At 63.5% G+C, this 55551-nt stretch carries 56 protein-coding genes, 1 tRNA gene and 1 riboswitch (1 of these 58 only partly in view); of the genes, 24 read left to right on the top strand and 33 right to left on the bottom strand.

Going from position 1 to position 55551, the window contains the following annotated elements:
- Together metW and metX are read right to left on the bottom strand one after the other, a co-directional pair.
- Positions 1-197, bottom strand: partial view of a methionine biosynthesis protein MetW gene (gene metW / locus NKI38_RS16170; RefSeq protein WP_352659157.1) — the beginning only. 418 nt of this gene lie to the left of the window's left edge; only the first 197 of its 615 coding nucleotides appear in the window; it begins with the start codon at positions 195-197; the stop codon falls past the left edge of the window.
- A gap of 58 nt (positions 198-255) precedes the next feature.
- Positions 256-1425: a homoserine O-acetyltransferase MetX gene (gene metX / locus NKI38_RS16165; RefSeq protein WP_352659155.1), complete on the bottom strand. Its 1170-nt coding sequence runs from the start codon at positions 1423-1425 to the stop codon at positions 256-258.
- A 112-nt stretch (positions 1426-1537) separates the two neighbouring features.
- A riboswitch (SAM riboswitch) is annotated at positions 1538-1615 on the bottom strand.
- A 137-nt stretch (positions 1616-1752) separates the two neighbouring features.
- Between metX and hisC the strand changes: the two genes are divergently transcribed.
- Positions 1753-2862 carry a histidinol-phosphate transaminase gene (gene hisC / locus NKI38_RS16160; RefSeq protein WP_352659153.1) on the top strand — a complete coding sequence of 370 codons (1110 nt, stop codon included), beginning with the start codon at positions 1753-1755 and terminating at the stop codon, positions 2860-2862.
- Positions 2863-2868: 6 nt separating this feature from the next.
- On the top strand, positions 2869-3804 hold the full coding sequence (locus tag NKI38_RS16155) for a prephenate/arogenate dehydrogenase family protein (protein ID WP_352659151.1): 936 nt from the start codon (positions 2869-2871) through the stop codon (positions 3802-3804).
- 128 nt (positions 3805-3932) lie between these two features.
- On the opposite strand, the gene NKI38_RS16150 is transcribed toward NKI38_RS16155, so the two are convergent.
- Positions 3933-4868: a sugar kinase gene (locus tag NKI38_RS16150; protein WP_352659149.1), complete on the bottom strand. Its 936-nt coding sequence runs from the start codon at positions 4866-4868 to the stop codon at positions 3933-3935.
- Between the two features lie 10 nt (positions 4869-4878).
- Positions 4879-5877 carry a DUF2125 domain-containing protein gene (locus NKI38_RS16145; protein ID WP_352659147.1) on the bottom strand — a complete coding sequence of 333 codons (999 nt, stop codon included), beginning with the start codon at positions 5875-5877 and terminating at the stop codon, positions 4879-4881.
- Between the two features lie 150 nt (positions 5878-6027).
- Here NKI38_RS16145 and NKI38_RS16140 point away from each other — a divergent pair, with 150 nt between their 5' ends.
- From NKI38_RS16140 to NKI38_RS16130, 3 genes are all read left to right on the top strand, one after another.
- The gene (locus NKI38_RS16140; protein WP_352659145.1) at positions 6028-6549 is read left to right on the top strand and encodes a gamma-glutamylcyclotransferase; all 522 of its coding nucleotides are present in this window, start codon (positions 6028-6030) and stop codon (positions 6547-6549) included.
- Positions 6550-6669: 120 nt separating this feature from the next.
- On the top strand, positions 6670-7617 hold the full coding sequence (locus NKI38_RS16135; protein ID WP_352659143.1) for an aldo/keto reductase: 948 nt from the start codon (positions 6670-6672) through the stop codon (positions 7615-7617).
- 92 nt (positions 7618-7709) lie between these two features.
- The gene (locus NKI38_RS16130) at positions 7710-8336 is read left to right on the top strand and encodes a LysE family translocator (RefSeq protein ID WP_352659141.1); all 627 of its coding nucleotides are present in this window, start codon (positions 7710-7712) and stop codon (positions 8334-8336) included.
- A 22-nt stretch (positions 8337-8358) separates the two neighbouring features.
- Here NKI38_RS16130 and NKI38_RS16125 read toward each other — a convergent pair whose 3' ends face one another.
- Positions 8359-9147, bottom strand: coding sequence for a lysophospholipid acyltransferase family protein (locus NKI38_RS16125; protein ID WP_352659139.1), 789 nt, complete (start codon positions 9145-9147; stop codon positions 8359-8361).
- Between the two features lie 121 nt (positions 9148-9268).
- Complete coding sequence (locus NKI38_RS16120) at positions 9269-10171, bottom strand: LysR family transcriptional regulator (RefSeq protein ID WP_352659137.1); 903 nt, start codon at positions 10169-10171, stop codon at positions 9269-9271.
- A 117-nt stretch (positions 10172-10288) separates the two neighbouring features.
- On the opposite strand from NKI38_RS16120, the gene NKI38_RS16115 reads away from it, so the two are divergent.
- Positions 10289-10759 (top strand): nuclear transport factor 2 family protein, encoded by a 471-nt coding sequence (locus tag NKI38_RS16115; protein ID WP_352659135.1) that lies wholly within the window; start codon positions 10289-10291, stop codon positions 10757-10759.
- Between the two features lie 21 nt (positions 10760-10780).
- Positions 10781-11413 (top strand): pyridoxamine 5'-phosphate oxidase family protein, encoded by a 633-nt coding sequence (locus NKI38_RS16110; protein WP_352659133.1) that lies wholly within the window; start codon positions 10781-10783, stop codon positions 11411-11413.
- A gap of 4 nt (positions 11414-11417) precedes the next feature.
- Here NKI38_RS16110 and NKI38_RS16105 read toward each other — a convergent pair whose 3' ends face one another.
- From NKI38_RS16105 to ftsE, 3 genes are all read right to left on the bottom strand, one after another.
- Complete coding sequence (locus NKI38_RS16105; RefSeq protein WP_352659131.1) at positions 11418-12143, bottom strand: YdcF family protein; 726 nt, start codon at positions 12141-12143, stop codon at positions 11418-11420.
- A gap of 86 nt (positions 12144-12229) precedes the next feature.
- Positions 12230-13225: a cell division protein FtsX gene (locus NKI38_RS16100; protein WP_352659129.1), complete on the bottom strand. Its 996-nt coding sequence runs from the start codon at positions 13223-13225 to the stop codon at positions 12230-12232.
- The gene (ftsE, locus tag NKI38_RS16095) at positions 13218-13877 is read right to left on the bottom strand and encodes a cell division ATP-binding protein FtsE (RefSeq protein ID WP_010911739.1); all 660 of its coding nucleotides are present in this window, start codon (positions 13875-13877) and stop codon (positions 13218-13220) included. Before ftsE ends, NKI38_RS16100 begins: the two co-directional genes overlap by 8 nt.
- Before the next feature lie 192 nt (positions 13878-14069).
- On the opposite strand from ftsE, the gene NKI38_RS16090 reads away from it, so the two are divergent.
- The 3 genes from NKI38_RS16090 to NKI38_RS16080 all read left to right on the top strand — a co-directional run bounded on the left by NKI38_RS16090 (position 14070) and on the right by NKI38_RS16080 (position 15723).
- Positions 14070-14714 (top strand): hypothetical protein, encoded by a 645-nt coding sequence (locus NKI38_RS16090; RefSeq protein ID WP_352659127.1) that lies wholly within the window; start codon positions 14070-14072, stop codon positions 14712-14714.
- Positions 14715-14734: 20 nt separating this feature from the next.
- Positions 14735-15277: a hypoxanthine phosphoribosyltransferase gene (gene hpt / locus NKI38_RS16085; RefSeq protein ID WP_352633965.1), complete on the top strand. Its 543-nt coding sequence runs from the start codon at positions 14735-14737 to the stop codon at positions 15275-15277.
- 74 nt (positions 15278-15351) lie between these two features.
- A complete protein-coding gene (locus NKI38_RS16080; RefSeq protein ID WP_352659125.1) occupies positions 15352-15723 on the top strand; it encodes a response regulator in 372 nt (123 codons plus the stop codon).
- On the opposite strand, the gene NKI38_RS16075 is transcribed toward NKI38_RS16080, so the two are convergent.
- Entirely contained in the window at positions 15724-16671 is a 948-nt protein-coding gene (locus NKI38_RS16075; RefSeq protein WP_352659254.1) for a DMT family transporter, read from the bottom strand.
- Positions 16672-16872: 201 nt separating this feature from the next.
- Here NKI38_RS16075 and NKI38_RS16070 point away from each other — a divergent pair, with 201 nt between their 5' ends.
- Positions 16873-17754 (top strand): LysR family transcriptional regulator, encoded by an 882-nt coding sequence (locus NKI38_RS16070; protein ID WP_352659123.1) that lies wholly within the window; start codon positions 16873-16875, stop codon positions 17752-17754.
- Here the strand turns inward: NKI38_RS16070 and NKI38_RS16065 are convergent.
- The 3 genes from NKI38_RS16065 to NKI38_RS16055 form a co-directional block, all read right to left on the bottom strand.
- Positions 17733-18104 (bottom strand): glyoxalase superfamily protein, encoded by a 372-nt coding sequence (locus tag NKI38_RS16065; RefSeq protein ID WP_352659121.1) that lies wholly within the window; start codon positions 18102-18104, stop codon positions 17733-17735. The two genes, NKI38_RS16070 and NKI38_RS16065, sit on opposite strands and share 22 nt — an antisense overlap.
- Before the next feature lie 107 nt (positions 18105-18211).
- A complete protein-coding gene (locus tag NKI38_RS16060; protein WP_352659119.1) occupies positions 18212-20809 on the bottom strand; it encodes a TIGR02302 family protein in 2598 nt (865 codons plus the stop codon).
- A 227-nt stretch (positions 20810-21036) separates the two neighbouring features.
- Positions 21037-21978, bottom strand: a complete 942-nt coding sequence (locus tag NKI38_RS16055) for a threonine/serine dehydratase (RefSeq protein WP_352659117.1) — start codon at positions 21976-21978, stop codon at positions 21037-21039.
- A 50-nt stretch (positions 21979-22028) separates the two neighbouring features.
- Between NKI38_RS16055 and NKI38_RS16050 the strand changes: the two genes are divergently transcribed.
- Entirely contained in the window at positions 22029-22331 is a 303-nt protein-coding gene (locus tag NKI38_RS16050; protein ID WP_352659115.1) for an ArsR/SmtB family transcription factor, read from the top strand.
- Between the two features lie 32 nt (positions 22332-22363).
- Here NKI38_RS16050 and lysA read toward each other — a convergent pair whose 3' ends face one another.
- The 3 genes from lysA to argH all read right to left on the bottom strand — a co-directional run bounded on the left by lysA (position 22364) and on the right by argH (position 25428).
- On the bottom strand, positions 22364-23632 hold the full coding sequence (gene lysA / locus NKI38_RS16045) for a diaminopimelate decarboxylase (protein WP_352659113.1): 1269 nt from the start codon (positions 23630-23632) through the stop codon (positions 22364-22366).
- A gap of 70 nt (positions 23633-23702) precedes the next feature.
- A complete protein-coding gene (locus NKI38_RS16040) occupies positions 23703-23909 on the bottom strand; it encodes a hypothetical protein (protein WP_352659111.1) in 207 nt (68 codons plus the stop codon).
- A gap of 118 nt (positions 23910-24027) precedes the next feature.
- Entirely contained in the window at positions 24028-25428 is a 1401-nt protein-coding gene (gene argH, locus NKI38_RS16035; RefSeq protein WP_352659109.1) for an argininosuccinate lyase, read from the bottom strand.
- 35 nt (positions 25429-25463) lie between these two features.
- On the opposite strand from argH, the gene tlpA reads away from it, so the two are divergent.
- Positions 25464-26153 carry a thiol:disulfide interchange protein TlpA gene (gene tlpA, locus NKI38_RS16030; RefSeq protein ID WP_352659107.1) on the top strand — a complete coding sequence of 230 codons (690 nt, stop codon included), beginning with the start codon at positions 25464-25466 and terminating at the stop codon, positions 26151-26153.
- On the opposite strand, the gene NKI38_RS16025 is transcribed toward tlpA, so the two are convergent.
- Entirely contained in the window at positions 26134-28584 is a 2451-nt protein-coding gene (locus tag NKI38_RS16025) for an EAL domain-containing protein (RefSeq protein ID WP_352659105.1), read from the bottom strand. The genes tlpA and NKI38_RS16025 overlap by 20 nt on opposite strands.
- A 363-nt stretch (positions 28585-28947) precedes the next feature.
- On the opposite strand from NKI38_RS16025, the gene ugpB reads away from it, so the two are divergent.
- From ugpB to NKI38_RS16005, 4 genes are all read left to right on the top strand, one after another.
- On the top strand, positions 28948-30258 hold the full coding sequence (ugpB, locus tag NKI38_RS16020) for a sn-glycerol-3-phosphate ABC transporter substrate-binding protein UgpB (protein WP_352659103.1): 1311 nt from the start codon (positions 28948-28950) through the stop codon (positions 30256-30258).
- A 156-nt stretch (positions 30259-30414) separates the two neighbouring features.
- Positions 30415-31335: a sn-glycerol-3-phosphate ABC transporter permease UgpA gene (ugpA, locus tag NKI38_RS16015; protein ID WP_352633939.1), complete on the top strand. Its 921-nt coding sequence runs from the start codon at positions 30415-30417 to the stop codon at positions 31333-31335.
- An 8-nt stretch (positions 31336-31343) separates the two neighbouring features.
- Positions 31344-32192: a sn-glycerol-3-phosphate ABC transporter permease UgpE gene (gene ugpE / locus NKI38_RS16010; RefSeq protein WP_127293677.1), complete on the top strand. Its 849-nt coding sequence runs from the start codon at positions 31344-31346 to the stop codon at positions 32190-32192.
- A gap of 7 nt (positions 32193-32199) precedes the next feature.
- Positions 32200-33267: a sn-glycerol-3-phosphate import ATP-binding protein UgpC gene (locus NKI38_RS16005; protein ID WP_352659100.1), complete on the top strand. Its 1068-nt coding sequence runs from the start codon at positions 32200-32202 to the stop codon at positions 33265-33267.
- A gap of 35 nt (positions 33268-33302) precedes the next feature.
- On the opposite strand, the gene NKI38_RS16000 is transcribed toward NKI38_RS16005, so the two are convergent.
- The 3 genes from NKI38_RS16000 to NKI38_RS15990 form a co-directional block, all read right to left on the bottom strand.
- Positions 33303-34385 (bottom strand): ABC transporter ATP-binding protein, encoded by a 1083-nt coding sequence (locus NKI38_RS16000; RefSeq protein ID WP_352659099.1) that lies wholly within the window; start codon positions 34383-34385, stop codon positions 33303-33305.
- Positions 34382-35962, bottom strand: coding sequence for an ABC transporter permease (locus NKI38_RS15995; protein WP_352659252.1), 1581 nt, complete (start codon positions 35960-35962; stop codon positions 34382-34384). Before NKI38_RS15995 ends, NKI38_RS16000 begins: the two co-directional genes overlap by 4 nt.
- A gap of 174 nt (positions 35963-36136) precedes the next feature.
- Entirely contained in the window at positions 36137-37144 is a 1008-nt protein-coding gene (locus NKI38_RS15990) for an iron ABC transporter substrate-binding protein (protein ID WP_352659097.1), read from the bottom strand.
- A gap of 206 nt (positions 37145-37350) precedes the next feature.
- On the opposite strand from NKI38_RS15990, the gene NKI38_RS15985 reads away from it, so the two are divergent.
- From NKI38_RS15985 to NKI38_RS15975, 3 genes are all read left to right on the top strand, one after another.
- The gene (locus tag NKI38_RS15985; protein WP_352659095.1) at positions 37351-37902 is read left to right on the top strand and encodes a sigma-70 family RNA polymerase sigma factor; all 552 of its coding nucleotides are present in this window, start codon (positions 37351-37353) and stop codon (positions 37900-37902) included.
- A 1-nt stretch (position 37903) separates the two neighbouring features.
- A complete protein-coding gene (locus NKI38_RS15980; protein ID WP_352659094.1) occupies positions 37904-38542 on the top strand; it encodes an NrsF family protein in 639 nt (212 codons plus the stop codon).
- A 210-nt stretch (positions 38543-38752) separates the two neighbouring features.
- Positions 38753-40684: a PAS domain S-box protein gene (locus NKI38_RS15975; RefSeq protein WP_352659092.1), complete on the top strand. Its 1932-nt coding sequence runs from the start codon at positions 38753-38755 to the stop codon at positions 40682-40684.
- 41 nt (positions 40685-40725) lie between these two features.
- Here the strand turns inward: NKI38_RS15975 and NKI38_RS15970 are convergent, their stop codons facing one another.
- From NKI38_RS15970 to NKI38_RS15940, 7 genes are all read right to left on the bottom strand, one after another.
- Complete coding sequence (locus tag NKI38_RS15970; RefSeq protein ID WP_352633924.1) at positions 40726-41604, bottom strand: 3-hydroxybutyryl-CoA dehydrogenase; 879 nt, start codon at positions 41602-41604, stop codon at positions 40726-40728.
- A gap of 210 nt (positions 41605-41814) precedes the next feature.
- Positions 41815-42744: an electron transfer flavoprotein subunit alpha/FixB family protein gene (locus NKI38_RS15965; RefSeq protein WP_352659090.1), complete on the bottom strand. Its 930-nt coding sequence runs from the start codon at positions 42742-42744 to the stop codon at positions 41815-41817.
- Between the two features lie 23 nt (positions 42745-42767).
- Positions 42768-43517 (bottom strand): electron transfer flavoprotein subunit beta/FixA family protein, encoded by a 750-nt coding sequence (locus tag NKI38_RS15960; RefSeq protein WP_352659088.1) that lies wholly within the window; start codon positions 43515-43517, stop codon positions 42768-42770.
- A gap of 198 nt (positions 43518-43715) precedes the next feature.
- Complete coding sequence (locus NKI38_RS15955; RefSeq protein ID WP_352659086.1) at positions 43716-44513, bottom strand: rhomboid family intramembrane serine protease; 798 nt, start codon at positions 44511-44513, stop codon at positions 43716-43718.
- Between the two features lie 28 nt (positions 44514-44541).
- Positions 44542-45123: a cob(I)yrinic acid a,c-diamide adenosyltransferase gene (locus NKI38_RS15950; RefSeq protein ID WP_352659085.1), complete on the bottom strand. Its 582-nt coding sequence runs from the start codon at positions 45121-45123 to the stop codon at positions 44542-44544.
- Positions 45124-45147: 24 nt separating this feature from the next.
- Complete coding sequence (locus tag NKI38_RS15945) at positions 45148-45339, bottom strand: twin transmembrane helix small protein (protein ID WP_352633914.1); 192 nt, start codon at positions 45337-45339, stop codon at positions 45148-45150.
- 24 nt (positions 45340-45363) lie between these two features.
- A complete protein-coding gene (locus NKI38_RS15940; RefSeq protein WP_352659084.1) occupies positions 45364-46230 on the bottom strand; it encodes an SDR family oxidoreductase in 867 nt (288 codons plus the stop codon).
- A gap of 55 nt (positions 46231-46285) precedes the next feature.
- On the opposite strand from NKI38_RS15940, the gene NKI38_RS15935 reads away from it, so the two are divergent.
- Positions 46286-47137 carry a YihY/virulence factor BrkB family protein gene (locus NKI38_RS15935; RefSeq protein WP_352633910.1) on the top strand — a complete coding sequence of 284 codons (852 nt, stop codon included), beginning with the start codon at positions 46286-46288 and terminating at the stop codon, positions 47135-47137.
- An 87-nt stretch (positions 47138-47224) separates the two neighbouring features.
- Here the strand turns inward: NKI38_RS15935 and NKI38_RS15930 are convergent, their stop codons facing one another.
- Together NKI38_RS15930 and gluQRS are read right to left on the bottom strand one after the other, a co-directional pair.
- Entirely contained in the window at positions 47225-48121 is an 897-nt protein-coding gene (locus NKI38_RS15930; RefSeq protein ID WP_352659082.1) for a DMT family transporter, read from the bottom strand.
- A 149-nt stretch (positions 48122-48270) separates the two neighbouring features.
- Entirely contained in the window at positions 48271-49146 is an 876-nt protein-coding gene (gluQRS, locus tag NKI38_RS15925) for a tRNA glutamyl-Q(34) synthetase GluQRS (RefSeq protein WP_352659080.1), read from the bottom strand.
- Positions 49147-49220: 74 nt separating this feature from the next.
- On the opposite strand from gluQRS, the gene NKI38_RS15920 reads away from it, so the two are divergent.
- Positions 49221-49862, top strand: coding sequence for a DNA-3-methyladenine glycosylase family protein (locus NKI38_RS15920; RefSeq protein WP_352659078.1), 642 nt, complete (start codon positions 49221-49223; stop codon positions 49860-49862).
- 128 nt (positions 49863-49990) lie between these two features.
- Positions 49991-50548, top strand: coding sequence for an HNH endonuclease (locus tag NKI38_RS15915; protein WP_006328497.1), 558 nt, complete (start codon positions 49991-49993; stop codon positions 50546-50548).
- Positions 50549-50857: 309 nt separating this feature from the next.
- On the opposite strand, the gene NKI38_RS15910 is transcribed toward NKI38_RS15915, so the two are convergent.
- Complete coding sequence (locus NKI38_RS15910) at positions 50858-51376, bottom strand: disulfide bond formation protein B (protein WP_352659076.1); 519 nt, start codon at positions 51374-51376, stop codon at positions 50858-50860.
- 35 nt (positions 51377-51411) lie between these two features.
- Positions 51412-51999, bottom strand: a complete 588-nt coding sequence (locus tag NKI38_RS15905) for a YqaA family protein (protein WP_352659074.1) — start codon at positions 51997-51999, stop codon at positions 51412-51414.
- Positions 52000-52224: 225 nt separating this feature from the next.
- On the opposite strand from NKI38_RS15905, the gene NKI38_RS15900 reads away from it, so the two are divergent.
- A tRNA-Leu gene (locus tag NKI38_RS15900) sits at positions 52225-52309 on the top strand.
- A 42-nt stretch (positions 52310-52351) separates the two neighbouring features.
- Here the strand turns inward: NKI38_RS15900 and NKI38_RS15895 are convergent.
- Positions 52352-53632, bottom strand: a complete 1281-nt coding sequence (locus tag NKI38_RS15895) for a GNAT family N-acetyltransferase (protein ID WP_352659072.1) — start codon at positions 53630-53632, stop codon at positions 52352-52354.
- On the bottom strand, positions 53632-55032 hold the full coding sequence (locus tag NKI38_RS15890; RefSeq protein WP_352659071.1) for a lipopolysaccharide biosynthesis protein: 1401 nt from the start codon (positions 55030-55032) through the stop codon (positions 53632-53634). Before NKI38_RS15890 ends, NKI38_RS15895 begins: the two co-directional genes overlap by 1 nt.
- Positions 55033-55551: the final 519 nt, after the last annotated feature.

Genomic DNA, 55551 nt, shown 5'->3' with positions numbered 1-55551 from the left:
ACCGAGAGACCGCGCGCCACGCATTCGTTGACACCACGTTGCGACAGTTCCAGGCCACGGCCGTCGACTTGCTTGGTGTCCTGCAGCAGTTCGAGCAGCGAGCCATCGCCCGAACCGACGTCGAGCACGCGCGACTGCGGCGGGATCAGGTTGGCGACGACCTCGAGGTCGACGCGCTGGTTGCGGTTGACACTCATGGCTTTGCCTCCTGCCTGGCGCATGATCCTGGACAGCCAAGTCTGCAACTTTTCGGGGTCATGCGTTGAGCCCTCTGGCCCGGGCCGCCGAGCCGATGAAGCCGTTGATGGCGGCAAACAGTTCCGGCTCGTCGAGCAGGAAGGCATCGTGACCGCGGTCGGTCTCGATCTCGACGAAGGACACCGATGCGCCGGCCGCGTTGAGCGCATGCACGATCGAACGGCTCTCCTCGGTCGGAAACAGCCAATCCGACGTGAAGGACACCAGGCAGAAGCGGGTTTTGGTGCCGGCAAAAGCGTCGGCCAACCGGCCGCCATGGTCGGCGGCGAGATCGAAATAGTCCATCGACCGCGTCATGTAGAGATAGGAATTGGCGTCGAAGCGATCGACGAAGGTCATGCCCTGGTGGCGCAGGTAGCTCTCGATCTGGAAGTCGGCGTCGAAGCCGAAGGTCAGCGCTTCGCGATCCTGCAGATTGCGGCCGAATTTCCGGTGCAGGGCGGCCTCCGACAGATAGGTGATGTGGGCGGCCATGCGCGCCACCGCCAAGCCCTTTTCCGGGCGTTTGCCGTGCTCGAAATATTTGCCGCCATGCCAGTCCGGATCGGCCATGACAGCTTGCCGGCCGACCTCGTGGAAGGCGATGTTTTGCGAGGAATGGCGCGCGCCGGTGGCGATAGGCAGCGCCGAGAAGACGCGCTCCGGATAGCTCGACGCCCATTCCAGCACCTGCATGCCGCCCATCGAGCCGCCGAGCACGCAGAACAGTTTTTCGATGCCGAAATGGTCGATCAGCATCTGCTGCGCGCGCACCATGTCGCGGATGGTGATGATCGGCAGGTCGAGCCCATAGGGCTTGCCGGTGGCGGGATTGGTCGAGGCTGGGCCGGTGGATCCCAGGCAACCGCCGATGACGTTGGAGCAGATGACGAAGAAGCGGCTGGTGTCGATGATCTTGCCGGGGCCGATCAACACCTCCCACCAGCCCGGCTTGCCGGTAACCGGATTGGTGCTGGCGACGTGCTGGTCGCCAGTCAGCGCGTGGCAGACGAGGATGGCATTGGAACGGGCGTCGTTCAGCGTGCCATAGGTTTGGTAGGCGATCTGGAACGGCGACAGCAGCGTGCCGGCGTCGAGCTTGAGCGGCTTGTCAGGTCCAAAACGCAAAACCGGGCTCGACGGTTGGTCGGCCTCGTTGTTGGCTTTGCGAGCACGCAGAGCGGCCATTGCATCCATCTCACACCTTGATCCCTGCACCGTGCTTTTCGAAAATCGATGCCGATGCGGTGTCCGGCCGGCGCGGGCAATAAAAAACCGGCATTGCAGTCGCAAAGCCGGTTACAGGATGCAAACGGCCCTTTAGCAAGTTGTTTAACGTGGCTGCAAGCCGACCGGCCAAATCACCACGGGAGTTCGTACTCCTTCTAGGGCTGCGGCAGGCCGGCGTCAACGGCCAGCCTTGATCCGGCGGCTGTCACCTCTCGACATTGCGACCTACGGCTTGTATTTCCGCTGCGGCTTCCCTGAGGAAGCGTTTTCGACGGATTTTGTGACATGAACCAGACACCGGACAAGGCACGTCCAACCCCGCGCGCGGGCATCATGGACATCGACGCCTATGTGCCGGGCAAGAGCACGGCGCCTGCCGGCGTTGCCAAGGTCTACAAGCTGTCATCGAACGAGAACCCGCTCGGTCCCTCGCCAAAGGCGATCGAAGCCGCGCGTGAGATTGCCTGCAAGCTCGATATCTATCCCGACGGGACCGCCAGGCGGCTGCGCGAAGCGATCGCCGAAGTGCATGGCCTCAACCCGGCCAACATCATCTGCTCCAACGGTTCCGACGAGATCCTCGGCCTGCTGGCGCAGACTTATCTGGCGCCCGGCGACGAGGCCGTCATCACCGAACACGCCTTCATGGTCTACAAGATCTATATCCAGTCGGCGGGTGCCGTTCCGGTGACGATCAAGGAAACAGACGAGCGCGCCGACATCGACGCCATCCTGGCCGCCGTCACGCCGCGCACGAAAATCGTTTTCCTCGCCAATCCCAACAACCCGACCGGCACCTATGTGCCGTTCCAGGAGGTGCGCCGGCTGCATGCAGGTCTGCCCAGGCACGTGCTTCTGGTGCTCGACGCGGCCTATGCCGAATATGTCCGCCGCAACGACTATGAAGCCGGCATCGAACTGGTCGGCAGCGCAGAGAACGTGGTGATGACCCGCACCTTCTCCAAGATCGGCCTTGGCGGTGCGCGGATCGGCTGGATGTACGCGCCGATGCACATCGTCGACGCGATCAACCGCGTGCGTGGCCCCTTCAACGTCAATGCAACGGCGATCGAGGCCGGCATTGCGGCGATCCGCGACCGCGCCCATGTCGAGCGCAGCGTCGCACATAACGAGACCTGGCTGACCTGGCTGACCGAGGAGTTCACAAAGCTTGGGCTGCGGGTGACACCGAGCGTCGGCAATTTCATCCTCATTCATTTTCCTGACGATCAGAAACATTCTGCGGCAGCGGCGGACGACTACCTGACGGCGCGCGGCTATATCCTGCGGCGCGTTTCCGGCTACGGCTTCCCCAACGCGCTGCGCATGACCGTCGGCACCGAAGAGGCCAATCGCGGCGTTGTCGCTGCTCTCACGACATTCCTGAAAAGCTAGAACACCATGACATTACCGATGTTTGAAAAGATCGCGCTGGTCGGCATCGGCCTGATCGGCTCGTCGCTGGCCCGGGTCATCCGCCGCGAGGGCCTCGCCCGCCATGTCGCCATCTCGACCCGCAGCGCCGCGACACTGGCGCGGGCGGAAGAACTTGGACTCGGCGATAGCTACACCACCGATGCGAAAGAGGCGGTCCGCGATGCCGATCTGATCATCGTCTCGGTGCCGGTCGGCTCGTCCGGTGCCGTGGCCGAGGAAATCGCACCGGCGCTGAAGCCGGGCGCGATCCTCACCGATGTCGGCTCGACCAAGGCATCGGTCATCGCACAGATGCAGCCTTTTGTGCCGGCCGGCGTTCATTTCATTCCCGGCCATCCGCTGGCCGGCACGGAAAAATCCGGCCCCGATGCCGGTTTCGCCGATCTGTTCGACAATCGCTGGTGCATCTTCACGCCGGTGCCCGATACCGACCCGGACGCGCTGGAGCGGCTGTCGGAATTCTGGCGGCGTTGCGGCGCCAACATCGACACGATGGACCCCCAGCATCACGACATGACGCTGGCCATCGTCTCGCATTTGCCGCACATCATCGCCTATAACATCGTCGGCACCGCCGATGACCTGCAGTCGGTGACCAAGTCCGAGGTGATCAAATATTCGGCTTCCGGCTTCCGCGACTTCACCCGCCTTGCCGCGTCCGACCCGACCATGTGGCGGGATGTGTGCCTGCACAACAAGGATGCCATCCTCGAAATGCTGGCGCGATTCTCGGAAGATCTGGCGTCACTGCAACGCGCGATCCGCTGGGGAGACGGCGAAAAACTCTTCGACCTGTTCACCCGCACCCGTGCTGTGCGCCGCTCGATCATCGAGGCCGGCCAGGACATCGACGTGCCGGATTTTGGCCGCCAGGCGGTCGAGCACCCTAAAGGGAGCTGATATTCAGGTGAGGCCGGCCTGCAAATGGCCGACACCTGCGCTTCCGGTGGTCACGTACTTCAAGTACGCTCCGCTCCGGTTCTCGGTATCAGCCATTTTCGACTCGGCCTGACCTGAATCTCAGCTCCTTAGCTTTGTTGGGATGTCGGCCAGGTCGCGGCAACCATGGCCAGCGTCTCGGCCCTGTCCGGCGCGCCCAGCCTGCCGCCGAAGCGCAGGCATTTGAGCGCGGCGGCCGCACTGGCAAAGCGCAGCGCCTGTTCTACCGGCATGGCTTCGGCCAGCCCGACGGCGAAGGCGCCATGAAAGACATCGCCGGCGGCGAGCGTATCCACCGCCTTGATCCTCGGCGCCGCGACGTGGCGCACACGGCCTGCGGAACGGTCGTGCCACCAACTCCCCGCCGCGCCGCCAGTCACTGCGACAAAGGCGTCGGTGCGGCTGGCGAGATCGGCGCAAGCCTTTTCCGGGTCTAGCGCCTGGCCGCAGACAATGCGCGCCGCCGGCTCCGAAGCGACGATGTACGTGGCGAGCGGCAACAGCTGTTCCAGGACCTCCAGCGGCGCGGTGTCGGCATCGAGGATCGCCGGCCGGCCGATGGCGCGCGCTGCGTTGAGGGCAAGTGCTGCCGCGCCCGGCCAGCGGACATCGACCAGTACGGCGTCGAATGCGGAGAGGTCGGCGACCGGCAAGGCTTCGGGATCGGCCTGCGCAAGCCTGTCATAGAACGGCACGATGATGCGCTCGCCATGCGCATCGACCAGGATCGAGGCCAGTGCCGAGCGGGCGCCTCTGACGCGGCGCACAAGCGTGCAATCGACGCCTTCTGCCTCGATGCCAGCGATGAGCTGGTCGGCGACGGCATCGTCGCCCGCGCTCGCCCACAGCGACACCTCAGCGCCCAGGCGGTGCGCGGCGCAGGCAGCACTGGTGGCCATGCCCGAGGCGATCTGGACGCCGTCGGAGGCGATGAACTTGCCCTGATGCAGTGGCAGTGTCTCGACACGCAGGATGGTGTCGAGCGTCAGCGCGCCGACGCTCAGAAGTTTTGCCGGTCTGTTCATACAGGGATGCTTAATCGAGCGGCTTGATCTTGCCCAGCGGGATGAAGCCGAGCGAGGCCTTGCCCTTGACCACCTTGAGCGGCATCGACGGTTCGTTGCCGAGCATCGCCAGGGCAGAAAAACCCTGCTCGATCTGGCTTTTCTGCTCGGGTATGGCGGTGCCGAGGATGGCCGCCACCGCTTTCGGGTCCTTCAGCCTGATCATCAGATCGGCGTTGACCAGGCCCTCGGCATCGACCGACAGCGGTCCTGAAACGGTAATGCGCGCCGTGCCCGACGACAGGTCGAGGTTGCGGATTTCGATCGCTTGGCCGCGCAGGCTCTTCACTTGCGTGCCGATGAGCGCGACGCCGTTCCTCAGCGTGACGTCGCCGCTGGCGTCGAGCGCCGGCAGCACGCGCCCGCCGATCGCATCGGGATCGATCTCGAGATCGCCAAAACTGCCGACATAATCGATATCCCCACCGTTCGGCTGCAACTGACCGGCGGCCTTGCCGGCGCTGAACAATTGCACCGGATCGGCATCGTCGGCCGGATCGGTCTGGCCGGACAGACCCTCCGCCTCCAGAGCAATCCGCTGCGGTAACGGCCACCACAATTTGACGTTGGCTTGCAGATTGTCCCAGTCGATCCAGAGCGGCACCATGTCCGGAACGGAGGTCCTGAGCGGGCCGCGCAGATTGGCAACCGGCGACAGAGGCTGGATGATCTGAGCAGCTGCGTTGAATTTGCCGACCGAGGCGGCGATGTTCCTGGCATCGTCCTCGTAAGCCAAATTGTCGCAGGAGACGGTAAAGCTCAGGGGATAGCCGCTGACCTGGAGGTTGGCGCAGCCGGCCTCGACGCCAGTCTTGTTCAGCGTGGCAACCGCCTTGTCGGCCTCGCTCCTGACCCGGCCGGCCAGGTAGAACCAGCCGCCGCTGTAGATGGCAAACAGCACCACGACGAACGCCGCAAGCCAGAACAGGCGGCGACGGTTACTCGGCTGGCGTTCGTCACTTGACGTCATGCTTTGGCTCTCGTTAACGCATGGGTGTTGCGGACGGACAGTCGATTCCGCCAACAATAGGTAGACAGAGACGAATACGTAGACGGGACAGGCGGAAAAAACACCGGTCCCGGTGCGGTGTTGGCATTTTTTGCAATCAGGCGCGGCGATATGGGCGATTTTTGGGTGTTTGGCTATGGGTCGCTGATCTGGCGGCCGGGTTTCGCGCATGTCGAGACGCAGCGCGCCCGCTTGCATGGGTACCGCCGTTCGCTCTGTGTCTATTCCTTCGTGCATCGCGGCACGCGGGAGCGGCCGGGGCTGGTGCTCGGCCTCGACCGCGGCGGCTCCTGCATCGGCCTGGCGTTCCGCGTTCCCGGAGACTTGCGCGACGAGGTCATCACCTATCTGCGCGAGCGCGAATTGGTCACCAACGTCTATCTCGAGCGCTTGCTCAAGATTCGCCTCGACGGGGGCCGGACGGTCGAGGCGGTTGCCTACATCGTCGACCGCCAGCACGAGCAATATGCCGGCGCGCTCGACGCGGCGGAGGCGGCGGCCGTGGTGCGCGGCGCGGTCGGCCAGTCAGGCATCAACGAGGATTATGTGCTCAGCACGCTGGAGCATCTCGAGGCGCTGGGCATTCGTGACCATTGGCTGGAGGATGTCGCCAGGCGGGTCGCGCCTTTGTGAAGCTGGCTCTGCGGAAAAAGGCGGCCAGGCCTTTGACCTCGATCAGTCGAGACCTAGGTTAGGTTCCGAACCTCAGCCCGCGGGCGCCATTCGTCCGCCCAATCATCCCGGAGATCCGCCTTGCAGAAACGCCGTCTCGGTCGCACCGACCTTTCCATCGCGCCGCTGGTTCTGGGCGGCAATGTCTTCGGCTGGACCGCCGACGAGAAAACCTCGTTCGACCTCCTCGACCGCTTCGTCGGCGCCGGCCTCAACGCCGTCGATACGGCGGATGCCTATTCGCGCTGGGTGCCCGGCCACAAAGGCGGGGAGTCGGAAACCATCATCGGCAAGTGGATGAAGGACCGTGGCAATCGTGACAAGGTCATCGTGGTCACCAAGGTCGGTTCGGATATGGGGCAGGGCCACAAGGACCTGTCCGCCGCATACATCGAAAAGGCCGTCGACGCATCGCTGAAGCGGCTGCAGACCGACACCATCGACCTCTATCTGTCGCACTGGCCGGACCCGACGACGCCCTACGAGGAAACCCTTGGCGCCTACGAGAAGCTGCTCGCCAAGGGCAAGATCCGCTATGCCGGCTGCTCGAACCTCGACGCCGCCCAGTTGCGCGCCGCACTTGATGTGGCGAGTCTGCGCAGCCTGCCGCGCTACGAGGTGCTGCAGCCGGAATACAATCTTTACGATCGCTCGTCCTTTGACGGGCCGCTGCGTGATCTCTGCGTGGCAGAAGACATCGGCGTCATCACTTATTTCAGCCTGGCCAAGGGCTTTCTCAGCGGCAAATACCGCAGCGAGGCCGATCTTGGCCAAAGCCCGCGTGGCGGCGGGGTGAAGGACTATCTCAATGCGCGCGGCATGCGCATTCTTGCGGCACTTGACGGCGTTTCGGCCAGGCATTCGGCCAAGCAAGCGGAAGTCGCGCTTGCCTGGGCTATCGCGCGGCCAGGCGTCACCGCGCCGATCGCCAGCGCCACCAAGCCCGAGCAGATGGACAGCCTGATCAAGGCGGCGTCGCTGAAACTGAGCGCCGACGACATGGCCGAACTCGACAGGGCGAGCGGCTGAAGCTTTCGGCGACCGCTCCTCGCACGAACGTCCAAGACGACCCTCTTGTCTTGCCATAGCCTCGTTCGCACGGGGCGAGACAAAGGGTGCATATGGCTGAGCCGCTTCTTTCGCAGCCGGATCTGTGGCGTCAGTTGCCCGCGCTGGTGCTTGCCGCCACGGTCGTCATGGGCAGCCCAGGGCCGGCAACGATAAGCGTCACCGCCGTCGGGGCCGCCTTCGGCCTGCGCCACTCGCTGCGCTATGCCGGGGGGATCATCCTGGGCACGATCGCCGTGCTGCTGGTCGTGGCGACCGGGGTCATGGCGGTGCTCACGTCGATGCCGAAGCTGGCGCCGCTGCTGGCTGTCGCGTCCGCCGCCTACATCCTCTATCTCGCCTTCAAGATCGCCACGGCCCCGCCCTTGGCGGCACGCGCCGCCGAGGCTTCGCGCCCGACATGGCTGGCTGGGTTCCTTCTCGCGGTCGCCAATCCAAAGGCCTATGTGGCGATCGCCGCCGTGTTCGCCGGGGCTTCGTCGAAACAAGGCGTCGCTGAGCTCGGTCCATGGCTGAGGCTGACGGTTCTCGCCCTGATGATCGTCGCCATCCATGCCGTGTGGCTCGTCGCGGGAGCAGCGTTCGCGCGCTTCCTGCGCCAGCCGGCAACCTCGCGGATCGTCAATTTGGTCTTTGCCGTGACGCTGGTGTTGACCACAGCGCTGGCAGTGTTTGGTTGAAAACTGGCCCAGGAGTTTTCGCTCAGGCTTTCGCGCCGAGTTCCTGCAACCGCTTCACCGCCGTCGGCGGCAAGGCCGGCGGATTGGGTTCGTGGGATGCCTCAATGAGAAGCTGATCGCAGGCGGCCTCCGTCTCGCCGATCAGGCGTGCCATGAACTCGTCCTTGCTCAAGCCGGGCGGGATCGGCGGCAGGAAGCGTGCCTTGATGGTGCCGGGGTAGCGCAGGAATTTCCGGCGCGGCCAATAAAGGCCGGCGACATGGGCAACCGGCACCACTGGAACGCCAAGCTGCGCATAGATTTCGACGATACCGTATTTGTAAGCCGGCTCGTCGCCCGGCGCCCGGCGCGTGCCCTCGGGATAGATGATCAGCTGGCGAGGGTTGCGCGCCATCTCCTCCTTGGTCGCGGCGACCACGGCCTTCAGTGCCTTCGAGCGGCTGCCGCGGTGAACCGGGATCATCCGCATCTTCATGATGTACCAGCCGAAGAACGGAATCCAGGTCAGCTCTCGTTTCAAGATGTAGAGCGGGTCTTGGAGGAAGGGAAAGAAGGCGATCGCGTCCCAGAACGACTGGTGCTTGGGCGCCAGGATGAACGAGCCTGCTGGCAGGTTTTCCTGGCCAGTGATGTCGCTCTTCGTTCCAGCGATCTTGTCGAAGAGCCACATGGAGGTGCGCGACCAGAATTTCGGCACGAACCAGGCGCGGTGACGGGGCGACAGGAAATAATAGGGGGTCCAGAGGATCATCTGGACGATCAGATTGACGTAGAAGACGAAATTGAACGTCAGCGATCTGGCATAGAGCATGGGGGAGGCCCGGTGAGGAGGTGAGCGTTGGTTACACCAAGCGCGGGGAAAAAGGAAATGGCCGCGAGGCGCCTTGACCGACGAAGAAAAACGGTCGCCGATTGGGCAGACCCGGTTTCCGCTACTTCAGCCGCGCCAGCCGCTCTTTCAGGCGCGGGCCGGCAAAATCGAGGAAGGCACGCAGCTTCACCGGCAGCAGGCCGTGGCCCGCATGCACCAGATTTACCGGCCATGGCGCCGGCTCGAACTCCTCCAGGAGGAGGCGTAGCGTGCCGGACCGCAGCGCGGCCTCGATCTGGTAGGAGAGCACTTTGGTGAGCCCGACGCCGGCAATCGCCGCATCGATGGCCGCTTCGGCGGTGTTGACCTGAAGCCGTGAATGGACCTGAATCGGGATTTCTGCCTTGCCCTTGATGAAGCTCCAGGTGGCGGCGGAAGCAAGTCCCTCAAAGGTGATGCAATCGTGTGTTTCCAGCTCTTCCGGGGTGATCGGCGTGCCGTGTTCACCCAGATAGGCGGGGCTGGCGCAAACGACACGGCGGATCGCGCCGACGCCCATGGCGACCAGGCTCGAATCGGGCAACTGGCCGATGCGGATGGCGAGGTCGAAATGGTCCTCGACCAGCTGGGTTATATGGTCGGCCAATGTCAGGCGGATGTCCACGTCGGGATAGGCGGCGAGAAAACCGGTGACGACCGGCAGCACGTGCAGGCGGCCGAAGACGACCGGCGCGGTGATGGCCAGTTCGCCGGTCGGAGCGCTGTACTCTCCGGCAGCCGTGCGTTCGGCCTCACCGACGTCGTCGAGGATGCGGCGGCAGGCGGCAAGATAGGCCTGGCCGGCATCGGTCGGCGTCAGCCTGCGCGTCGAGCGGTTCAAAAGGCGTGTGTTCAGATGGCGTTCCAGATCGGAAACCTTGCGGCTGACCGTCGCCAGCGGAATGCCGAAACGGCGGCTGGCTGCGGAAAGGCTGCCGGCCTCCACCGCGGCGACAAAGAGCGACATGGCTTCGAGACGATCCATAGCTTCTTCCGGAAAATGGAAGGATGAGTTGCAAATATGCCATCTGCATTGGAAGGATGGAAGGCTTTATATTGGGTGTCCGGCCTGCCTGCAGCATGGCCTCGCAAAGGAGTTGCCATGTCCGAAGCCCGGCCGCCACTGCCGCCCTTCACCGCAGAGACATCAGCGCAAAAGGCGCGCATGGCCGAGGACGCCTGGAACTCCCGTGATCCGGCACGGGTCGCGCTCGCCTACACAATCGACAGTCGCTGGCGTAACCGGGCCGAATTCCTGCAAGGGCGCGATGCCATCCAGGCGTTTCTGACGCGCAAATGGAGCCGCGAGCTTGACTATCGGCTGATCAAGGAGGTCTGGGCCTTCCACGCCAACCGGATCGCGGTGCGCTTCGCCTATGAGTGGCGCGACGACAGCGGTTCATGGTTCCGCAGCTACGGCAACGAGAATTGGGAATTCGACGAACACGGGCTGATGCGCCTGCGCATCGCCAGCATCAACGACCTGCCGATCGGCGAGGCTGACCGCAAATATCACTGGCCGCTCGGTCGGCGGCCGGATGACCACCCAACACTGTCGGAACTCGGGCTTTAGAGCAATTCCAGGAGGCTTTCGATGAACGCGCATGCTTTCACCAGCGACGTCGCCTTCACGCCGACTGTCAAGGCGATCCAGGCCCGCAAGGGCTCACGCCAATCCTATGCCCGCGTCGAGGAGCGTGGCGGCTGGCAAGCCGTCATCACTCCCGATCTTGCCGCCTTCATCGAGATGCAGACCAGCGTCTTCCTGGCGACGGCCAATGGCGATGGCCAGCCCTACATCCAGCATCGCGGCGGGCCGGCCGGCTTCCTCAAGGTGCTGGATGAACACACGATCGGCTTCGCGGATTTCTCCGGCAACAGGCAGTTCATTACGCAGGGCAACCTGGCCGACAATCCGCAGGCCTTCCTGTTCCTGATCGACTATATGCACCGCCAGCGCATCAAGCTCTGGGGTACGGCGCGCGTTGTCGAGAACGATACCGAACTGCTGGCGAAACTGATGCCGCAGGATTACAAGGCACGCCCCGAGCAGGTTATCCTGTTCACGGTCTCGGCCTGGGATGCCAATTGCCCGCAGCATATCCCGCAGCGTTTCGAGGCGGCCGACGTGGCGGCTGCACTCGGCGAGAGAGACAAGCGGATCGAGCGCCTTGAGCAGGAGGTCGCGCGGCTCAAGGGGATATCGGGCGCTGCCGGCGGGCGATAATGGTTCAGCCGCCGGCCGCGGTTTCGGCCAGCGCGATGCCGTTGGGCGTCGGCTTGACCGGCACGATGCCACGCGCCAGCGCCAGCAAATATTTATTGTACTCGGTGAACAGCACACGCAATGCCCGCGGCTTGGTCATCCAGCCGCCATTGTCGAGATTGGAATTGACCACCGGATAGGGCTCAAGCTTGGCGCCATGCAGCAGCCGGCCCATTTCCAGCAGGCTGCGCGGCATATGATAATTGTTGGTGACGAGGATCACCGTGCCATAGGCATGGCTCTCGACCCATTTGGCGCTTTCCTCGGCATTGCCGATCGTGTCGAGCGCGGCGCGGTCGATGTCGACGCAGCAGGAGAACAGCCTGATGTCACCACCGGTCGCCGCCTGCAACTGGCGACGGCTGGCGGAAGGGTGCACGCCGCTAATCAGAAGCCGCTCGCCCTTGCCGGACGCAAGCAGATCCATGGCCGCATCGAGGCGCGACTGGCCGCCGGTCAGCACGATGATCGCATCTGCCCTGGCCGGATTGGCTGGCGTCGTCAGATGGCTGACCTTGTTGGCGAACCAGCCGAAACCGCCGGCAAACAATGTTGCGAGGACAAGCACGAAAAGAGCGGATATACGCAACGCGGCCCTTAGACGGCTCATCGTGCTACGGTCACGCGAAAGGGCAACCACCACTGGCAACTGTCCAGCCGTACCGGTCGAATCCCGCGCGTCCATCGCCATATGGTTAACCCTGAAATGCGGCCTTGGGTAGGTAAAAGACGCACTTTGCGTTACGCGAATTCTCCATCCGTGATCACCCTGCCTTGTTAGCCTGCATCCGGTTGGCGAACATCGATGTCGCTGAGATAGGCGACGACGGTGACGTGGGACGTCGCAGCCGTGAGCCCGCCGATCACCAGCACCATCAAGACGACACCGAGATAGCCTGCCGAACCGATGGCAAAATTGCCGAACAGGGCGGTCGCCTGATCAGCCTGCGGCGTTGCCATGTTGCGCGACGACCACCAGGAAAAAACGATGAAGACGAGCACTGCCGCGGCACCGCCAGCAGCCGCTCCCTTCATGCCGGTGACCAGGAAATGCCGGCGGAATTCGCGTGCGATGAAGCGCGCCTCGGCGCCGACGAAATGCAGCACCTCGATGATGTGGCCGTTACCGGCCATGGCACCGCGTGTAGCGAACACCACGGTCAGAACCGTCGCCGACAGCATCAGCGCCAGCACGGCGATGCCGATGGTCACCGTTGTGCGGGCCATGGCGACCAGCCGGTCGACCCAGGTGCGGTGATCGTCGAGCGATGCGCTCGGCAGTTTCGGCGTGATCGCGGCGCGCATGGCGGCGAAATCGGGCGGGCTGTTCTCATCGATGGTGACGATGATCAGGCGCGGCACCGGCAACTCGTCGATGTTGAGACCAGAGCCCAGCCACGGCTCCAGGAGCCTCGCGGTCGCCTCGCGATCGATGATCCTTGTCGCCTTGACGCCAGGGAATTCGCCGGCGATCTGCGATGCCTGGGCAAGGGCAGCCTCCATGTCGATGCCGTCGACGGGTTTGATCTGGATCGTCGCCTCGCGCGAAATCTGGTTCTCCCAGACGGAAGCCGTATCGCGTACCAGTGTCACCGCACCGAAGGTCAAGCAGGACAGGAAGGTCATGATGGCGATGACCAGCACCAGCGCCCGGCCGGCGATGTTCTGCGCCGGCACGATCGGCGCCATCCTGCGCTGGACGCGCGGTCTTGCTGCGGCCGCCTCGGCGTCCTGCTCGTGTGCTTCGAGATGTTCGGCGGACAGTTCAGTCATAGATGTCCAGCCTTCCGCCGGCCAGGATCATGCGGCGCGCGTCGACCTGTTCCATCAGGCCGAGGTCGTGGGTGGCGATCACCACGGCGGTACCGAGACGATTGAGCTCGATGAACAGCCGCAGCAGGCGTCGCGCCAGTGGCGGATCGACATTGCCGGTCGGCTCGTCGGCCAGCAGGATTTCCGGCTGCTCGATCAGTGCTCGCGCGATCGCTGCGCGCTGTTTCTCGCCGCCGGACAGAACCGGCGGCAGCACATGCATGCGCTCGCCCAGTCCAACCCACTTCAACAGCTCGGTGACATCGGTGCGGTAGCTTGCTTCCTCGCGCCCGCGCACGCGCAGCGGCAGCGCGACGTTCTCGTAGGTGGTCATGTGGTCGAGCAGGCGAAAGTCCTGGAACACCACGCCGATGCGGCGGCGCAAATGCGGCAGCTCGGTGCGCGAGATGCGTGAGCGATCCTTGCCGAAGATGGTGATCAGCCCGCGCGTCGGCTTCAGCGACATGAACAGCAGGCGCAGCAACGTCGTCTTGCCGGCGCCCGAAGGCCCGCTCAGGAACTGGAAGGAGCGCTCCGGGATGTGCAGGGAGATGTCGCGGAGGATCTCCGGACCCATGCCATAGCGGAGGCCGACATTTTCGAAGCGAATCAATTTCGACGACCTGAAATTCGGCACGGCGGCGAGCCAGCCTGTTCTTGGTAAAGACCATCGGCCGGCATGGTTAACCGGCGGTTAATTCCTGGGCTTTTTCGGCTCGTCACGAGGGCTCCGGAGGGGAAGCGTTAACCATTTGTGTTTACGCAAAAGAAACGAAAAGCGAACACGTGCTGCAATGCTGGGGCCATGATGGCTGACGATCGAACCGCGCGCCCGGTTTCCGGCGAAATCATGACCGATCCGGCGGCAATTGCCGCTACGGACCGGTTCATGCGTGGTTCGGCTGCCGACATCGTCGATGCCGACTACATGGTGATGCCGCGTCTTGTCCCTGACGTGGAAAGCGTTTCGCCGTTGCCGCGCGCGATCGTCATGCCGCCTATCGAAGGCATGGACATGCTGCGCAAGCCCGAGGCCCCGGCGGAGCGGCCAACGGCCTCGCGCGGCGGGCCGATCTTCTGGATCGCCGGCCTTGGCGCCGCATTGGCCGCCTTTTGGGTCTCCGGCGGTCATGCGCTGGTGCGCCAGGCGCCGTTCCTGTCCGGCGCGCCGGCGCCGGCGCTCACTATTTCCGATGTCACGTCACGCGTCGATGCCTCTGGGCCGAACCCCGCGCTGTTCGTCGATGGCGAGGCCACCAATGACGGGGCGAAACCGGCGCAACTGCCGCCGCTCGAAATCCGGGTGACCGGCAATGACGGGCGTACAACCCGCTATACGTTGGGGACATCCGGCCGTTCACTGGCGTCCGGCGAAAGATTCGGCTTTGCCAGCAGGCTCGACGTGCCTAAGAACGGCGTAAGAACCGTTTTGGTCACTTTCGCCCAATAGGCGATTACCGAGGAACACCAATGCCAATCGTACGCGGCAAGGACATCGAAGTCCTGTTTTCAGCATCGGCGATCGCCCGGCGCAACCTTGAGCTCGCCAAGGAGATCGCCGCCCACGACTATCACGATCTCTTGGTGATCTCGGTGCTGAAGGGCTCGTTCATCTTCGCCGCTGACCTTATCCGCGCGATGCACGATGTCGGCCTGTCGCCGGAGGTCGAGTTCATCTTCATCTCCAGTTACGGCGCCGGCACTACCAGTGGCGAGGTGAGGGTGCTGCGCGACATCGACAATGAGGTGGCCGGCCGCGACGTGCTGTTGATCGACGATATTCTCGAATCGGGCAAGACGCTGAGCTTTACCCGCGATCTGATGCTGTCGCGCGGCGCCAAAAGCTGTTCCATCGCCGTGCTGCTCGACAAGCGCATGCGCCGCCAGACTGCGCTCAATGCCGACTATGTCGGCTTCGACTGCCCGGATTATTTCGTCGTCGGCTACGGCATGGATGTCGCGCACGCTTTTCGCGAGTTGCCATTTGTCGGTGTCGTCAAGGGCGACGTCTAAGCGACTTCAAAAAGGCTCGTTGACTCTCCGCGCTTTCAGGAAAAGTCAACCTTTCGCGGCCAAATATGCCGGCCATGGCAAAGCTTTTGATCATCGAGGACGATGAGTCCGTCCGCACCCTGGCCGCCCGCGCGCTTGAACGCGCCGGGCACACGATCGATATCGCGGCGGACGGCGCGCAAGGGCTTTCGCTGATCCAGGCCACGCGTGGCGGCTACGATCTCGTCGTATCCGACATCCGCATGCCGGAGATGGACGGCATCGAGATGGCCATCGCGGCGGCAGCGCTCTTCCCGTCGATGAAGATCATGCTGATGACCGGCTATGCCGACCAGCGCGAGCGCGCCGAGGAGTTGAACGGCATCATCCTCGATGTCGTGCAGAAGCCCTTTACGCTGGCTGAAATCCGCTCGCGCGTCGAACAGGCGCTGATCTGCTTCGCCTGATCAGGCTGGATCGGTGGCAGCGAGCACGGGTGGAGCGCTCCTGCGCCGTTCGGTGTTGAGCGCCAGCAGGCCAGCGCCAATGATCAAGGCCGCACCGATCACGGTCGTCGACCGCGGCACTTCGGCGAAGAACAGGAAACCCCACAGCGGCGACCACAGGATGCCGGTGTATTCGAAGGTGGCAACGCGATTGGCCGGCGCCAGCCTGTAGGCCTGCGACAACAGAATCATGCCGGCGGAGGCGACGAAACCGCAGGCCGCCATCTTGAGAAAATCGGGCAGCGTCGGCCACAGCCACGGCCGCACCAGGAATTCCAGGCTCGGGTGGGCGGCGTGGGTAATGCCGGCCAGGTGAAATGCGCCGGCAACCAAGGCCGCGCCGACCAGATAGGCGCCGTTCTGATAGAAGGCCATGACGGTGGACGATTCGGTGTCGCCGATCTTGCGGGCCATCAGCTGCGAAAAGCCATAGAGCGCCGCCGAGCCCAGCGACAACAGCGCCGCCCAGTCGAATAGCCCGGTGCCGGGACGCAACATCACGAGGACGCCGAACAGCCCGATCAGCACGGTCGCCAGCGTCCGCCAGGAGACGCGCTCGCCAAGATACGGCCCGGCCAGCGCCATGATGAACAGCGGTGCCATGAAGTAGAGCGCCACCGCATCGGCCAGCGGCAGAGCGGCGATCGCCAGATAGTACATCGTATAGGAGGTGAACTGGATGAAGGCGCGCATCGTCAGCATGCCGAATCGCTTCGACAGGATCGCCCGCAGGCCGACATCGGCATGGACCAGAACGATCAGGATCGGCAGAGCGATGATCGAGCGGATCGCCATCACCTCGGTCACGGGATAACCGCTCGACACCGCTTTGACGAGCGGATCCTGCAGCGAAAAGACCAGCACGCCGAGGCACAGGCTCAGGATGCCGCCCACCATCCGATTCTGCATCTGCATCCAAGCTCCTGCGCGCCCGGGTAAAAAGAACCCGCCACCGTTTCGGGCAGCGGGCACGAGTGAGGACTCTTGATTGGTCCGCGGCTGATTTCGCAGCCGCATATCCAATGGGTGAGGCCACTATCATCCTGCATTTGACATGTTGCAAACGAATTGGAATGATATCAGCGATCAAATTTCCTTATGGCGGATTTCATGCGGCCAAATCTCGACAGCGACCTCTTGCGCACCTTCGTGGCCATTGCCGAAACCGGCAATTTCACCAAAGCGGCCGAGCAGGCCGGCCGTACCCAGTCGGCGGTCTCGATGCAGATGAAGAAGCTCGAAGAGCTGATCGGCGACAGCCTGTTCGAGCGCGGTTCGCGCGGCGTCGCGCTGACGCGGCGCGGCGGCGAACTCATCGTCAACGCCCGCCGCATCGTTTCGCTGCTCGACGAGACGGCGGCGTCGATGGCGGCAGCGCCGCTAGGCGGGCCGGTGCGCATCGGCATTCCCGAGGAGTATGGCCACGCCATCCTGTCGCGCGCGCTCGGCGCTTTTTCGAAGCGCCACACGCAGGTCGAGGTCACCGTGCGCTATGCCCATTCGGGGGCACAGATAGCCGCGCTTGCCGCCGGCGAACTCGATCTGTGCGTGGTGTTCGAATGGCAGGATCCTGCCGGCGGCGAGGTGCTGATGCATGACCCGACCGTGTGGGTGACATCGACCCTGCACCACATGCATGAGGAACAGCCGGTGCCGATCGCGCTCTACAACCGCGCCGGCTGGTGCAAGGATTTCGCCATCAAATCACTGGAACAGCGCAATCTTGCCTATCGTGTCGCCTATACCAGCGACACCACCGGCGGCCTGAAGCTCGCCGTCACCTCGGGACTGGCGATCGCGCCGATTTCGCGCAGCAACATTCCGGACGGCTGTCGCGAACTGACGGCCGCGGACGGGTTCGGCGATATCGATTCCTCGAATGTGGTGATGCACCGCAACCCGAATGCCTCCGGCGAGGCGATCGATGGTATGCAAGAGGCAATCCGCGAAGCGTTCGTCAACAGGCTGAATCAGCCGGCGGCATCCTCGTAGAAATGCAGGCGGTTGCCGAATGGATCGGCGACCGATACCTCGCGGGTCTTCCACGGCGTCTCTTCCAGGCCCGGCCTGGCGAAGCGGTAGTTTTTGCCGATCAACTCGCGATGCAGTGCGGCGATGTCCTCGACCTTGATGCGCACGGCGATGCCGGGTGCACCGTCGCCGTGATGTTCGCTGAGATGCAGGACGCAGCCATTGCGGCCGACCGCCATGTAAAGTGGCGCGTTGTCGTCGAAGCGATGTTCCCACTGCACTTCGAAGCCGAGGAAGTCGATGTAGAATTCACCCGCCTTGGCAATGTCGAAGATGCGCAGGATGGGGGTTACGGCGCCAAGTCTGGGCATGGGGTGCAACCGTTGGAAGGGGGGCGAGTGGGGTGGAGGCGCGGCAATCCCTTTGTTTTATCGCAATTCCGGACGGAAAACCGCTTCACACTTTTCCTGGAATTGCGCTATTTCAGCTCGAGCAGCCGTTCCAGGTAGCTGCGTTCGATGTCGGGGCTCAGCGCATTGCCGAGCCGCTTGCGGATCGCTTCCAGAATCTGGCGCGCTCGCTGTACGTCGATCTCGTCGGGCACTTTCACCGAATCGCCAAAGTCGGGACCCTGGCTCGCGCGTGGCCGGCCGAGCGGGTCACGATCGGCGTTCTGCTGGCGGCCGCCTTGCTCGCTGCCGCCCTGGTCGCCCTGCATGGCCTGCATCTGCTTCATCATGTCCTTGGCGCCCTTGCGCAGCGCTTCCAGCGCCCGGCCCTGATGGCCGACGGCCTCGTCGCCTTCGCCTTCGCCGAGCGCCTGTTCGGCATTGCCCATCGACTTGCCGGCCTCGCCAAATCCTTCATTGGGCTCCATGCCCATGCCTTCGAGTCCCTTCTTCAATTGCTCGAGGTCGCTTTTCAGCTGGCCCTGGCCCTGCTGCAGCTGCTTCAGCGCGTCGGCGAATTCCTGCGGCGTCATCGGTTTTTGCCGGGCGAGCGGATCGCGGTCCTCGCCGACGCCCGGCTTCTCCTCGTCCTGACCGCTGCCTTCGCCGAGCTGTTCGTCGCGGTTCTGTCCGCGCTGGCGTTCGCCGCGCTGCATCTGGTCCATGCGGAAGGTATCGTTCATCATCTCCTGCTGGCGGCGCAGGATATCGCCGAGCTTGTCCATCTGCTGGCGCATCTCGCTGTCCTGCTGGCCGCCTTGCTGCTGACGGCCGGCCTGCAGGTTGTTCATCATGTCCTGCAGTTGCGACAGCAATTGCTGCGCCTTGTCGCGGTCGCCCGACTTCGCCAGGTTCTCGATCTGGTCCATCATGCGGTCGATATCGCTCTGGCGCAGTTCCTGGCCATTCTGCTGCATCTGCGGGGCGTTGGGATTCTGCTTGGCGCGCTCGGCGAATTCCTGCAGGAACTGGTTCATCGCCTCGCGCAGTTCCTTCATCGCCTTTTCGATTTCAGCGTCGCTGGCGCCATTCTTGATGGCGTCCTGAAGTGCCTGCTGCGCCTGGCGCAGCCGCTTTTCCGCGGCCGAGAGATTGCCTTCCTCGATGCCGAGCGCGATCTCCCAGAGATAGGAGACCTCGCCGCGCAATTGATCGTCGCTGTCGGCCATCTTCAGCCGGCTGCGGGCGCTCATGATGGCGAGGTAGTGGGACATGTTGTCGAACGTGTCTTCCGGACGCAGCGTGATGGCGTCCATCAGGTCGAGCACGCGGGGCTTGGCATTGGCGTCGAGCGCCAGCAGGCGGCGCTGCTCGATCACGGCCCGCGCCAGCGGATTGGCGAATGGCCGCTCCGGCATCAGCAGCGTCTTGGTCTCACTTGATGCGGTATGGCCGGCATCGTCGGTGGCGACCAGCGTCAGCTTGATGCTGTTGCCGGCCCAGACATGTTCAGTCAGGTCCTTGGAGGTCTTGGCGGCATTCGACTTGCCGCCGCGGCGCGGCAGCGACAGTGGCATTTCAGGCGGACCATAGAGCGGATGCGCATTCGGTGCCTGCGGATCGGCAAGCGTGAAAACCGCCTTGGCGTTGGCGGCGCCATAGTCGTCGTCGATCTGGTAGTTGAGTTCGAAGGCGCCGTTGGCGGCTCGCTTCGGCTCGCCGACGAAGCGGATCTGCGGCGGCTTGTCGGTTATGACCGCGAAGGCCCAGCGGCCGAGCTGATCCTCGCCCGATGTCAGCGTCAGCGTGCCGTCGCCGGTCAGCTTGCCGGTGAACTGACGTATCTTGGACGTCGTCGTCGGGCTTGCCGCCGGCTTGGCCGTGGCGGCGGCCTGCGGCCCGGCCGGGTCGATGGCGCGGGAATTGCCATTCTTGTCGGCATAGTCGAGCGTTTCCTCGCCCGAGCCGCCGGTCACGCGCAACGACACATCGCTGCCTTCGGGAACGGTGAAGGTCGGCGTCGCCTGGTTGGCGTCGGCGGTCAGGAAGATCGGCGGCTTGCCGGTATACGCCGGTGGCGTCACCCAGGCGTCGATGCGCGGCGGCACGGCATCTTGCGCGCCATGGGCATTGAACCCGTCGCTGACCCTGCCGCCCGTCGGCCCGAAGGAGAAGGCGAAGGCGGTAACGAACAAAAGTGCCGCCACCGCGCGCAGCCCCCAGGGATCGCGCTCCGGCACGCGCGTGCGCGGCAGGTCGGCACCAAGGCTGTCGAGCTTTCCGGCCATGCGCTTCTGGTGTTCGCGCCAGAGCGCTTGCGAGAAGCTGCTTTCCCTGCCGCTAGGCCGGTCGGTCTGCACCAGCACCGGGCTGTGCAACAATTGATTGGCCGCCTCGATGCGGCGGTCGATTTCGGCGGCACCAGGGATGCGGAAGAAGCGCAGCGGATAGAGCGCGGCCAGCGCCGCGATGGCGAAGGCGGCGACAAGGCCGATGCGCGCCATATCCGGCAGCCGTGAGAAGATGCCGAGCCATGAAACGCTGAGGAACAGGCTGGCGACGATGACGAGCGGGAGCAGCAACGGCCAGCCACGCTCGACCATCATCGAGACCCGCGTCGCCAGCCGGCTCAAGGCTAGGCGCCCGGCCAGGCCGCGATCGCTGCTGAAGGTGGGTCGTTGCGTCATCGGCCCTTCCTAGAGCCTATTCCATCCCGAAAGAACCGGGACAGGGCTCTATCTCCTTGAGCATGATCTGTTTCCGAAAACCGGATTCCACTCTTCGGGATCATGCTGTGGTGCGGGCACGATAGCCCAAGCCTCACGACTCGAAGAATACCAGCAAACACGGCAAAGGCGAGGCAGTTTGAAAAAACGTGAAGGCCGCCGTTATAGTTCCATAGTTATGATTGCGGTCAAAAGGTTGTGAGGTTGGCGTTCGCCCCGCAGACCAGCATGGCGACGCGTTCGCCCGGTGCCGGCGCATAGCGGCCGGACAGGATCGCGGCAAAGGCCGCGGCGCCACCCGGCTCGGAGATGATGCGGACCCGGTTCCACAGCGCCTTCTGCGCGGCGATGATGTCGTCGTCGCTGACCAGGATCGAGCGTTCGACAAAGGCTTCGGCGATCGGGAACATCATCTCGCCGACACGCTTTGGCGCCAGCGAATCGGCGGCGATGCCCTCGGCTGGTGCATCGACGGGGTGTCCGGCCTCGAAGGCGCGGTAAAGCGTCGGTGCCCCTTCCGGCTCGATGGCGATGATGCGGATGCGGCCGGCAAACCAGGCAGCGATGCCGCCGATCAGGCCGCCGCCGCCGACAGCGACCAGCAGCGTGTCGATCTCAGGCAGGTCGCTCTCGATTTCCAGCCCGAGCGTACCCTGGCCGATCAGCGTCTCCTGCTGGTTGAAGGCATGGATCTGCAAGGCGCCGGTTTCCTCGGCGAACCGTTCGCTGGCGGCCAGCGCCTCGGCGTAGCGGGCGCCGCCGACGATCAGCTCGGCGCCGTAGCTGCGGATTCGCTCCAGCTTGGCCGCCGGGCTCACCTCCGGAACGAAGATGGTCGCCTTGTGGCCGAGTCGCATGGCGGCATAGGCGACGGCCGCACCATGATTGCCGCCCGACGCGGCGACGACACCCGCCTCGGGGACCGGCCGTTCAAGGAGATTGGTGAAGGCGCCACGTGCCTTGAACGAGCCGGAATGCTGCAGGCATTCGAGCTTCAGGTCGACCGTCAGCGGCGGCCGGTCGAAGTCGGCCATGTCGACGCGCAGTACCGGTGTGTGTCTGATATAGGCGCGGATGCGCGGTTCCATCGCGGCAATGCGCTCGCGTGTCACGGTATTGCCCTGCAACATGGTGATCTCCTCGGGATTGACAGTAATTAGTAACTTGGCAAAATGCCTAAATGCAAGAGGTTGATGTTTTCAAGGCGATTGCCAACGAACGCAGGCTGCAGATTCTCGACTGGCTGAAGGATCCGCGCGCGCATTTCCCGCCCCAGGCGGACGGCGATCTGGTCGAGGACGGCGTTTGCGCGCTGCTGATCGCCGAGAAGCTCGGCATCACCCAAGCGACGTTGAGCGAGCATATGCGCGTGCTCACCCAGGCCGGCCTGCTGCGCGCCAGGCGCATCAAGCAATGGACATTCTATCGCCGCGACGAGGACAGGATCGCCGAAACAAGGGCACTCATCCAGAACCGGCTATAGCGCTACTATCGGGCGTTCGAGACGAAGTGTTTCTATGCGAGCCAGTCGGGCACGGAATCCAGCCCGATCAGGTCGTCATAGGTCAGGCGTGGACGCACGACGTGGAAGCGGTCGCCGTCGACCAGCACCTCCGGCACCAGCAGGCGGGTGTTGTAGGTGCCGGCCTGCACCGCGCCGTAGGCGCCGGCGGTGGAGACGGCAATCAGGTCGCCGGCCTTCAGCCTCGGCAGATCGCGGTCGAGGCCGATATAATCGCCGGTCTCGCAGACCGGGCCGACCACATCTACCATCATGCGTGGCGTGTCGGCCGGCGGCTGCACGACCGGGCGGATGTCGTGAAAAGCGTCGTAGAGCGTCGGCCGGATCAGATCGTTCATGGCGGCATCGACGACGAGGAAATTCTTGGCGTCGCCTTCCTTCACGAAGATCACTTCCGAGACGAGGATGCCGGCATTGCCCGATATCAGCCGGCCCGGCTCGAACATCACCTTCAGCCCGAGCTTGGTGACATGCTTCCTGACGATCTGGGCATAGGCGTCGGGCAAGGGCGGCGGGTTGTTGTCGACGCGGTAGGGAATGCCGAGGCCGCCGCCGAGATCGATATGCTCGATGGCATGGCCGTTAGTGCGCAGCGCGCCGACCAGATCGACAAGCAGGGCGAAGGCGTCGTCGAAAGGCTGCAACTCGGTGATCTGGCTGCCGATATGGGTGTCGATGCCGGTGACCTTGATGCCGGGAAGTGTTGCCGCGCGGGCATAGACCTGACGCGCCTTCTGCCACGGAATGCCGAACTTGTTCTCGGCCTTGCCTGTGGAGATCTTCTTGTGGGTCTTGGCGTCGACATCGGGATTGATGCGCAGCGAGATCGACGCCACCTTGCCAAGCGCCACGGCTCGGGCCGACAAGAGCTCGAGTTCAGGCTCGGATTCGACGTTGAAGCACAAGATGCCGGCGGCAAGGGCAAAGTCCATTTCGCGTGCGGTCTTGCCGACGCCCGAAAACAGGATCTTGCCGGCCGGGATGCCGGCGGCCAGCGCCCGGCGCAATTCACCTTCCGAAACCACGTCGGCGCCGGCGCCGAGCTTCGCCAGCGTCCGCAGAACGGCCTGGTTGGAATTGGCCTTCATGGCATAGCAGACCAGCGCGTCGAGCCCGGCAAAGGCCTGCGCGAACACCCGGTAGTGCCTGGTCAAGGTGGCCGTCGAATAGCAGTAGAACGGCGTGCCGACCTGTGCGGCGATATCGGGGATCGCCACGTCCTCGGCATGCAGCACGCCGTCGCGGTAGTCGAAATGGTTCACGAGAGTGGTTCCGGGAAGTTGGAGCGCGATGAGATCGGGTTTAGAAAGACCGAACCCAGTCTCATCGGTTCTAGATCAGCGGGTCGAGGATGAACTTCTTGTCCACGACCGGTTTTTCCGGCTCCGGCGGCACAGGCTGGTGGGCCTTGGAGGCATCCTTGCGCGCTTGCACGGCTGCCTCATAGGGCGTGTCGAGACCGGCCCTCCTGCCGCAGGCCGAAACGGCCGCCATCGCCGCCAGAAGCGCGAGCGTCACCAAAATCCTGCTTCCGGTCATCGATCCATCCGTCTGAAACTTTTGCCAGCCGCCGCTTTTAGCCGAGTTCCCGGCGTATTGCACCCCGAGATATTGCTGGTCGCAATTTCCGCCGTATTGCTGGCCGCAATATCCGGCATCACGCTTTCGCCAGCCGCTTTTTCCACGCGCGGATCTGCTTCCTCACTTCCGACGGCGCGGTGCCGCCGAAACTGGTGCGGCTCTTGACCGAGTTCTGCACAGCCAGCACCGAAAATATGTCCGCCGTGATGCCGGGATTGATCGACTGCAAATCCTCCAGCGAAAGCCTCTCCAGCCCGACCTTCTTTTCTTCGGCCAGCGCCACCGCCCGGCCGGTGACATGATGCGCCTCGCGGAATGGCAGGCCGAGCGTGCGTACCAGCCAGTCGGCAAGGTCGGTCGCTGTCGCGTGGCCGGAGCCGGCTGCCTTTTTCATCGCGGCTGCGTTGACCGTCATGTCCGAAACCATGCCGGTCATCGCCGCCAGCATCAGGTCGAGCGTCTCGGCGGCGTCGAACACCGATTCCTTGTCTTCCTGCATGTCCTTGCCATAGGTCAAAGGCATGCCCTTCATCACCGTCAGCAGGCCGACCAGATGGCCGGTGACGCGGCCGGTCTTGCCGCGCACCAGTTCGGCGGCATCGGGGTTCTTCTTTTGCGGCATGATCGAGGAGCCGGTGGAGAACGAGTCCGACAGCCTGACGAAGCCGAACTGCGGCGTCGACCAGATGATGATCTCCTCGGCCAGCCGCGACAAATGCGTGGCGCAGATCGCGGCCATGCCGAGGAACTCCAGCGCGAAATCGCGGTCCGAGACACTGTCCAACGAATTGCGCATCGGCTCGCGGAAGCCGAGCGCCTTGGCGGTCCGGTGGCGGTCGATCGGGAAGCTGGTGCCGGCAAGGGCTGCAGCACCGAGCGGGCTTTCGTCCATCCGCTCGATCGCATCGCGTACACGCGACAGGTCACGCGAAAACATTTCGACATAGGCCATGCAGTGATGGCCGAAGGTCACGGGCTGCGCCGCCTGCATATGGGTGAAGCCCGGCATCACCGTCGCCGCATGCTCTTCGGCCCGCTCCAGCAGTGCCTTGATCAGCCCTTTCAATGCCTCGGCGACGCGAAAGCACTCGTCCTTGACCCACAACCTCAAATCCACCGCCACCTGGTCATTGCGCGAGCGGGCGGTGTGCAGCCGGCCGGCCGCCGGGCCGATCAGGTCGGCAAGGCGGGCCTCGATGTTCATGTGGATGTCTTCGAGCCGGGTCGAGAACTCGAAGCTCCCGGCCTCGATCTCTTTCAGGATCGTGTTCAGCCCGTGAGCGATTTTTTCTTGATCGGCCGCCGAAATAATGGCCGTCTGCGCCAGCATCTCGCTATGGGCGATCGAGCCTTTGATGTCCTGCGCATAGAGTTTGCGGTCGAAGGAGATCGACGCGTTGATCGCTTCCATGATCGCTGCCGGACCCGAGGCAAAACGTCCGCCCCACATCTGGTTGCTGGTCTTCTTGTCGCTCATGGCTATAACCCGTGCTTCGGAGCAGTTCTGAGAAAATGGCAGACGGTAATAAATTCTTCCCGGCCCCGCGCCTGATCCTCGCCGCCCTGGTGGCGGGCGCGCTGGCCGGCGCGGTCGCGGTATATGTCAGCGAGAGCCGGTCTGGCAACAATGCACCGGCACAAGCCGCCGTCGGCGACAGCAAGGACGATGTCGCCTGCGTCGCCAAGAGCGATCGCGCCAAGAAGGTCGCGGCCTCGGCCACCGGTGAGGTTGCCGCACTTTTGCCGGCCGATCCGCCGCAATCCTTGAAAAGCCTTGCCTTCAATGGTCCGGACGGCAAGCCGATGACGCTTGCCGACCATGCCGGCAAGACGGTGCTGCTCAATTTGTGGGCGACATGGTGCGCGCCCTGCCGCGCCGAAATGCCGGCGCTCGATGCGCTGCAGAAGGAAATGGGCAGCGACGCCTTTCAGGTGGTCGCCGTCAATGTCGATGCCGGTGACGATGTGAAGCCGAAGAAGTTCCTCAGCGATACCGGCGTCGCGACGCTGGGCTATTACCGGGATTCGACGATGACGCTGTTCAACGACCTCAAGACGCGCGGCCTGGCGCTCGGCCTTCCCGTCACCATGCTGATCGACGGCGAAGGCTGCCTGATCGCCCATATGAACGGCCCTGCGGAATGGTCGGGGCCGGACGCCAGGCGGCTGGTCGAGACGGCGCTCAAGCCCGAAAGCCTCTAAAAGCGCGTCGCGAGTGCAGGCGTGGGCGCGAAGGCCAGAACGCTTCTGTCGCGCAGCTGGCGGCTTTGCTGCCGACAGTGGGTGCCTCGACACCGGTCAGGTCGCCGAATTCCTCGATGAGACCAGGCCTGCCGATATAGTAGCCCTGGCCGATCTCGCAGGCTTCGGCGTCCAGGAATTTCAGCTCGCCGAGCGTCTCGACACCCTCCGCCAGAACCGGCAGGCCGAGGCCGCGTCCAAGTCCCAGAACGGCGCGTACGATCGCCGCGACCTGGCCGTTCTTGTCGACGGACTTGATGAAGGAGCCATCGATCTTGATCTTGTCGAAGGGGAAGGCGCGAAGGTTGGAGAGCGAGGAATAGCCGGTTCCGAAATCGTCCATCGCCACGCGCACGCCCAGCGCCTTGACCTGCCGCAAAGTCGCCAGCGCGCGCGGCATGTCCTTCACAAGCGCCGTTTCGGTGATCTCAAGTTCGAGCCTGCCGGGCGCCAGGCGGGAATTCAGCAGCGTTTCATGGACCTTGCGGCTGAAATTGGTATTGTGAAGCTGCACCGCCGAGACATTGACGGCCACCGTCAGCGGATTTTCCCAGCGGGCGGCTTCCTCGCAGGCCGCCGTCAGCACCCAATCGCCAATCTGGCCAATGGCTCCGCTCTCTTCGGCCACCGGGATGAAGATGTTCGGGGGCACGTCGCCGCGTGTCGGATGTCGCCAACGGATCAGGGCTTCGAAGCCGACCATCTTGCCGCTGCTGATCTCCTTCTGCGGCTGGTAGACGAGGTAGAACTCCTGGCGCGCGACCGCCTGGCGCAGTTCGTGCTCCATGACGCGCTTGTCACGTGCCTCGGCTCCCATCGAGGCCTCGAAATAGCGGTAGGTGTCCTTGCCTTCGGTCTTGGCCCGGTAGAGTGCCGTATCGGCGTGGCTTATCAGGCTGGCCTGGTTTTCGGCGTCCGATGGATAAAGCGCAATGCCGATGCTGGCCGACACCAGGCCGCCGCCGACAGAGAGCCGGTTTTCCTCGCGCATGACGGTCAGCAGGGCGCTGGCGATTCGGCCGGCCTCCAATGGGTCGGTCAGGTTCGGGGCGATGATGGCGAATTCGTCGCCGCCCAGCCGCGCCACCACCTGTCCTTGACGGAGGATGCCGGCAGCGCAATGCGCAACCTTCTGCAGCATGGCGTCGCCGGCGCCGTGCCCGTACAGGTCGTTGACCTCCTTGAACCGGTCGAGATCGAGCAGCAGAAGCGCAAGGTGACTGCCTTTCCCAGCCCGGTCCAACGCGGCAATTTCTGTCTCAAGCCTGCTGGAAAAGCTGCGGCGATTGGCCAGTCCGGTCAACGGATCGAAATGGGCAAGGCGCAGGATTTCCAGTTCGGCTTTCTTGCGCTCGCGAATGTCGCGGACGGCGACTACATTGTGAGGCTTGCCACAGTAGTCGATGCTCCTGGCGATCAGCTCGACAGGAATGCCTGTGCCATCGCGGCCGCTCAATTCGGCCTCCTGCGGCTGTTCGCCGAAGCCGGACATATCGGCCCCGAAGAGATCGCCAAGCTGCATTCCGTTCAGCGTCGCGGTTGCCATGCCCGTCAGTCTCGCAATGCTGTCATTGGCGCTGATGATGCGGTTACCGTCGCAAACGATCAGGCCCTCCACTGCGGCGTTGGCCAGGCCGTGCATGCGGTCGACTTCGAGCTTCTGGCGGCGGAAGCGCAAATCGATCCACAGCGCCGATGCCGACAGCACCAGGATCACCAGCGTGGCGGCCGCGGCCGCGAAAGCCTGCGAGGTCGGCTCGATCGTGTACTGGGATATGGCGATCGAAGAATCGGGAAAGATCGAGACGGCACCCATGCCGATGAAATGCAAGGTGCAGATCGCCAGCGTCAGCAGCACCGCGCCGACGGACGTCGCTCGCAAGGAGGGGCGGCGCAGCACGACCCGCAGCGCCAGCGCCGCAAGCGTCACGCCGGCCAGCAAGGAAACGGCGACGAGCAACAGGTTCCATTCGATCCGGCCTTGGACTTCGAATGCCGCCATGCCGATGTAGTGCATGGCCGCGATGCCGCCGCCCAGGACGGCACCGCCGACGAGATGATAATCGAACTCGTCCCGCCAGGTGGCGATCCACATGCCGGCCGCCGTCAGCGCGACCGAAGCAGCGAGCGAAAGCACGGAGAGCGCCGGATCGTAGGCACTGGGTATGCCTGGTGTGAACGCGAGCATGGCGATGAAATGCGTTGCCCAGATGCCGAAGCCGGTCGACGTCGCCGCGATCATCAACCAGGCAAGCCGGTTCCGATCTGTGGAGCGGCTGATGTGGTGAAGCAGGTTGACGGCAGAGAAACAGGAAATTCCGCAGATCAGCGCGGCGAGTGCGATCAATCTCAGGTCGTGTTCGTTGACGATGCAATTGTAGACCGTCAGCATCTTATTTCACCTGATCTATCGGAAATAAACAAGGCAGCAGAATTGAGTAGCGCCTTGCCATTGAAGGATCGATAAAGTCGCCCACAACCCTGGCGTGTCTCCTCGGGTTGCAGCGGCTGCAATCAGGGCTGATATGTCGAAAGCCAGCTTGGCAGTCCTGACGGCAGTTCCTGGCGCGCTTGTCGTCGCGCTAAGCCGGCTAACCGTATCGCTTTCCATGCCGCCAAGCGGCAGCGAGCGTTGCGTGAGGCAAAGGGGTGAAGTTCGTCGATCTGCAACAAAACCGTTGTCTGATTGTCATGAGCGACACATATTGCCTTTGCGGGAGTGCCCCTTTCGCCAATGACAAACGGGAGATGAAACATGAAGTGCTTCGGCTTCGCGGCCGGTGTTGCCGCCACCTTTACGCTGCTTTCCTCAACCTCCGCTTTTGCTGTCACGCAGATCAGTTGGTGGCACGCCATGACTGGCGCCAATGCCGAAGTTGTCGACAAGATCTCCAAAGATTTCAATGCCAGCCAGAGCGATTATGAGCTCGTTCCGGTGTTCAAGGGCACGTATCCCGAGACGCTGAATGCCGGCATCGCCGCGTACCGCGCCGGCCAGGCGCCCGACATTATTCAGGTGTTCGATGTCGGCACTGGCGTGATGATGGCAGCCGAAGACGCAATCAAGCCGGCAGCCGATGTGTTGACCAGCGCAGGAATGACCTTCGACAAGAGCCAGTACCTGCCAGGCATAGTCGGCTATTATTCGAAGCCGGACGGCACCATGCTCTCCTTCCCCTACAACTCCTCTTCGCCGATCCTTTATTACAACAAGGATATCTTCCAGAAGGCTGGTCTCGACGTCGACAGCCCGCCCAAGACCTGGAATGAGGTGTGGGAAGATGCCAAGAAGATCAAGGCGAGCGGCGCGGCCGCCTGCGGCTACACCTCGACCTGGCTGACCTGGATCCATCTGGAGAATTTCGCGGCCTGGAATGACGTGTCATGGGCCACCCAGCAGAACGGTCTGGCCGGCGGCGATGTCGAGCTCAAGATCAATGCGCCGATTTTCGTCAACCATTTCCAGGCGCTCGCAGATCTCGCCAAGGACGGCACCTTCAAATATGGCGGCCGCACTTCCGAAGCCAAGCAGATCTTCCTTGCCGGCGAATGCGGGATCATGACTGAATCCTCCGGCGGGCTCGGCGATATCGTCAAGTCCGGCATGAATTACGGCATCGGCCAATTGCCCTATGACAGCGACGCCAAGGGCGCGCCGCAGAACACGACGCCGGGTGGCGCCAGCCTGTGGGTTTTCGCGGACAAATCCGACGAGGAATACAAGGGAGTGGCTGCTTTCTTCGCCTATTTGTCGAAGACCGACGTGCAGGAGTACCTGCACCAGAAGTCGGGCTATTTGCCGGTAACGCTGGCGGCCTATGAAGCGACCAAGAAATCCGGTTTCTATGACAAGAACATCGGTCGCGAGACCCCGATCCTGCAGATGACGGGTAAGGCGCCGACCGACAATTCGAAGGGCGTACGTCTGCCGAATCTGCCGCAGGTGCGCGATATCCAGAACGAGGAGTTCGAGAAGATGCTCGCCGGCCAGCAAACCGCGCAGCAGGCGCTCGACAATGCGGTTACGCGTGGCAATGCCGCGATCAAGGAAGCGCTGGGGAATTAGAGCGAGCGCAGAGGCCTTGCTCTACGGCGCACCCACCTGTCCCGTCAGGCATCTCCCCTCGGCGAGGGGGGTGCCGTCCTTTGCGATTTCGTCAATGGTCGATGATGCCGAATCCGAAACGCTCATCAAAGCCGTCTTGGCGCAGAGGGGTGCCACATGGTGCCGCCCGCCTCATCAACTCGGAGTGGCTCCGTGACCCCCCGCGTCGTGTTTCCCAACAAGGTCCTCCCCTACCTGCTGGTGGCGCCGCAACTAGCCATCACGCTCGTTTTTTTCTACTGGCCGGCCGGTCAGGCGTTCTACCAATCCATGCTCAGGCAGGATCCGTTCGGACTAAGGACCAGGTTCGTCTGGTTCGCCAATTTCAGGAAAGTGCTTGCCGATCCGGCCTACCTAAACTCGATAAAGGTCACAGTGGTGTTTTCCCTTGCGACCGCTATCGTCGCCATGTGCGTGGCGCTCCTGCTCGCGGTCATGGCAGAGAAGGTGGTGCGCGGCAAAGGTCTTTACCGCACGCTCTTGATCTGGCCCTACGCGGTGGCGCCGGCGATTGCCGGTATGCTGTGGCTGTTCCTCTTCAACCCGTCGATCGGGTCGCTGGCCTACATGCTGAGGAGTTTCGGCATCGCCTGGGATCCACTTCTCAACGGCACCCACGCCATGATCCTGCTGGTGTCCGCCGCTGCCTGGAAGCAGATCAGTTACAATTTCCTGTTCTTCGTCGCCGGCCTGCAGGCGGTGCCGAAAACCTTGATCGAAGCGGCGGCCATGGACGGCGCCGGCGAGACAAAGCGATTCTGGACCATAGTCTTCCCGCTGCTCGCGCCGACGACCTTCTTCCTGCTGGTCGTCAACACCGTCTATGCCCTGTTCGACACGTTCGGCATCGTCCATGCCGTCACCGGCGGCGGTCCGGGCAAGACGACTGAGACGCTGGTTTACAAGGTCTACAATGACGGCTTCGTCAATCTGATCCTCGGTGACTCGGCGGCGCAGTCGGTCATCCTGATGATCATCGTGATCTCGCTCACAGCCATCCAGTTCCGCTACGTGGAACGCAAAGTCCATTACGGCTGAGGCAAGCGATGATCGGTCAGTCCTCGTCTCGCATTTTCCTCGCCCATGCCGTGCTCATCCTCGGCATATTGATCGTCGCCTTCCCGATCTACTACACATTCGTTGCCTCGACGCAGACGCTGCAAACGATCCTTAAGCCGCCATTGCCGCTCCTGCCCGGCGATCAGTTCTGGAACAATTACAGCGAAGCGCTGTTCGGCGGTGTCGGCCGCATCGGCGGCGTCAGTGTCGGTCGATTGCTGCTCAACACCACGGTCATGGCGCTCGGCATCGCGGTGGGGAAGATTTTCATCTCGATCCTGTCGGCCTATGCGATCGTGTTCTTCCGTTTTCCGTTGCGGATGGTCTTCTTCTGGCTGATCTTCATCACCCTGATGCTTCCCGTTGAGGTGCGCATCCTGCCAACCTACAAGGTGATGGTCGATCTCGGCATGATCGACACCTATGCCGGCCTGATCATCCCACTGATCGCCTCGGCTACCGCCACATTGCTGTTTCGACAGTTTTTCATGACCATTCCAGGTGAGCTGGTGGAGGCGGCGCGTGTCGATGGTGCGGGACCGTGGCGCTTCTTCTTCGATATCCTGTTGCCCTTGTCGCGGACAAACATCGCGGCGCTGTTCGTCATCCTCTTCATTTATGGCTGGACGCAATATCTGTGGCCGCTGCTCGTCACCAACAGCAGCAACATGAATACGATCGTCATCGCGCTGAGGAAGATGGTCTCCTTCGCCGATGCCGATACGCAGTGGCACTTGGTCATGGTTACAGCGATGCTGGCCATCGTGCCGCCGATCCTGGTCGTGGTGCTGATGCAACGCTGGTTCGTTCGCGGGCTGGTCGATTCCGAAAAGTGAGAAGCTGATGGCGACCGTCGATCTGAAGGATGTGAAGAAGGTCTACCCCAGCGGCTTCGAGGCCGTGAAAGGCGTTTCCATCGCCGTTCCCGACAAGGAGCTTTGCGTGCTGGTCGGCCCATCCGGCTGCGGCAAGTCCACGCTGCTGAGGATGATCGCCGGGCTCGAAACCATCTCCTCGGGAACGGTTGCGATCGACGGCAAGATCGTCAACTCAATCGGCCCGACCGAGCGTGACATCGCCATGGTGTTCCAGAACTATGCGCTCTATCCGCATATGAAGGTCTACGACAATATGGCCTATGGGCTGCGTAACCGCGGCACGCCGAAAGACGAGATCGACAGCCGGGTCCGCGCGACGGCGAAAATACTGGAGCTTTCGGCGCTGCTCGACCGCCGCCCGCGCGAGCTTTCCGGCGGCCAGCGCCAGCGTGTCGCCATGGGCCGCGCCATCGTGCGCAACCCGAGGGTTTTCCTGTTCGACGAGCCGCTCTCCAATCTCGATGCCAAATTGCGCGGCCAGATGCGCGTCGAGATCAAGAATCTGCAGCGCTCGCTTGGCGTCACGTCGGTCTATGTCACACATGACCAGCTTGAGGCGATGACGCTGGCCGACATCCTCGTCGTCATGAATGCCGGACTGGTCGAGCAGGTGGGGGCGCCGCTCGACGTCTACGAGAGGCCGGCCTCGACCTTCGTCGCTTCCTTCATTGGCGCGCCGCCGATGAATCTCCTGGCGCTGACCGGAGGCTCCTCGGGCCCGGTGCTCGCTGACGGCACGGCGATCGTTTTCGCACCTCAGGAGGCAAAAGCTGCGACGGTCGGTTTTCGGCCCGAGGATGCCGACGTTACCTTCAATGCGGAGGCGCCGTCCGGTGCGCTCGTCCTGCCGGCGCTGGTCGAGGCAGTCGAACCGGTAGGTGCCGAAAGTTTTCTTCACTGTGCCGCAGGTGGCAGCAGGATCGTCGTGCGGGTCGCTGGTCGCGCCACCGCCACGGTTGGCAACCAATTGCGCGTGGTTGCCAAGGCAGAAAAGCTGCACTGGTTCGATCAGGCGGGGAAGCGCGTCGGCTAATCCGAAAGATAGTCCTGCATTCCACGCGCCGGCGTTCAGACGAAGACATGTGCCTTTCCCGATACGGTCAGGCGGACGATCTCGCCGACCGCCGGCGCGTCCATGCCCGGTTTGCGCAGGACCAGCGGCGTGTTGCCGATCGCGGCGGCATCGGGCGGATCGGCACTGTTCAAAAGCCGCACCGCGATCGTACACATCGAGCCGGCGAATTCCGATTCCGTCACCTCGCCGAACAGCATGTCCGAGGTGCCCGACATGCCCTCGCGCGACGTTCTTTTCAGCGCGATCTGCTCCGGCCGAAGCATGATGCGGGCAACGTCGCGGCTGTCATTGGTGTCGACGGCGATGCGGCCGAGCGGCGAGTTGGCGAAGCCGCCTGATATCTTTGCCGGCAGGATGATGGCGTCGCCGAGGAACTCGGCTATCATCCTGTCCTTCGGCTTGAAATAGAGGTCGCGCGGTGTACCGACCTGCGAGAACTTGCCGTCGCGCATCACCGCGACCTGACTGGCAAAGGACAGCGCTTCGGCCTGGTCGTGCGTCACCAGGATGGTGGTGATGCCGGCGACCTCCAGAAGCTCAGCCACCGCCTTGCGCATCGAGGCTCGCAGGCCGGTATCGAGCGCCGAGAACGGCTCGTCGAGCAGCATCAGCCGGGGCTTCATCGCCATGGCGCGGGCAAGCGCCACGCGCTGCTGCTGGCCGCCGGAGAGTTCGTGCGGGCGGCGTTTGAGGATCGCCTTGTCGAGCCCGACGATATAGGCGAGTTCGACGATGCGCTCAGCGCGCTTGTCCTCGCCGCGGGCCATGCCGAAGCCGATATTGTCGGCAATGGTCAGATGCGGGAACAGGGCGCCGTCCTGCGCCACCACGCCTATGCCGCGGCGATGCGCTGGTACCGCCGCGCCGCCATTGGCCAGCACCTCGCCATCGAGCGTGATGCGGCCCTGGTCCGGGGCCTCGAAGCCGGCGATCAGCCGCAGCAAGGTCGTCTTGCCACAGCCGGACGGGCCGACAATCGCCGTGCGGCTACCACTGGCGACGCTCAGGTCGACGCCGGCAAGAGCGGCCACCGGACCGTAACGCTTGTGCAGGCCGCTGATTTCGAGAAAGCTCATCGTCCGGCCATCCGTTTCGACTGGACATAGAGCAGCCAGGTCAAGGGAAGCGACATAGCCACCATGATGAAGGCGTAAGGTGCCGCCGAGGCATAATCAATCTCGCCACTGTAGGACCAGAACGCCATTGCCAGCGTGCGGGTGCCGTTCGGCGCCAGCATCTGGGTGGCGGTCAGTTCGTTCATGATGCCAAGCGCAACCAGCGCCATGCCGGCCGCGGCGCCTGGCGCCGACAGTCGGATCGTCGTCGACCACAGCGCCTGCAGCGGCGGCCGGCCGAGGCTGGAAGCGGCGCGTTCAAGTTCGACCGGAGCCTGCGCGATCGACGCCCGCAGGCTGACCAGCGCGCGCGGCAGGAACATCAGCGCATAGGCCACCAGGATGGTGAACAGGGTCTGGTAGAGCGGAAGCGCGATGCGCACGGTGATGGTGACCAGCGCCAGCGCAATGACGACCCCCGGCAACGAGCCGACAATGTAGTTGCAGCCCTCCAGCAGACGCTGCAATGGGCCTGGCGCGCGGATCGAGATCCAGGCCATCGGCATGGCGGCGACAGTGGCGAGCAAGGCGCCGGCGAGCGCCAGGAACAGCGTCTGGCCAAGCGCCAGGCCGATCTCGTCGAGGCGCCAGACAGAGGCGCCGCCGGCGGCAAGCCAGCCGCCGATGGTGACGAACGGCACGCCGAGCGCCAGCAGCGTGGTAACGACAAGCAAGAGCAGGCAAGGAATGGTGGCGCGTCCAAGGCTTGCGCGCTGCTGATGGCGCGCCGCACCTGAGCCGACACGGGCATAGCGTTCCTCGCCGCGCACCAGCACTTCGAGGCCGAGCAGCACGAAGCAGCAGCTCACCAGCACGCCAGCCAGCATGTTGGCTGCCGGTCCGTTGAAGGTCGACTGGAACTGGTCGACGATAGCCGTGGTGAAGGTGTCGAAGCGGATGAAGACATAGAGGCCGTATTCGGCCAGCAGGTGCAGGCCGACCAGCAGCGAGCCGCCGCAGATGGCAAGCCGCAATTGCGGCAGCACGACACGCCAGAACACGCGCCGGGGCCCAAGGCCGAGTGCGGCGGCGGCATCCTCAAGGGCGGGATCGAGACGGCGCAACGCCGCCGACACCGGCAGATACAGGAGCGGGAAATAGGCGATCACGGAAACCAGCACGCCGGCCCACAGGCCGTGCAGTCCGGGCACCATGGTGATCCAGGCATAGCTGTGCACGAAAGCCGGTATGGCGAGCGGCGCCACGCACAGCCACGCCCAGAGCCGGGCGCCCGGCAGGTCGCTGCGCTCGGTCAGCCAAGCCAGCGCAACCGACAGTGCGATGGTGATCGGCACGGAGAGCGCGACCAGCAGGACGGTGTTGACCAGAAGCTCGCCGACACGCGGGCGGAAAACCAGCGCCGAGACGGTTTCCCAGCCGGTCTGCACCGCGATCCAGATGATGAAGGCAAGTGGCAGCAGTGCCAGCAGCGCAACGAAGATGGCGGCGATGACCAGCCAAAGCGGTGCGCGTCGCCGAGCCCTTCGGCCTGTGCCCGAAGGCAGGCCCGAGCGCGCCAGATCGACCGTAGACTGCATCAGGTCAGACGCCGTGCCGTTGCCGTCCAGCGGCAGCAATTGAAGGACCGCGATAGCGGTTGGGAACACAGCGTGTCGTCATCGACGAATGCCATCTCGAAAAACAAAATCACTCCCGCGGAAGGCGAATTCCCGCGGGAGCGTGGTCGGTTGTCCTTTTAGGAGGAATGGCAACTAAAGCAAGCCGGCTGCCGTCATCAGGTCGGTGACCTTCTTGGAATTCAGCGTCGTGGCATCGACCTTCGGCGCCTGCAGATCGGCGAGCGGCACCAGCTTCGGGTTGGACTCCGCACCCTTGCCGACCGCGTATTCGAAGGAATCGCCGGTCTTCAGCACGTCCTGGCCGCCTTTGCCGGTCACCCATTTCAGGAAGGCCTGGGCTTCCTTCGGATGCTTGCTCGAAGCCAGCACACCGCCACCGGAGATCGAAACGAACGCGCCCGGATCCTGGTTCTTGAAATAGTGCAGCTCGACATTCCCGCTGTTTTCACCGGTCTTGGCCTGATCGCCGAAATAGTAATAGTGGTAGATCACGCCGCCTTCGATTTCGCCGGCATTGACCGCCTTCATCACCGTGCTGTTGCCCTTGTAGGCGGTGAAATTGGTTTTCATCGCCTTCAGCCAGTCCGCCGTGGCGGCCTCGCCCTTGAGCTGCAGCAGCGCGCTGACGATGGCCTGGAAATCGGCGCCTGACGGGGAGGCGGCCCAACGGCCCTTCCAGCTTGGATCGGCGAGGTCAAGCATCGACTTGGGCAACCGATCGGCGGTGAGCTTGGTCTTGTTATAGGCAAAGACCGTGCTGCGCGCAGCGACGCCAACCCATTTGCCGCTGGCCGGCTGATAGTCCTGGGGAACCTGTGCCAGCGTGTCGGCGTCGACCGGCGCGAACAGGCCGGCCGTCTCGACCAGCACCATGGCCGGCGAGTTTTCCGTCAGGAACACGTCGGCCGGCGAAGCAGCACCCTCGGCGACGATCTGGTTGGAGAAATCGCTGTCGCCACCGTTGCGGACGGTGACCTTGATGCCGGTTTCCTTGGTGAAGCCTTCGGCCCACGCCTTGGTAAGATTCTCGTGCTGGGCATTGTAGACAATGATGCCATCATCTTCCGCCATCGCCGGGCCGCCGATCAGGCTGATTGCCAGCGCGGTAGCGCCGACAAGGGTGGAAAGAGCGTATTTCATGGCATTGTCCTCGATCTCTGGGGTCTTCGGTCTGTCACGGCTGCACCTATCGATACCTGACCAGGATAGTCAACATTGCTTTGCCGATTTTAATTAGGCGCCGAGGCGCAAACTTTCGTGATTTGCAGCTAGTTTGGCTTGGACATTATTTCGCCGGCCACGTAACAAATCAGCGCCGAGACGCGAAAATCGGGGGAGTAACTCTTGTGAGCGGCAAGGATGAGGCCGAGCTTTCCCGGCTGATGCGGGCCGCGATCGCGGGAGACGAAAAGGCCTATGCCGACTTTCTGAACCGGATTGCCGCGCTGGTGCGCGGTTTTGTCCGGCGCAAGATCGTGCAGGGCGGGGTCGATCCCGAGGATGTCGTGCAGGAAACCTTGTTGGCCATTCATGTGAAACGGCATACCTGGCGCCAGGATGCGCCGGTGTTGCCATGGATCTATGCAATTGCCCGCTTCAAGCTGATCGACGCGTTCCGGCGGCGCGGACGGCGCATCGAGATCGACGTCGACGATATCGCCGAGACGTTCGCCGAGCCGGAAACGGAGACCGTCAGCGAGCGCGACATCAACCGGGCGTTGGACGGCCTGTCGCCGGCACAGCGCTCGGTGGTCTCAGCCGTGTCGGTGGAAGGCCGCTCTATCGGAGAGACGGCGGCAAGGTTCGGTATCAGCGAGACGGCGGTGCGTGTGTCGCTGCATCGGGGACTTGCCGCGATAGCCAAGCGATTCGGGCAGGGGCGGTTTGGGCGGGAATGACATGAGGACGGACGATCTCATCAGGGCGCTGGACGCCGATACAAGCAGCAAGGCGATGCCGTTGCACTCGGCCTGGTGGATGGCCGCCGCTGCGGCAGCGGTGATCGCTGCTGTCGTCTTCCTGCTGACCATCGGCCCGCGCCCGGACTTCATGGCGGCCGCGCACACGATGCGCTTTCTCTCCAAATTTGTTTTCACCATCGTGCTTGCCGTCAGCGCCTTTGCCCTGATCCGTGCCTTGTCGACGCCGGGTGCCTCGACGGGCCGGGCAATGGCCTGGATGGCTGCGGCGCCGGTGCTGGTAGCCGTGGCGGTGGTTCTGGAGCTTTTCATGGTGCCGGAGGCGCTGTGGGGCACAAGGATGATCGGCTCCAACATGATGATCTGCATGGGCTTCATCCCACTGATCGGCCTCGGTCCGCTTGCCATCTTCCTGTGGATGCTGCGCTACGGCGCGCCGACACGGCCGGTACTTGCCGGCGCGACGGCGGGCCTGCTCGCCGGCGGGCAGGCGGCGACGTTCTATGCCGCGCACTGCTTCGACGATTCACCGCTTTTCGTCGCCACCTGGTACTCGATCGCGATCGCGGTACTAGCGCTGCTTGGCGCGCTCGGCGGGCGGTTTTTCGTGCGCTGGTAGCGTTCCGCCACGACCGCTACTCATGCACACCGATCCTTAATCATGCCGGCAATGTTTGTCGGTTACCGGTAGCACCGGTCCACCGGACGCAACCTTTCCTTAAAATCGATCGCTCAAGGTTGATGCAACAACATGCGTTTGCGCACGGGGGTGGCACGTATCGTGATGTGGCAAGGTTTGACCGGCCGAAAATCTATTAGACACGCAGGGTTGGCTTTGCTCCTAGCCGGCCTTTGCGTGGCGGCCTCGATCCTGCTGTCGCGCCTGCACCTCGGCGTCGACGCGCTAAAATTCTGCCTGCAGATCGCGGTGGGGGTAGCGGTGGGCGCCCTTGTCCTTGTCGCCCTGTTCATCCGCCGGATCAGCGAGGATCGCCGGCAGATCTCGGAGAGCGAACAGCGCTTCCGACGCGCCATGGAGGATTCGGCAATCGGCATCGCCGTTGTCGGTCTCGACGGGCGTATTCTTCAGACTAATCCGGCCTTCGCCGCCATGCTTGGCTACACAAACGAGGAGATCGAGGCGCTCACCTTCTTCCAGATCACGCATCCCGAAGATCTGCATATCGGGCGCGAAACGATGGACGGCATGAGAGCCGGCACGGTCAACTCCTTCCACTTCGAGAAGCGGTATCTCCGCAAGGACGGCACACCCGTCTGGGCGCATCTTGCCGGTTCGGTCATTCGCGACGAGAGCAGCGACCGCCCGCTCTATCTCGTCTCGCAGATCGAGAACATCGACGCCCGCAAGCAGGCCGAGGTGCGCATTGCCGAAGCGGAAACCCGTTGGAATTTCGCCCTGGCCGGCGCTGGCCAAGGTGTCTGGGACCTCGACATGCGCAAGGGCGGCACGACCTATTCCTCGACCTGGGTCAAGATGCTGGGCTATGCGGATGGCGAACTCGACGGCGACACCGACCGCTGGTTGACGATGATCCATCCCGATGATCGCGAGACTGTCGCCGAAGCGGATCGCGCCCATCTCGAGGGCAAGACGCCGTTCTTCGAAGCCGAGTTCAGGATGCGCCACAAGGATGGCCACTGGATGTGGTTCCTCGACCGCGGCAAGGCCATCGAGCGTGACGAGGACGGCCGGCTGGTCAGGGCCATCGGCAGCCTGACCGATATCACCCGGCGCAAGGAGGCCGAAGCACGCCTCACCGTATCGGCGGCAATGCTGGCTGATGAAAAGGAGCGGCTCAGGGTGACGCTGCAGTCGATCGGCGATGCCGTCATCTGCACCGACGCCGCAAACCGCGTCACCTTCATGAATCCGGTCGCCGAAAAGCTGACCGGTGTTGCCGGTGACGAAGCTCTCGGCAAGATGCTTGGCCATGTCTACTGGGCGGTCGACGAGGAGACGGGACACAGGATAGGCATGACCCGACCGGCGATCGGCGCCCAGGCGCCCCCCGACCAGAACAGCCGCGCCGTTCTCATCCGGCGCGACGACACGCGCTGCAGCATCCGTCAGGTCGTGTCGCCGATCATCAACGAGCGCAACGAATTCTGCGGACTGGTCATCGTCTTCCAGGACTTCACCGATGCGCGCGCGCTGCAGCGCCAGCTCGCCCACGCCGCCGCGCATGACGCGCTGACCGGTCTTGCCAATCGCTCGAGCTTCATCCGCGCCATGGAGGAACTGGTCGGTCAGGCGCGCAAGGACGGCACTTCGGGCAAAGGCAGCGGACATCAGTTCATGTTCATCGATCTCGACCACTTCAAACTGGTCAACGATACGGGCGGCCACGCGGCGGGAGACGCGCTGCTGAAGCGGGTTGCCGGGGCGGTTCGCGGCGTGCTTGGTCCAGACGACATCGTCGCTCGTCTGGGCGGCGACGAATTCGCGGTCATTCTGAAATCGGGTTCGGCGGCCGGCGCCAAGATCGCGGCGCGCTCCATCATCGATGCGATCGGCGGCCTGGACTTCATCTGGGACGGCCGTCCTCACTTGATCGGTGCCAGCATCGGGCTGGCTGCGATCGGCGCCAATTGCGGCGAGGTCGACGAGATCATCGCCAGGGCCGATGCCGCTTGCTACGCGGCCAAGGCGGCAGGCCGTGGCTGCGTTTGCGTGGCGCCGGACGGCGAGAGCATGGCCGACAGCACACAGCGGCCCGAGCCGCTGGCCGCGGCGTCCTGATCAGAGCCGGTCCCGAAAGCCTGCTGCCGACGCGGATCCGATCAGCGCGTAGGGACGGGATGCTCGCCGCGATAGTCGTAGAAGCCGCGCCCGGTCTTGCGGCCGAGCCAGCCGGCCTCGACATATTTCACCAGCAGCGGGCAAGGGCGGTATTTCGAGTCCGACAAGCCGTCATGCAGCACCTGCATGATCGACAGGCAGGTATCGAGCCCGATGAAATCGGCAAGCTGCAGCGGCCCCATTGGATGATTGGCGCCGAGCCGCATGGCGGTGTCGATGGCGTCGACCGAGCCGACACCCTCATAGAGCGTGTAGATCGCCTCGTTGATCATCGGCAGCAGGATGCGGTTGACGATGAAGGCCGGAAAATCCTCCGAAACCGTGATCGTCTTGTCGAGCTGCTTCACATAGGTCTTTGCCGCCTCGAAGGTCTGGTCCTCGGTGGCGATGCCGCGCACCAATTCGACCAGCTTCATCAGCGGCACCGGGTTCATGAAATGTATGCCGATGAACCGCTCCGGCCGGTCGGTCTGCGCGGCAAGCCGCGTGATCGAGATCGACGAGGTGTTGGTCGCCAGGATGGCTTCGGGATTGAGCTGCGGACAGAGCTGGGCGTAGATCTTGCGCTTGACCGTCTCGTCCTCGGTCGCGGCTTCGATCACCAGATCGGCACCGGCAAGATCGGCCATCGCCGGGGCGGAAGCGATGCGCGCCATCGCCTCGTTGCGCACATTCTCGTCGAGCTTTCCGGACCCTACCTGGCGGGCCATGTTGCCGCTGATGGTGGCAATGCCCTTCTCGATACGGTCGGGCGAAATATCGTAGATCAGCACCTTGTAGCCCGAAAGCGCGGAGACATGGGCGATGCCGCCGCCCATCTGGCCCGCGCCGATGATGCCGATCGTCTCGATCTTGCTCATTACACCGATCCCGTCCTGAGCCCTTCCGCATGAACTGCGAAAGCGCTCCACCTTTTATTTTACCGCAATTCCGGACGCAAAACCGCTGCGCACTTTTGCTGGAATTGCTTTTAGCCTTTGCGGCCTGCTTTTTGTGCGGTGCAAACTAAAAGGGCGGGGCGACTTCGTCTACCCCACCCCTCACTATTTAATACGCTTTGGCAGAAAGCGTCAAAGCACCTTTTGCAGCTCCGGCAGGATGACGAAGAGATCGCCCACGAGGCCGTAGTCGGCAACCTGGAAGATCGGCGCCTCCTCGTCTTTGTTGATGGCGACGATGACCTTCGAATCCTTCATGCCGGCGAGGTGCTGGATGGCGCCGGAGATGCCCACCGCGATGTAGAGATCAGGGGCGACGACCTTGCCGGTCTGGCCGACTTGCCAGTCGTTCGGCGCATAGCCGGCATCGACGGCGGCGCGCGAGGCGCCGACAGCTGCACCGAGCTTGTCGGCGACCGGCAGGATGACCTCCTGGAATTTTTCCGAGGAGCCCAGCGCGCGACCACCCGAGATGATGATCTTGGCCGAGGTCAGTTCCGGACGGTCGGTCTCCGAGAGCTTGTTCTCGACGAAGGTGGAGAGGCCGGGATTGGCCGCGGCCTTGACGGTCTCGACCGCCGCCGAGCCGCCCTCGGGCGCAGCCTGGAAGGAGGCGGTGCGGACAGTGATCACCTTCTTGGCGTCGGTCGACTGCACCGTCTGGATGGCGTTGCCGGCATAGATCGGCCGCTTGAAGGTGTCGGGCGATACGACTTCGATGATCTCGGATACCTGCGCGACGTCGAGCAGGGCAGCCACGCGCGGCGCGACATTCTTGCCCGACGAGGTCGCCGGGGCGATGATGGTGTCGTAGGCGCCTGCCAGCGACACAACGAGTGCCGCCGTCGGTTCGGCGAGGCGCTCGGCAAGCTCGTCGGCTTCGGCCAGCAGCACCTTGCTCACGCCCTTGAGCTTGGCGGCGGCGTCCGCTGCCGGCTTGGCGCCCTTGCCGGCGACCAGCACATGCACGTCCGAGCCGATCTGCAGCGCCGCCGAAAGCGCCTTGGCGGTCTGGTCGGAAAGGGTGGCGTTGTCGTGTTCTGCGATGAGGAGAATTGCCATTTGTCTGTTCCTTTCCCGATCGCTCACAAAACGCCGGCTTCGTTCTTCAGCTTGTCGACCAGTTCGGCGACGCTCTTGACCTTGACGCCTGCCTTGCGGCCGCTCGGCTCCTCGGTCTTGATGACCTTCAGCCGCGGCTTGACGTCGGCGCCGTAGTCGGCCGGGCTTTTTTCGTCCAACTGCTTCTTCTTGGCCTTCATGATGTTGGGCAGCGAAGCATAGCGCGGCTGGTTGAGGCGAAGGTCGGCGGTGACGATCGCCGGCATCTTCAGCTCCACCGTCTGCAGGCCGCCATCGACTTCGCGCGTCACCTTGGCCTTGTCGCCCTCGAGCACGATCTTGGAAGCGAAGGTGCCCTGCGCCCAGCCCAGCAGCGCCGCCAGCATCTGGCCGGTCTGGTTCGAGTCGTCGTCGATCGCCTGCTTGCCGAGGATGACAAGGCCGGGCTGTTCGGCGTCGACGACGCCCTTCAGCACCTTGGCAACGCCGAGCGGCTCGGTCTGTTCGTCGGTCTTGACCAGGATGGCGCGGTCGGCGCCCATGGCGAGCGCGGTGCGCAGGGTTTCCTGCGCCTGCTGCGGGCCGATCGAGACAACGATGATCTCTTCCGCCTTGCCGGCTTCCTTCAGCCGGATTGCTTCTTCCACCGCGATTTCGTCGAACGGGTTCATCGCCATCTTGACGTTGGCGAGTTCCACCGCCGAACCATCAGCCTTCACGCGAACCTTGACGTTCGCATCCACAACCCGCTTCACGGGCACAAGGATCTTCATTTGCCTGTCACCTCTTCACGCTAGTTGGGCGCGCTATAACAGCCTGCGCCCGTTCTGAGTTGTCGAAAGCCGACATTCCGGGTGGAAATTCTGGCCGGATGGAAATTCTGGTCTTTGACCGCCTTAGGCTGCGGCGGAGACGTTTCCGTAATTGTGGCAACCCTGCACGTCAATACGCCGCGAGCGGCTCAAATCGGTTCAGTCCGAACTGGAAGCGTTTCCTCGTCCCCAGCGCGTTGCGGCAGGTGGTTCGGGGATCAGCGGTCCTGTGGCAACCGGCGGTTGATCGGGAGCGGCGGGCGTGACGTCTTCATCAGCGCCGGCAAACAGCGGCACGCCGCGGCTGCGCAGAACCAGCACCAGCACAGCGCCGGCGATGATACCGCCGATATGGCAGGCCCATGAGATCTGATCCTCGCCGCCGGCGGCAAACATCACCACCTGGAACAGCACCCACAGGATGAGCGGGATGAAGGCGGGAATGCGCAGCGGGATGCGGGCAAAGGCCAGCACCCAGACCTTCACCCTGGGATAAAGGATCAGATAGGCGACGACCACGCCGGCGATGGCGCCGGACGCGCCGATCAGCGGCACCTGGGAATCCCAGGCGATCAAACCCTGGAAGGCGGCTCCCGCAATGGCGCACAACAGGTAGAAAATGAGATAGCGGATGTGGCCGAGCGCGTCCTCGACATTGTCACCGAACACCCACAGGAACAGCATGTTGCCGCCGAGGTGGAAGATGTCTGCGTGCAGGAAGGAATAGGTGAGGTAGCTCAGGCTTTCGGGGATGACGATGAAACGAGGGTCAAGCTCGGCAGTGTCATGGACGACCGACGGGATGAAGCCGAGACCAAGCACGGCGGCATTGGTGAAACTCTCGCCGCCTAGCGCGGTGGCGAAATAGACCAGCGCGTTGGCCACGATCAGCCCGATCGTCACATATTGCAGACGGATGTGCCGCAGCCTGTTGGTGTCGTAAAGCGGGATGAACATTTCCCAGGTCCTCTTCCGCTTTCGACGATCAGCGGTTCTTGCCGGGAACCCATAGCACGTCCGCGTTTCCGTTGTCATTGACCGCCCGGGCGGCGACAAACAGGAAATCCGAGACGCGATTGATGTATTTCAGCCCGTCGCGGTTGACGTGTTCGTCCGGATCCTGGGCCAGGGCCACCATCAGCCGTTCGGCCCGCCGCGCCACGGTGCGGGCAAGGTGAAGTGCCGCCGCTGCCGGTGTGCCGCCGTTGAGCACGAAGGATTTGAGCGGCTGAAGCTCCTTGTTGAGCAGGTCGATGTCCTTCTCGACCCGGTCGGTCTGCACGGCGATGATGCGAAGCGGTTCATAGCCGAGCGGCTTGCCGTCGTCTGGCACTGCGAGATCGGCGCCGAGATCGAATAGATCGTTCTGGATGCGGGAAAGCATGGCGTCGATCTCGGGGTGGGCCGATGCCGTGTGGACCCGGGCGATGCCGATGCAGGCATTGGCCTCGTCGACCGTGCCGTAGGCGTCCACCCGCAGATCGGATTTCAGCCGCCGTTCGCCGGTGCCGAGACCCGTGGTGCCATCATCGCCGGTGCGGGTGTAGATCTTGTTGAGCTTGACCACGTCGCCTCCCGGCTACCGATATCCTCACTTGCGGGTGAAATACACCGCAAGCAGGATCAGCGCCAGCGCCACGGCCTGCAACAGAACGCGCGTCTGCATCAGCTTGTTCGAGGTGACGCCCGAACCACCTCGCATCATGTTGATGAGGCCGCGAACGAGAACGATCACCACGGCGACCATGACCAGAATGGCGAGGATGTTGAAGACGGATGCCATTATTGCGTTTCCAGTTGTTTGGCTTCAGGCTCGCTTGGCGAGCAGGCGATAGAGCATCGAAGCGGGCAGGATGCGTTTGAGCGCCGCACCGATCCTGGCCGGCACTGTTACCACATAGTGCGGGCGCGGGCGCCGCGACAGAAGTGCATGGCGTAGCGCCGCGTGAACCACTTCCGGCCCAGGCTTCAAGGCCGATTGGCTGCCGCCGGCCCGCAGCCGCTCCAGCTGCGCCGCATAGTCGAGGCGGTGGACTGACGTCTCGTGGTCGATATTCCTGAGAAACCAGGGAAGCGCATTGCTGGCTATCTTTGACTTCACCGGCCCCGGCTCGATCAGCGAAACATGGACGCCGCTGCCGGCCAGTTCCTGGCGCTGGCAGAGCATCAGGGCCTCCAAGGCGTGTTTCGACGCCGAATAGGCGCCGCGAAAACGCACCGGCGTCAGGCCGAGGATCGACGAGCAGTGAACGATGCGGCCGTGACCCTGGCGGCGCATCACCGGCACCAGCCGGCGGGTCAGCTCATGCCAGCCGAAGAAATTCGCCTCGAACTGCTCCTTGAGTGCTGCGACGGGCAGATCCTCGACGGCACCGGGCTGAGCGTAGGCGCCATTGTTGAACAGGGCATCGAGCCGGCCGTCGGTGCGGTCGAGCACCGCCAGCACCAGCGCGGCGATGGAGTCCGGCTCGCAATAATCGAGATAGAAGGCCTCGATACCGTCGGCTTCGAGCGCGGCGATGTCCTGCGGCTTGCGCGCCGTCGCGAACACCCGCCAGCCTTCCGCCTTCAATGCGCGGGCGCAGTACGCACCTATCCCCGAAGATGCGCCGGTGACGATGATCGAGCGCAATTCTTGCGCCGGACTGCTCGTGGTTTCGCCAAGGGTTGCCATTTGCCGCAATCCCTTCCCATATTCCCGGCGTGGAGACAATTGGAGGGCGCTGTTCTTGTTGCGGAAGATCGTAGCCCTCAAGCGAGTTCTCTACGACGCGCTTGGCCATTTCAACACCGATGACGGCTGGGCGATGGCCAGCCATCTGGCGATCACATCGCTGATGGCGCTGTTCCCGTTCCTGATCTTCGCCACGACGCTGGCGAGCTTCCTCGGCGCGCAGGCATTCTCCGACACGGCCGTGCACCTGGTGTTCGATACCTGGCCCGAACAGATCGCCAAGCCGATCGCGCGCGAAGTGCTCAATGTGCTGACCGTCAGGCGCACCGACCTCTTGACCTACGGCGTGCTGCTTGCCGCCTATTTTGCCTCGAACGGCATCGAGGCGCTGCGCACGTCGCTCAACCGCGCCTATCGCGTGTCGGAAACGCGCGGCATCATCTATCGCCGAGTGCAGAGCATCATCTTCGTTCTCATCGCGACGGCCGGTTTCCTGGCGATCAGCGTGCTTCTGGTGTTCGCGCCACTGCTGGCGCGGCTCGCCGAAGCCCATATCGACTGGATCAAGCCCTATATGGGCACGATCACGCTGTGGCGTTATGTCATCGCCTCGGTGGTCATCGTCGGCGGCTTGTTTGCCGTGCATTTCTGGCTGCCGGCGGGCAAGCGCCGCTTCGTCTCACTGGTGCCGGGCATCATCTTCACGCTGGCGGCATGGCTTGTCGGTTCGACCATCTTCGCCACCTATCTTGACCACTTCTCGTCCTATGTGACGACTTATGCCGGCCTTGCCTCGATCATGATCGCCGTGGTCTTCCTCTACATGGTCTCGGCGATCTTCATCCTCGGCGGCGAGCTCAATGCCGCGATCAGCCGCTATCTGGAGGCACGCGCGCGGGTCGGATGATGGCCGAATGGGGAGCGGGAGAACTGGAGAACGGGAGAATTGAAGAATTAAAGAAGTAGCACCCAGCGCCAGATGGGGCCATTTTCCTCAATTCCTCAATTCCACAATTCTTCCCTTGGTCTGCCGCGCCGTTGCCAGGCCGACGCCGAATGTGGTGATCGCCATGCCGACAATCTGCAGCGCGTTGAGCTGCTCGTCGAACAAGGCCCAGGCGATGATGGCCGTCACCGCCGGCACCAAATAGAACAGCGAGGCCACTTTCGACATCTCGCCGTCGCGGATCATCACCATCAACAGGAAGATGGCGCCGAGCGACAGCACCAGCACCAGCCAGGCCATGGCGAAGATCAGTTCGCCGTTGATGACGACCGTGTGCGTCTCGAAGGCCAGTGCGGCCAGGATCATGACAGCCGCGCCGCCGACATATTGCCACATGGTTGCCGCGACGAGGTCGCCGCCGGATGCGAAGCGCTTCTGCCAGATGGTGCCGGCGCTCATGCCGAGCACCGAGACCAGCGAGGCGGTCAGCGTTGCCGCCGTCACGCCGCCGCCCAGCGCCCCGAGCTTGGGCCACAGCACGATGACGATGCCGATGAGGCCGATGCCAAGGCCTAGCCAGTGGCGCGGCAGGATCGCCTCGCCGAGAAACTTGCCGGCAAGCACCGCCGTGATCAGCGGCTGCAGGCCGACGATCAGGGCCGAAAAGCCGGCCGGCATGCCCCTGTGAATGGCCCAGAACACGGCGCCGAGATAGACGCCGTGCATCAGGATGCCGGCGCCGGTGGCGTGCAATGCCTCCTCGCTTGTGGCTCCCTTCGAGCCCAGCACAAGCATCAGGACGGCTAGCAGGACAGAGGCGATGACGAAGCGCGCGGCAAGGAAGGTGAACGGTTCCGCCCATGGCATGGCATAGCGCGCGCCGATGAAACCGGTCGCCCACAGGACGACGAAGGTGGCGGGAATGAACCGCTTGATGCTGCGCATGTTCCGGAGTCCGCCGTACTGGAGAGAATTGCCGTGGCGATGCTCTAATACCGTTCAACCCGGCGCGCAAAGCGAAACCGTTGATCCATACATCACCGGAATTCAACGCCCGGCGCATCTGGCTGGCTGTTTCTCTGATCCCGCCGGGCTCAAAGCCCGACCATCCGCCTGACGTCATCAGGTGATGCGCCGGCATGACGCAGCGCGGCTAGGCCGGTGTCGCCGAGGCTCTTGGACAGCTTTCGTCCGTCGGGCCCGAGGATGAGACGATGATGGAAATAGGCCGGTTGCGGCAGCCCGAGTAGCTCCTGGAGGAGGCGCTGCACGCCGGTGGCGGAAAACAGATCCTGCCCGCGCACGACGTGACTGATGCCTTGCAGTGCATCGTCCATGACGACGGCGAGGTGGTAGCTCGTCGGGATGTCGCGGCGTGCCACGATCACGTCGCCCCAATCCTGCGGGCGGGCTTCGACGGAGCGTGTCGCAAGGAGCGTCTCGTCGGAATACTCCGTCCATGACAGGTCCTTGCCGACACGCGCCATGGCGGCGCCGAGATCCAGCCGCCAGGCGAAGGACGTGTTTTCGGCAATCCGCCGCTTGCGTTCCTTCACCGGCAGCGCCTTGTCGGCGGCGGGATAGAGCGGCACGCCGTCGGGGTCGCGCGGCCAGTCGCGCCCGTGCCCTTCGCTGTCGGTGATGAAAGCGCGGATTTCACCACGGCTCATGAAGGCGGGATAGACGAGTTCTTCCGCGATCAGCCGCTCAAGCGTCGCCTCGTATTCGGCGAAATGCTCCGACTGGCGGCGCACCGGCGCTTCCCAGCCGAGCCCCAGCCATTTCAGATCGGCAAGCACGCCGGCCTCGAATTGCGGCGTGCAGCGCGTGGTGTCGATATCCTCGATGCGCAGCAGCAGGCGGCCGCCTGCCTGTGTCGCCAGCTTCTGGTTGAGCAGCGCCGAGTAGGCGTGGCCGAGATGCAGGTCGCCATTTGGGCTGGGGGCGAAGCGAAATGTCAGGAGTGTCATCTCTCAAGCGGCAATCGGGTTGTGCGGCGGTTTTGCCAATTGCTACCGTGCAGCCGGTCAAGGAACAAGAAAGCATGCAGCGTATCGTGACATCGGACGACATTGCCCGGGGGCTCGATGCGCTTTGCGTGATCGACCCACGCCTGGAAAAGGTGCGCGGCATGGCCGGCGAGGTGCCGCTGCGGCTCTCCGAGCCTGGGTTCAGGAGCCTGGCGTCGATCGTCGTTTCGCAGCAAGTGTCCCGCGCCAGTGCCGATGCGATCTTCGGCCGGCTGGTCAAACTCGTCGATCCGCTGACGCCGCAGGCCATCCTAGCTGCCGGCGAAGACATGTTTCGCGACGCCGGCCTGTCGCGGCCGAAGCAGCGCGGCCTGATCGCAATTGCCCAGGCGGTGGTCGATGGCCTCGACCTGCATCACCTCTGTTCGCTCGATGCCCGGGAGGCGATCACGACGATGACGGCGGTGTCCGGCATCGGTCCCTGGACGGCGGAAGTCTACCTGTTGTTTGCCGCCGGGCACCCCGACATCTTCCCAGCGCGAGACGTCGCGCTGCAGAGCGCAGTCGGCCACGCGCTCGGCATCGACCCGCGTCCGCCGGAGAAAACACTGATCGCATTGGCCGAATCATGGAGCCCGTGGCGAGGTGTCGCGTCGCGGCTTTTCTGGTCCTATTATCGCGAAACCAGGGGGCGGGACGCCGCACCACCGGCCTGAAACCGCAAAAAAGCCTGAAAATCATGTCTTTTTGCCGCTTCGACGACGCGACAATCCGCTTCACATCCCTGTCATGTCGGGCTTACAGTATCCTCGCCGTTCGGGTCTAGAACCAAGGAGGTAAACACGTGACGGTTGCCGTATCTCCGGATGGGCTTCCAGCACTGGTGCTGAATGCGGATTACCGTCCGCTCAGCTATTACCCCCTGTCGCTCTGGTCGTGGCAGGACGCGATCAAGGCGGTGTTCCTCGACCGGGTGAACATCGTGGCCGAATACGAGCACGCGGTGTCCTCGCCGACCTTCTCGATGAAGCTGCCGAGCGTGGTCAGCCTGAAGGCCTATGTGAAGCCGTCGAGGCATCCGGCCTTCACCCGCTTCAACGTCTTCCTGCGCGACCGTTTCCAGTGCCAGTATTGCGGCACGCCGGAGGACCTGACCTTCGATCACGTCATCCCCCGCCATCGTGGCGGTGCCACGACATGGGAGAATGTCGTTGCCGCCTGCTCGCCCTGCAACCTCAGGAAAGGTGGCATGATGCCGGCGCACGCCAAGATGTGGCCGCTGCAGAAGCCTTTTCAGCCGACGGTGCACGATCTGCACAATAACGGCCGCCTGTTCCCGCCCAACCATCTGCATGAGAGCTGGATGGATTATCTGTACTGGGATGTCGAACTCGAACCCTGAGATCGGGCCAGCTCGGTCGCTCACTTATCAGCGGCTTCGCGCTTAACGACCGGCTTCCCCCACTCCGTCGCTGCTTCGCAGCGCCACCTCTCCCCCCTCCGGAGGGAGAGGAAAGGAGCCCAGCGTAAGGAGCGCTGGCTGCAACAGGCTCGCGCCCTTCCTCTACCCCGTCGATCGGGGGAGAGGTGGCTCGGCGAAGCCGAGACGGAGTGGGGGTCGATCTGGCTCGGACGTCGAACGCCGCGCGATCCGACTCAGCCTGGCGAATTCTTGCTCGAACTCTGCGTCGCGCCGCTCAATCGAATTGGCTCAGTCGCGGGCGAAAGCGCCGCGGAAGGCGACGGCGGCGAGGACAAGGCTGGCAATGGCGTTCCAGCCGGCCAGCGACAGGCCAAGGATGCGCAACGCCGCCTTGTCGCAGGATGGGGGCACGAATTTGTCGAGCGCGTCGAGCACGCCCTTGCCGCCGGTGTCGACCGGTCCCGCACCCGCGGTGCAATCGGTCGGGCCGGCCCACCACTGCCATTCGACGCCGGAGTGGTAGACGCCGAGATAAAGGCCGTAGAGCATCAGCAGGCCGCCGACGGCCAGCAAGCCGCGCGTCAGCCATGCCGGCGCGTGAAGCATCGATGCAATCGCCGCCAGCACCATCAGCGGCACGCCGATGTAGTAGGGGGTGCGCTGCTCGAGGCAGAGGTGGCAGGGGATGTAGCCGCCGAGATACTGGAAGCCGAGCGCCGAGCCGACGGTGGCGGCCATGGCGACGGCGAGGAACAAGGCCGTGCGTGTCCGCTGGCGTCCGGGATCGGCATTCATCGTCGCGGTCATTTCAATCGGCTCCGTCCGGCTCGCAATGGCTGTGTTCAGAGGGCGTATTTGACTGTTATATAGAGCAAAATCAGGGCAGCCGCGGCCGCGCCCGCGATCAGGCCAAGGCGCTTTTCGATGAACTCGCGGATCGGCTCGCCATAGCGCCGCAAAAGCCAGGCCAGCAGCAGGAAGCGGCCGCCGCGTGCCACGATGGCCAGCACGATGAACAGCAGCAGATTGACGCCGATGACGCCCGACAGGATCGTCACCACCTTGATCGGCGGCAGATGGGCGGCGCCCGAAGTGATCAGCATCAGGATGATGAAGCCGACGCCCGCGCCCGCGCGCAGCGTCTCGAACTCGTCGTACTTGCCGTAGAATTCGAGGATCGGCCGCGCCACCGCGTCATAGGCGTAGTGGCCGATAAACCAGCCGGCGATGCCGCCCAGCACCGAGGCGACGGTGGCGATCAGCGCGTAGCGATAGGCGCGATCCGGCCGCGACAGGGCCATCGGCAGATAAAGCACGTCGGCCGGCACCAGGAACACCGAGCTTTCGACGAAGGCGATGAAGGCCAGCCACCATTCGGCGGATTTGCGGGCCGCCAGCGACAAGGTCCAGTCGTAAAGTCCGCGAAGCATCGGCACTCCTAACGCATGTCGCCCCAAAGGTGCGCGGCGATCTTCTCAGGCATGCCGCGCTTTGGCGCGCCGCCTGTCTAGAAAGATTTTCCGCACTGCACAATGGCAGCCCCATCACGAAATCGAAAGGCGCAGTTTGGTCGCATCCGGCACCGGAGAAATTGGCCAGTTGACGAACAGGCCTCCAACCGTATAGTCCCGCGCCATCCAGGCCGCCCGGCCTGAGCCCCTATGGCGGAATTGGTAGACGCGCTCGACTCAAAATCGAGTTCCGCAAGGAGTGCTGGTTCGATCCCGGCTAGGGGCACCAAACTTTTCTCCCGGCAGCCAATCCGTGTTTTGGGACAGGCTCCTACCGCCGTCCCAGCAGGCTCTTCATGCGGTTGCGTAGCAGGCGGGCCATGTTGCGGGTTTCGCGGTAGAGATGCAGTTGCGAGGCGGCCTGGCGGGTGAGGCGGTCGGCGTCCGGCGTCAGGCCTATCACCAGCGTGCCCATCGGCTTGCGCTCGGCCCACAGCCGGCTCATCACCGGATGGTCGGGCACGGCGCAGGAATCGGTCATCATGATGTTGGGATCGTCGAGATGCTGGCGCGTCACCTCGATCATCAGCAGCGTGCCCGGCGAATAGCTGGCCAGCGTCTCGTCATAGGCCGTCTTCCAGGTGTAGGCGACGCCGGTTTCGACGAAGACGATCAGGCAGGCGATGGTGCGGCCGTCGAGCGTCAGCGAATGGATGCGGCACATGTCCTGCTCGGCCAGCCGGTGCACGGCCTCGCGGGCGAAGGCGGCGCGGTAGCGGTCGATCGCCATGGCGGTGCGTTCGCGGCCTTTCCAGCCGGCCGCTTCCAGGGTCAGGAAGCTTTCGATGGCGTGGCGGATGTCCTCGGGCCCGCGCGCCACGACATGCTCGAGCTTGCCGAGGTCGCCAAGGCGCCGCTTCAGGCGGCGGAACTCGCGGTAATGGTGCGAACGCAGCGAAGCCTTCAGATACTCGTCGCCATCGGCTTCGCTCTGCAGCGCCGGGCGCTGGGTCTGGCCGGTGGTGACCAGCATCAGGCCGCGCGTCTCGGCCACGGTGGCAAGCAGGCTCGCCGCCGGGCCGTCGAGCCGGATATCGGGCAGGACGAACACTTTCGGCAGCTTGAGGTGCGGGCGCGACAGCATCGAGAAGAAATCCTCGACGACGCCGACCGGATCGTCACGATCGACCAGCGGCGTGCCGAGCGGGCCGAACGGGCTCGACCATGTGCGCATGACCGGAACGCCGAGCGGCACCACCGGCCGTTCGACCGAGAACGGCACCAGGAGGCGCAGCCGGTTGCGATATTCGTCGCCGTCGCGGATGACCGCCAGCCGCACCTCGCGATCCTCCAGCCGCGGCATGGCCGGCGCCAGGAAACGCGGGTTGAAGAAGATGTTGGGCTCGACCGCGCGGGCGCAGAGGTAATCCAGTTCCTCGACCAGGTCGAAGCCGGCCGATGCCGGGTAGATGGCGAGTTTGCGCTCGGGCCGGTTGTTGGCGAAGATTTCAATGTGGGCAGGGTCGGCGTCGCGGGCCAGTCCGGCAAGGCCAGACACCATGGCGCCGGCGCTGCCGCCGCTGGTTTCCTCAAGCAACGGGATGGCGGCCATCACGCGGCTCCTTTCGCAGGCACGAAGATGAGCATGACGATGCCGAGCTTGCGCCACACCGTGAAGGAGAGCGCGCTGGCTTCGAAGATCATGGCAAAGGCGGTGGCCATGGCCGCGCCCCACAGGCCGAACATCGGGATCAGCACCACGTTGAGGCCGATGTTGAAGGCCAGCGTCATGGCATAGACGGCGGCGCAGATGTTCTGGTTGCCGCTCATCGTCAGCAGGCTTTCGCAAGGGCCGACGGCGGCGCGGGCCACGACGCCGAAGACGAGCAGGAACAGCAAGGGATAGCCGCTGCTGAATTCAGGGCCGAACAGCACCAGCATGGGTTCGCCCAGTGCCAGCACCAGCAGCGCCATCAACAGCGACGGCCAGAACGTCCACGACACCGTCTCGCGGGCAAAGGCGGCGAGCCTTTGCGGGTCGCCATGGGTGAACTGCGCATAGCGCTGGGCAACGCCGGCCTTGACGGCGAAATAGACGAAATGCACCAGCGCCAGCGTCTTCACCGTGGCGAAATAGACGGCGACGTCGTTGGGATCCATATAGGCGCCGACCATCAGCACGTCGGCATTGGTGAGCAGGAAGAAGAAGCTCTCGACCAGGAAGATCGGCAGCGATACGACGAACCATTGCGCGAAATGCACCTTCATCGGCCCGGCCGGGATCTGCCGTTCCATGCGCTGGGTGACGCCGATGAGCTGGCCAAGGGTGGTGGCGTAGGTGGCGGCGATCGAGGCGAAGATTGCGGTCTTTGCGTCGGGGGCGTAGCCCGCCAGCAGCATCAGCGCCATGAACAGCAGGATCAGGATGGGCCGCACGAGATAGGTCGGCGACAGGGCAAACAGCGCCCAGCTGTTGGCGCGCGCCAGTCCCGACAGAAGGTCCGACATGGCGATCATCGGCAGGCAGATGACGCCGAGGATGAACGGGATCACATAGTAGTTTTCGATCCAGGGTGCCGCCAGCCAGACGCCGAGCGCGCCGAGCCCGGCGATGAGCGTGGAGGCGATCAGCACGAACAGGCGGCTGGCCAGCACGATGCCGCGCAGTTCGTCCATCAGGCCGCGCTCGCGGTATTCGGGAATGAAGCGGATGACCGAGGTGTGGAAGCCGAGGCAGGCGAGGTTGCCGACGATCACCATCGTCACCCAGACGAGGACGAAGATGCCGTATTCGAACGAGCCCATCCAGCGCGCCATCAGCACCTGGCTGATGAAGGCGATGACGGCGCTGACGATGCGGATGGAGAAGGCGATAACCGACATGCGGCCGGCCTCGCCGCGCTCGTCGGCGGTGAACAGCACGGCGTCGATGCGGCCAAGCAACGGCTCCATGCGCAGCGCCCAACGCTGCGGCAAGAACCGCCCGGCAGTCGTGGCCGCGGAAAAGCGCACCCCGATTTCTCTCCGTTTTCCGCTTCTTTTTCAGGGTTGGGTGTAGCCGAGACACATTAAGAAACGGTTGGGTGAAGGGGCGGTAGTGAGAGAGGGGAATTCCTCGGTGCCGATCCCTTCATGGATTTAGTGTGCCCGAAACTTGAAAAGCCAAGTGTCACCGTTTTTCACGCTGCGGTCGGTTGCCCCACACTACGGTGGCGGACAAATGTCCTTCTAATTTTGGAGGTGTTGGCAAACCTGTTCATAGAAGGCAGGAGAGGTCATGTTCACCGCTTGTTCACTGGATATCTAAACGATACATGTTCAACTCGGCGTTGTCAGAATCGAATTTGGAATGGATCCGTGTCAGAATATGAAATTCTAAGATCCCGGATTGGAAAAGAGGGCGCAGATCGGGCAGTCACATACGGGTGGATTGCGCGGTCGTGTCCCATCAGGTGGTGTAGCTCGGCGGTAGCGAAGCCGCTCACGAGCGCGCCGTTAGTAGCGCTGTAGCGAGTGAGCGGCGTGTCGGTG

It is taken from the genome of Mesorhizobium sp. M0621, assembly GCF_040320745.1.
Taxonomy (GTDB): Bacteria; Pseudomonadota; Alphaproteobacteria; order Rhizobiales; family Rhizobiaceae; genus Mesorhizobium.
This window is presented reverse-complemented; position numbering and strand designations above follow the sequence as displayed.

Bases quoted from the DNA above. Each gene is read 5' to 3' on its own strand.
- NKI38_RS15945 (WP_352633914.1), bottom strand. From the start codon at position 45,339: ATGGCATCCGTCTTCAACATCCTCGCCATTCTGGTCATGGTCGCCGTG.
- NKI38_RS16125 (WP_352659139.1), bottom strand. From the start codon at position 9,147: ATGCTCTATGCCAGATCGCTGACGTTCAATTTCGTCTTCTACGTCAAT.
- gluQRS (WP_352659080.1), bottom strand. From the start codon at position 49,146: ATGACACTCCTGACATTTCGCTTCGCCCCCAGCCCAAATGGCGACCTG.
- NKI38_RS15970 (WP_352633924.1), bottom strand. From the start codon at position 41,604: ATGAGCAAGATCGAGACGATCGGCATCATCGGCGCGGGCCAGATGGGC.
- NKI38_RS16040 (WP_352659111.1), bottom strand. From the start codon at position 23,909: ATGACCGGAAGCAGGATTTTGGTGACGCTCGCGCTTCTGGCGGCGATG.
- NKI38_RS15930 (WP_352659082.1), bottom strand. From the start codon at position 48,121: ATGCGCAGCATCAAGCGGTTCATTCCCGCCACCTTCGTCGTCCTGTGG.
- NKI38_RS15955 (WP_352659086.1), bottom strand. From the start codon at position 44,513: ATGTTCATCCCGCTTTACGACACCAACAGGCTGCGGCACATCCGTCTG.
- NKI38_RS15940 (WP_352659084.1), bottom strand. From the start codon at position 46,230: ATGGCAACCCTTGGCGAAACCACGAGCAGTCCGGCGCAAGAATTGCGC.
- NKI38_RS16140 (WP_352659145.1), top strand. From the start codon at position 6,028: ATGGGCGATTTTTGGGTGTTTGGCTATGGGTCGCTGATCTGGCGGCCG.
- NKI38_RS16065 (WP_352659121.1), bottom strand. From the start codon at position 18,104: ATGCCCAGACTTGGCGCCGTAACCCCCATCCTGCGCATCTTCGACATT.
- NKI38_RS15990 (WP_352659097.1), bottom strand. From the start codon at position 37,144: ATGAAATACGCTCTTTCCACCCTTGTCGGCGCTACCGCGCTGGCAATC.
- NKI38_RS15965 (WP_352659090.1), bottom strand. From the start codon at position 42,744: ATGGCAATTCTCCTCATCGCAGAACACGACAACGCCACCCTTTCCGAC.
- NKI38_RS16110 (WP_352659133.1), top strand. From the start codon at position 10,781: ATGAACGCGCATGCTTTCACCAGCGACGTCGCCTTCACGCCGACTGTC.
- ugpE (WP_127293677.1), top strand. From the start codon at position 31,344: ATGATCGGTCAGTCCTCGTCTCGCATTTTCCTCGCCCATGCCGTGCTC.
- NKI38_RS16055 (WP_352659117.1), bottom strand. From the start codon at position 21,978: ATGTTGCAGGGCAATACCGTGACACGCGAGCGCATTGCCGCGATGGAA.
- NKI38_RS16145 (WP_352659147.1), bottom strand. From the start codon at position 5,877: ATGACGTCAAGTGACGAACGCCAGCCGAGTAACCGTCGCCGCCTGTTC.
- NKI38_RS16150 (WP_352659149.1), bottom strand. From the start codon at position 4,868: ATGAACAGACCGGCAAAACTTCTGAGCGTCGGCGCGCTGACGCTCGAC.
- NKI38_RS16000 (WP_352659099.1), bottom strand. From the start codon at position 34,385: ATGAGCTTTCTCGAAATCAGCGGCCTGCACAAGCGTTACGGTCCGGTG.
- ugpA (WP_352633939.1), top strand. From the start codon at position 30,415: ATGGTGCCGCCCGCCTCATCAACTCGGAGTGGCTCCGTGACCCCCCGC.
- metX (WP_352659155.1), bottom strand. From the start codon at position 1,425: ATGGCCGCTCTGCGTGCTCGCAAAGCCAACAACGAGGCCGACCAACCG.
- NKI38_RS16080 (WP_352659125.1), top strand. From the start codon at position 15,352: ATGGCAAAGCTTTTGATCATCGAGGACGATGAGTCCGTCCGCACCCTG.
- NKI38_RS16025 (WP_352659105.1), bottom strand. From the start codon at position 28,584: ATGCTGACGGTCTACAATTGCATCGTCAACGAACACGACCTGAGATTG.
- tlpA (WP_352659107.1), top strand. From the start codon at position 25,464: ATGGCAGACGGTAATAAATTCTTCCCGGCCCCGCGCCTGATCCTCGCC.
- hpt (WP_352633965.1), top strand. From the start codon at position 14,735: ATGCCAATCGTACGCGGCAAGGACATCGAAGTCCTGTTTTCAGCATCG.
- NKI38_RS16090 (WP_352659127.1), top strand. From the start codon at position 14,070: ATGATGGCTGACGATCGAACCGCGCGCCCGGTTTCCGGCGAAATCATG.
- NKI38_RS16075 (WP_352659254.1), bottom strand. From the start codon at position 16,671: ATGCAGAATCGGATGGTGGGCGGCATCCTGAGCCTGTGCCTCGGCGTG.
- NKI38_RS15920 (WP_352659078.1), top strand. From the start codon at position 49,221: ATGCAGCGTATCGTGACATCGGACGACATTGCCCGGGGGCTCGATGCG.
- ugpB (WP_352659103.1), top strand. From the start codon at position 28,948: ATGAAGTGCTTCGGCTTCGCGGCCGGTGTTGCCGCCACCTTTACGCTG.
- NKI38_RS15910 (WP_352659076.1), bottom strand. From the start codon at position 51,376: ATGACCGCGACGATGAATGCCGATCCCGGACGCCAGCGGACACGCACG.
- NKI38_RS16050 (WP_352659115.1), top strand. From the start codon at position 22,029: ATGCAAGAGGTTGATGTTTTCAAGGCGATTGCCAACGAACGCAGGCTG.
- NKI38_RS15905 (WP_352659074.1), bottom strand. From the start codon at position 51,999: ATGCTTCGCGGACTTTACGACTGGACCTTGTCGCTGGCGGCCCGCAAA.
- NKI38_RS16120 (WP_352659137.1), bottom strand. From the start codon at position 10,171: ATGGATCGTCTCGAAGCCATGTCGCTCTTTGTCGCCGCGGTGGAGGCC.
- NKI38_RS16100 (WP_352659129.1), bottom strand. From the start codon at position 13,225: ATGACTGAACTGTCCGCCGAACATCTCGAAGCACACGAGCAGGACGCC.
- NKI38_RS16070 (WP_352659123.1), top strand. From the start codon at position 16,873: ATGCGGCCAAATCTCGACAGCGACCTCTTGCGCACCTTCGTGGCCATT.
- NKI38_RS16155 (WP_352659151.1), top strand. From the start codon at position 2,869: ATGACATTACCGATGTTTGAAAAGATCGCGCTGGTCGGCATCGGCCTG.
- NKI38_RS15995 (WP_352659252.1), bottom strand. From the start codon at position 35,962: ATGCAGTCTACGGTCGATCTGGCGCGCTCGGGCCTGCCTTCGGGCACA.
- NKI38_RS16005 (WP_352659100.1), top strand. From the start codon at position 32,200: ATGGCGACCGTCGATCTGAAGGATGTGAAGAAGGTCTACCCCAGCGGC.
- NKI38_RS15895 (WP_352659072.1), bottom strand. From the start codon at position 53,632: ATGGCCGCCATCCCGTTGCTTGAGGAAACCAGCGGCGGCAGCGCCGGC.
- NKI38_RS16115 (WP_352659135.1), top strand. From the start codon at position 10,289: ATGTCCGAAGCCCGGCCGCCACTGCCGCCCTTCACCGCAGAGACATCA.
- argH (WP_352659109.1), bottom strand. From the start codon at position 25,428: ATGAGCGACAAGAAGACCAGCAACCAGATGTGGGGCGGACGTTTTGCC.
- NKI38_RS16130 (WP_352659141.1), top strand. From the start codon at position 7,710: ATGGCTGAGCCGCTTCTTTCGCAGCCGGATCTGTGGCGTCAGTTGCCC.
- NKI38_RS15960 (WP_352659088.1), bottom strand. From the start codon at position 43,517: ATGAAGATCCTTGTGCCCGTGAAGCGGGTTGTGGATGCGAACGTCAAG.
- NKI38_RS16105 (WP_352659131.1), bottom strand. From the start codon at position 12,143: ATGGCGATGGACGCGCGGGATTCGACCGGTACGGCTGGACAGTTGCCA.
- hisC (WP_352659153.1), top strand. From the start codon at position 1,753: ATGAACCAGACACCGGACAAGGCACGTCCAACCCCGCGCGCGGGCATC.
- NKI38_RS15980 (WP_352659094.1), top strand. From the start codon at position 37,904: ATGAGGACGGACGATCTCATCAGGGCGCTGGACGCCGATACAAGCAGC.
- NKI38_RS16060 (WP_352659119.1), bottom strand. From the start codon at position 20,809: ATGACGCAACGACCCACCTTCAGCAGCGATCGCGGCCTGGCCGGGCGC.